Source organism: Cellulosimicrobium funkei (assembly GCF_900155925.1).
Taxonomy (GTDB): domain Bacteria; phylum Actinomycetota; class Actinomycetes; order Actinomycetales; family Cellulomonadaceae; genus Cellulosimicrobium; species Cellulosimicrobium funkei.
This window is the reverse complement of the sequence record NZ_FTMI01000001.1, coordinates 1-57,172: the sequence shown is the minus strand read 5'-3', so window position 1 is coordinate 57,172 and position 57,172 is coordinate 1. Positions and strand designations below refer to the sequence as shown.

At 75.2% G+C, this 57,172-nt stretch carries 51 protein-coding genes (1 of these 51 cut by a window edge); 40 read left to right on the top strand and 11 right to left on the bottom strand.

All coding sequences use genetic code 11. The features are described from left to right. Positions 1-901, top strand: partial view of an immunoglobulin-like domain-containing protein gene (locus BXA05_RS00255; protein ID WP_076403243.1) — the end only. The gene continues 1,676 nt to the left of window position 1, outside the view; only the last 901 of its 2,577 coding nucleotides appear in the window; the start codon falls outside the window, past its left edge; its stop codon occupies positions 899-901. 282 nt (positions 902-1,183) lie between these two features. Further along, positions 1,184-1,891, top strand: a complete 708-nt coding sequence (locus BXA05_RS00250) for a hypothetical protein (protein ID WP_076403241.1) — start codon at positions 1,184-1,186, stop codon at positions 1,889-1,891. Between the two features lie 58 nt (positions 1,892-1,949). Here the strand turns inward: BXA05_RS00250 and BXA05_RS00245 are convergent, their stop codons facing one another. Next, positions 1,950-3,275 carry an MFS transporter gene (locus BXA05_RS00245; RefSeq protein ID WP_083711385.1) on the bottom strand — a complete coding sequence of 442 codons (1,326 nt, stop codon included), beginning with the start codon at positions 3,273-3,275 and terminating at the stop codon, positions 1,950-1,952. Between the two features lie 77 nt (positions 3,276-3,352). Here BXA05_RS00245 and BXA05_RS00240 point away from each other — a divergent pair, with 77 nt between their 5' ends. Then, on the top strand, positions 3,353-3,955 hold the full coding sequence (locus BXA05_RS00240) for an ArsR/SmtB family transcription factor (protein WP_170963108.1): 603 nt from the start codon (positions 3,353-3,355) through the stop codon (positions 3,953-3,955). A 497-nt stretch (positions 3,956-4,452) separates the two neighbouring features. On the opposite strand, the gene BXA05_RS00235 is transcribed toward BXA05_RS00240, so the two are convergent. Both BXA05_RS00235 and BXA05_RS00230 read right to left on the bottom strand, forming a co-directional pair. Next, the gene (locus tag BXA05_RS00235; protein ID WP_061269154.1) at positions 4,453-5,157 is read right to left on the bottom strand and encodes a potassium channel family protein; all 705 of its coding nucleotides are present in this window, start codon (positions 5,155-5,157) and stop codon (positions 4,453-4,455) included. A 172-nt stretch (positions 5,158-5,329) separates the two neighbouring features. Continuing rightward, positions 5,330-6,706 (bottom strand): TrkH family potassium uptake protein, encoded by a 1,377-nt coding sequence (locus BXA05_RS00230; protein ID WP_021483424.1) that lies wholly within the window; start codon positions 6,704-6,706, stop codon positions 5,330-5,332. Positions 6,707-6,915: 209 nt separating this feature from the next. Between BXA05_RS00230 and BXA05_RS00225 the strand changes: the two genes are divergently transcribed. Both BXA05_RS00225 and BXA05_RS00220 read left to right on the top strand, forming a co-directional pair. Beyond that, positions 6,916-8,142 (top strand): acetoin utilization protein AcuC, encoded by a 1,227-nt coding sequence (locus BXA05_RS00225; protein WP_076403238.1) that lies wholly within the window; start codon positions 6,916-6,918, stop codon positions 8,140-8,142. Positions 8,143-8,327: 185 nt separating this feature from the next. Continuing rightward, positions 8,328-8,426 carry a 30S ribosomal protein bS22 gene (locus BXA05_RS00220; RefSeq protein ID WP_003792170.1) on the top strand — a complete coding sequence of 33 codons (99 nt, stop codon included), beginning with the start codon at positions 8,328-8,330 and terminating at the stop codon, positions 8,424-8,426. Positions 8,427-8,520: 94 nt separating this feature from the next. Here the strand turns inward: BXA05_RS00220 and BXA05_RS00215 are convergent, their stop codons facing one another. Further along, on the bottom strand, positions 8,521-9,393 hold the full coding sequence (locus BXA05_RS00215; protein WP_076403236.1) for an HAD family hydrolase: 873 nt from the start codon (positions 9,391-9,393) through the stop codon (positions 8,521-8,523). A 49-nt stretch (positions 9,394-9,442) separates the two neighbouring features. Between BXA05_RS00215 and BXA05_RS00210 the strand changes: the two genes are divergently transcribed. Together BXA05_RS00210 and BXA05_RS00205 are read left to right on the top strand one after the other, a co-directional pair. Beyond that, positions 9,443-9,733 carry a glutaredoxin family protein gene (locus BXA05_RS00210; protein ID WP_043655753.1) on the top strand — a complete coding sequence of 97 codons (291 nt, stop codon included), beginning with the start codon at positions 9,443-9,445 and terminating at the stop codon, positions 9,731-9,733. A gap of 56 nt (positions 9,734-9,789) precedes the next feature. After that, positions 9,790-10,464 (top strand): redox-sensing transcriptional repressor Rex, encoded by a 675-nt coding sequence (locus BXA05_RS00205; RefSeq protein ID WP_021482510.1) that lies wholly within the window; start codon positions 9,790-9,792, stop codon positions 10,462-10,464. A 121-nt stretch (positions 10,465-10,585) separates the two neighbouring features. Here the strand turns inward: BXA05_RS00205 and BXA05_RS00200 are convergent, their stop codons facing one another. Next, the gene (locus BXA05_RS00200; RefSeq protein WP_076403233.1) at positions 10,586-11,137 is read right to left on the bottom strand and encodes a YceI family protein; all 552 of its coding nucleotides are present in this window, start codon (positions 11,135-11,137) and stop codon (positions 10,586-10,588) included. Between the two features lie 162 nt (positions 11,138-11,299). Here BXA05_RS00200 and BXA05_RS00195 point away from each other — a divergent pair, with 162 nt between their 5' ends. From BXA05_RS00195 to ccsB, 6 genes are all read left to right on the top strand, one after another. Continuing rightward, positions 11,300-11,827 (top strand): MarR family winged helix-turn-helix transcriptional regulator, encoded by a 528-nt coding sequence (locus BXA05_RS00195; RefSeq protein ID WP_082774794.1) that lies wholly within the window; start codon positions 11,300-11,302, stop codon positions 11,825-11,827. A 71-nt stretch (positions 11,828-11,898) separates the two neighbouring features. Beyond that, positions 11,899-12,570, top strand: coding sequence for a histidine phosphatase family protein (locus BXA05_RS00190; protein WP_076403230.1), 672 nt, complete (start codon positions 11,899-11,901; stop codon positions 12,568-12,570). Between the two features lie 211 nt (positions 12,571-12,781). Continuing rightward, positions 12,782-13,357 (top strand): TlpA family protein disulfide reductase, encoded by a 576-nt coding sequence (locus BXA05_RS00185; RefSeq protein WP_076404020.1) that lies wholly within the window; start codon positions 12,782-12,784, stop codon positions 13,355-13,357. A gap of 56 nt (positions 13,358-13,413) precedes the next feature. After that, positions 13,414-14,208 (top strand): cytochrome c biogenesis CcdA family protein, encoded by a 795-nt coding sequence (locus BXA05_RS00180; RefSeq protein ID WP_031316924.1) that lies wholly within the window; start codon positions 13,414-13,416, stop codon positions 14,206-14,208. 1 nt (position 14,209) lies between these two features. Beyond that, positions 14,210-16,141, top strand: coding sequence for a cytochrome c biogenesis protein ResB (gene resB / locus BXA05_RS00175; protein ID WP_083711182.1), 1,932 nt, complete (start codon positions 14,210-14,212; stop codon positions 16,139-16,141). Further along, positions 16,138-17,172 (top strand): c-type cytochrome biogenesis protein CcsB, encoded by a 1,035-nt coding sequence (ccsB, locus tag BXA05_RS00170; protein ID WP_061269144.1) that lies wholly within the window; start codon positions 16,138-16,140, stop codon positions 17,170-17,172. The genes resB and ccsB overlap by 4 nt, the downstream gene beginning before the upstream one ends. Positions 17,173-17,377: 205 nt before the next feature. Here ccsB and BXA05_RS00165 read toward each other — a convergent pair whose 3' ends face one another. Continuing rightward, positions 17,378-17,842: a PLD nuclease N-terminal domain-containing protein gene (locus tag BXA05_RS00165; RefSeq protein WP_076403227.1), complete on the bottom strand. Its 465-nt coding sequence runs from the start codon at positions 17,840-17,842 to the stop codon at positions 17,378-17,380. A 31-nt stretch (positions 17,843-17,873) separates the two neighbouring features. On the opposite strand from BXA05_RS00165, the gene BXA05_RS00160 reads away from it, so the two are divergent. Continuing rightward, positions 17,874-18,242, top strand: coding sequence for a DUF4229 domain-containing protein (locus tag BXA05_RS00160; RefSeq protein ID WP_083711181.1), 369 nt, complete (start codon positions 17,874-17,876; stop codon positions 18,240-18,242). Between the two features lie 90 nt (positions 18,243-18,332). Here BXA05_RS00160 and BXA05_RS00155 read toward each other — a convergent pair whose 3' ends face one another. Further along, entirely contained in the window at positions 18,333-19,202 is an 870-nt protein-coding gene (locus BXA05_RS00155) for a 1,4-dihydroxy-2-naphthoate polyprenyltransferase (RefSeq protein ID WP_043660717.1), read from the bottom strand. 93 nt (positions 19,203-19,295) lie between these two features. Next, positions 19,296-20,591: an AMP-binding protein gene (locus BXA05_RS00150; RefSeq protein WP_076403222.1), complete on the bottom strand. Its 1,296-nt coding sequence runs from the start codon at positions 20,589-20,591 to the stop codon at positions 19,296-19,298. Positions 20,592-20,686: 95 nt separating this feature from the next. Here BXA05_RS00150 and BXA05_RS00145 point away from each other — a divergent pair, with 95 nt between their 5' ends. Together BXA05_RS00145 and BXA05_RS00140 are read left to right on the top strand one after the other, a co-directional pair. Further along, entirely contained in the window at positions 20,687-21,757 is a 1,071-nt protein-coding gene (locus BXA05_RS00145; protein WP_076403219.1) for a DUF3048 domain-containing protein, read from the top strand. Between the two features lie 131 nt (positions 21,758-21,888). After that, positions 21,889-22,146 (top strand): hypothetical protein, encoded by a 258-nt coding sequence (locus tag BXA05_RS00140; protein WP_076403217.1) that lies wholly within the window; start codon positions 21,889-21,891, stop codon positions 22,144-22,146. A gap of 10 nt (positions 22,147-22,156) precedes the next feature. Here BXA05_RS00140 and BXA05_RS00135 read toward each other — a convergent pair whose 3' ends face one another. Both BXA05_RS00135 and BXA05_RS00130 read right to left on the bottom strand, forming a co-directional pair. Then, positions 22,157-23,164: a 1,4-dihydroxy-2-naphthoyl-CoA synthase gene (locus tag BXA05_RS00135; protein ID WP_061269147.1), complete on the bottom strand. Its 1,008-nt coding sequence runs from the start codon at positions 23,162-23,164 to the stop codon at positions 22,157-22,159. 23 nt (positions 23,165-23,187) lie between these two features. Then, positions 23,188-24,117 (bottom strand): DMT family transporter, encoded by a 930-nt coding sequence (locus BXA05_RS00130; RefSeq protein WP_076403214.1) that lies wholly within the window; start codon positions 24,115-24,117, stop codon positions 23,188-23,190. Between the two features lie 66 nt (positions 24,118-24,183). Between BXA05_RS00130 and pdxR the strand changes: the two genes are divergently transcribed. From pdxR to BXA05_RS00100, 6 genes are all read left to right on the top strand, one after another. Then, entirely contained in the window at positions 24,184-25,665 is a 1,482-nt protein-coding gene (gene pdxR, locus BXA05_RS00125) for a MocR-like pyridoxine biosynthesis transcription factor PdxR (protein WP_076403211.1), read from the top strand. A 32-nt stretch (positions 25,666-25,697) separates the two neighbouring features. Beyond that, on the top strand, positions 25,698-26,309 hold the full coding sequence (locus tag BXA05_RS00120; RefSeq protein ID WP_076403208.1) for a TetR/AcrR family transcriptional regulator: 612 nt from the start codon (positions 25,698-25,700) through the stop codon (positions 26,307-26,309). 34 nt (positions 26,310-26,343) lie between these two features. Then, positions 26,344-27,063 carry a DUF1345 domain-containing protein gene (locus BXA05_RS00115; RefSeq protein ID WP_051028631.1) on the top strand — a complete coding sequence of 240 codons (720 nt, stop codon included), beginning with the start codon at positions 26,344-26,346 and terminating at the stop codon, positions 27,061-27,063. 71 nt (positions 27,064-27,134) lie between these two features. Then, positions 27,135-28,133, top strand: a complete 999-nt coding sequence (locus tag BXA05_RS00110; RefSeq protein ID WP_076403205.1) for an o-succinylbenzoate synthase — start codon at positions 27,135-27,137, stop codon at positions 28,131-28,133. Next, positions 28,130-30,016 (top strand): 2-succinyl-5-enolpyruvyl-6-hydroxy-3-cyclohexene-1-carboxylic-acid synthase, encoded by a 1,887-nt coding sequence (gene menD / locus BXA05_RS00105; RefSeq protein ID WP_076403202.1) that lies wholly within the window; start codon positions 28,130-28,132, stop codon positions 30,014-30,016. Before BXA05_RS00110 ends, menD begins: the two co-directional genes overlap by 4 nt. Before the next feature lie 94 nt (positions 30,017-30,110). Next, positions 30,111-31,754 carry a trypsin-like peptidase domain-containing protein gene (locus BXA05_RS00100; RefSeq protein ID WP_076403200.1) on the top strand — a complete coding sequence of 548 codons (1,644 nt, stop codon included), beginning with the start codon at positions 30,111-30,113 and terminating at the stop codon, positions 31,752-31,754. A gap of 190 nt (positions 31,755-31,944) precedes the next feature. Here the strand turns inward: BXA05_RS00100 and BXA05_RS00095 are convergent, their stop codons facing one another. After that, positions 31,945-33,312, bottom strand: a complete 1,368-nt coding sequence (locus tag BXA05_RS00095) for an isochorismate synthase (RefSeq protein WP_076403197.1) — start codon at positions 33,310-33,312, stop codon at positions 31,945-31,947. 62 nt (positions 33,313-33,374) lie between these two features. On the opposite strand from BXA05_RS00095, the gene BXA05_RS00090 reads away from it, so the two are divergent. From BXA05_RS00090 to BXA05_RS00005, 18 genes are all read left to right on the top strand, one after another. Then, complete coding sequence (locus tag BXA05_RS00090) at positions 33,375-34,070, top strand: demethylmenaquinone methyltransferase (protein WP_043653744.1); 696 nt, start codon at positions 33,375-33,377, stop codon at positions 34,068-34,070. 394 nt (positions 34,071-34,464) lie between these two features. Next, on the top strand, positions 34,465-35,766 hold the full coding sequence (locus tag BXA05_RS00085; RefSeq protein ID WP_244550350.1) for a geranylgeranyl reductase family protein: 1,302 nt from the start codon (positions 34,465-34,467) through the stop codon (positions 35,764-35,766). A 121-nt stretch (positions 35,767-35,887) separates the two neighbouring features. Then, a complete protein-coding gene (locus BXA05_RS00080; protein ID WP_021481795.1) occupies positions 35,888-36,250 on the top strand; it encodes an NADH-quinone oxidoreductase subunit A in 363 nt (120 codons plus the stop codon). Positions 36,251-36,307: 57 nt separating this feature from the next. Then, positions 36,308-36,859, top strand: coding sequence for a NuoB/complex I 20 kDa subunit family protein (locus BXA05_RS00075; RefSeq protein ID WP_021481794.1), 552 nt, complete (start codon positions 36,308-36,310; stop codon positions 36,857-36,859). 47 nt (positions 36,860-36,906) lie between these two features. Further along, entirely contained in the window at positions 36,907-37,632 is a 726-nt protein-coding gene (locus BXA05_RS00070) for an NADH-quinone oxidoreductase subunit C (protein ID WP_076404018.1), read from the top strand. Next, positions 37,629-39,008: an NADH-quinone oxidoreductase subunit D gene (locus BXA05_RS00065; RefSeq protein WP_021481792.1), complete on the top strand. Its 1,380-nt coding sequence runs from the start codon at positions 37,629-37,631 to the stop codon at positions 39,006-39,008. Before BXA05_RS00070 ends, BXA05_RS00065 begins: the two co-directional genes overlap by 4 nt. Next, a complete protein-coding gene (gene nuoE, locus BXA05_RS00060) occupies positions 39,005-39,889 on the top strand; it encodes an NADH-quinone oxidoreductase subunit NuoE (protein ID WP_076403192.1) in 885 nt (294 codons plus the stop codon). The genes BXA05_RS00065 and nuoE overlap by 4 nt, the downstream gene beginning before the upstream one ends. Beyond that, positions 39,886-41,253 (top strand): NADH-quinone oxidoreductase subunit NuoF, encoded by a 1,368-nt coding sequence (gene nuoF / locus BXA05_RS00055; RefSeq protein WP_076403190.1) that lies wholly within the window; start codon positions 39,886-39,888, stop codon positions 41,251-41,253. Before nuoE ends, nuoF begins: the two co-directional genes overlap by 4 nt. Continuing rightward, a complete protein-coding gene (locus BXA05_RS00050; RefSeq protein WP_076403187.1) occupies positions 41,253-43,937 on the top strand; it encodes an NADH-quinone oxidoreductase subunit G in 2,685 nt (894 codons plus the stop codon). Before nuoF ends, BXA05_RS00050 begins: the two co-directional genes overlap by 1 nt. After that, complete coding sequence (nuoH, locus tag BXA05_RS00045; protein WP_076403185.1) at positions 43,934-45,346, top strand: NADH-quinone oxidoreductase subunit NuoH; 1,413 nt, start codon at positions 43,934-43,936, stop codon at positions 45,344-45,346. Before BXA05_RS00050 ends, nuoH begins: the two co-directional genes overlap by 4 nt. After that, positions 45,339-46,070 (top strand): NADH-quinone oxidoreductase subunit NuoI, encoded by a 732-nt coding sequence (nuoI, locus tag BXA05_RS00040; RefSeq protein WP_076403183.1) that lies wholly within the window; start codon positions 45,339-45,341, stop codon positions 46,068-46,070. The genes nuoH and nuoI overlap by 8 nt, the downstream gene beginning before the upstream one ends. Before the next feature lie 47 nt (positions 46,071-46,117). Continuing rightward, on the top strand, positions 46,118-46,996 hold the full coding sequence (locus BXA05_RS00035; protein ID WP_081895801.1) for an NADH-quinone oxidoreductase subunit J: 879 nt from the start codon (positions 46,118-46,120) through the stop codon (positions 46,994-46,996). Further along, complete coding sequence (nuoK, locus tag BXA05_RS00030) at positions 46,996-47,295, top strand: NADH-quinone oxidoreductase subunit NuoK (protein WP_021482715.1); 300 nt, start codon at positions 46,996-46,998, stop codon at positions 47,293-47,295. The genes BXA05_RS00035 and nuoK overlap by 1 nt, the downstream gene beginning before the upstream one ends. 13 nt (positions 47,296-47,308) lie before the next feature. Continuing rightward, positions 47,309-49,339, top strand: coding sequence for an NADH-quinone oxidoreductase subunit L (nuoL, locus tag BXA05_RS00025; RefSeq protein WP_083711178.1), 2,031 nt, complete (start codon positions 47,309-47,311; stop codon positions 49,337-49,339). Between the two features lie 13 nt (positions 49,340-49,352). Next, complete coding sequence (locus BXA05_RS00020; RefSeq protein ID WP_076403181.1) at positions 49,353-51,023, top strand: NADH-quinone oxidoreductase subunit M; 1,671 nt, start codon at positions 49,353-49,355, stop codon at positions 51,021-51,023. Then, positions 51,020-52,789 (top strand): NADH-quinone oxidoreductase subunit NuoN, encoded by a 1,770-nt coding sequence (gene nuoN, locus BXA05_RS00015; protein ID WP_076403178.1) that lies wholly within the window; start codon positions 51,020-51,022, stop codon positions 52,787-52,789. Before BXA05_RS00020 ends, nuoN begins: the two co-directional genes overlap by 4 nt. A gap of 65 nt (positions 52,790-52,854) precedes the next feature. Continuing rightward, positions 52,855-53,859, top strand: a complete 1,005-nt coding sequence (locus BXA05_RS00010) for a polyprenyl synthetase family protein (protein WP_034652106.1) — start codon at positions 52,855-52,857, stop codon at positions 53,857-53,859. A gap of 354 nt (positions 53,860-54,213) precedes the next feature. Next, positions 54,214-57,172, top strand: a 2,959-nt coding sequence (locus BXA05_RS00005; protein WP_244550349.1) for an Ig-like domain-containing protein, incomplete at its 3' end; no start/stop codon positions are given.

Sequence of the window (57,172 nt, the reverse complement as noted above, 5' to 3'; positions counted from 1 at the left end):
GGCGTTCTGGGACGCGCAGCGCGGCGAGTACATCGTCTACTGGGCCTCGGCGCTCTACCCGACGACGTCGACCGACGGCCGCCGCATCGCCGACTCCTACCAGCGCATGATGTACGCCACGACGCGCGACTTCGTGACGTTCTCCGAGCCGCAGGTGTGGATCGACGAGAAGCGCGGCAACGGGCTGGGGATGATCGACTCGTCGATCGTCGAGCACGACGGCACGTACTACCGGTTCACCAAGGACGAGGCGTACATGATCCCGCGCCTCGAGAAGTCGACGGACCTGCGCTCGACCGACTGGGACCTCGTCGCCGAGAAGATCGGCTACGGCCAGCCCAACCCGTGGGGCGGCACGCTCACCGCGGGTGAGGGCCCGACCGTCTTCAGGTCGAACACCGAGGAGAAGTGGTACCTCTTCGTCGACCAGCCGAGCTATCACGGCGGCCAGGGCTACCTGCCGCTCGAGTCCACCGACCTCGACTCGGGCGTGTGGACGTCGGTCGACGCGCACCTGCCGAGCAGCCCGCGCCACGGCACCGTCCTGCCGATCACGGCCGCCGAGCACGCCGCGCTCCTCGCGGCGTACGGCGAGCAGCCGCCGGCGCCCGAGCTCGACCTCGCGGTCGAGGTCGCGCCGCGCTGCCTCGCGGGGAAGGCGTACGTCGCGGTCCGCGCGACGAACGGGGAGGACGTCCCCGTCACGCTGACGCTCACGACGCCGTACGGGGAGAAGACGGTCGCCGACGTCGCGCCGGGGAAGAACGCGTACCAGTCGTTCGCCGCCCGCACGACGGCGGTCCCGGCGGGCACGGTCACGGTGACCGGCGTGGCGACCCTCGACGGCCGGGAGGTGACGGCCACGCGCGAGGCGGCGGTCGACGCGCTCGACTGCGCCTGACCGTCCCCCGGTCCGGCCTCGGCCGGGCCGGGGGTGCCGGACCCCCGGGTGGTGTGCCGGCACGGCCCGGGTCCGGGCTCGGCCCCCGTCGCTCCGCGGAGCGGCGGGGGCCGAGCCGTGCCCGCCTGTCGACGGCGGTGCTACGCGTGGGTGAACTAACTGGACGGGTGTTCAGTTCGGGCGTCCAGGATGGCAGGATGTCCGTGAACTGGACGCCCGTCCAGTCGGGTTCGGGGGCGACCCAGCAGTGCCCGCCCCGGGCCGGACGAAGAGGTTCCTCGCGTGACGACGACCACCCGCAGGCTGCTCGCCGCCCTCGTGCTCGCCGGCTCGCTCGTCGTGCCCGCGAGCACGGCTGGCGCGACGACGCCGACCACCATCCCTGCAGCGGCCGCCACCCCGGCCGCCACACCGGCCGCCACCCCGCTCGCGATCTCGGTCCCCGACCCCGCCGACGGCGTGCGCGTCAGCGTCGAGATCACCGAGCGCGCGGTGCCGACGGCGCCGCGCGTGGCCGTCGTCGGCTCCGGGCCGTTCGTCGTCGGCGGCAGGCTCGAGCTGCGCGGGACCGGCCTCGCGCCGCACGCCGTCCACGAGGTCTGGTTCGAGAGCGATCCCGTGCTCCTGGGCACCGTCACGACGGACGCCGACGGGGCGTTCCTCCTCGTCGCGACGATCCCCGCGGGGACGACGCCGGGCGAGCACCACGTGCGGCTCGTCCCGACGGCGGGTGGCGCCGACGTGGTGTCCGAGCCGTTCCTCGTGCTCGCCGCCCCCGGCGAGCCGCACGAGCCCGGGACGACGCCGTCCGCGGGGTCCGGGGGAGCGGGCGGGTCGGGTGGGGCGGCGGCGGGCGGCGGGCCGGGCTCCTCGCGGCCGGGCCTGGCGACGACGGGCGCGGGCCTGGGCCTCGTCGCGGCGCTGGCCGGGGCGGCGGTCCTGGCCGGGGCGGCGCTGCGCCGTCGGGCAGGCAGGAGCGGCGCGGCCTGAGCCCGCGCACCACTCCGGGCGCACCCCGTCGGCGCGCCCCTCCGGCGCGCCCGCAGGGTCAGCTCTCCGGCTGCGGCTCCGCCTCGGCGCCAGCCCGCGCGGCCTCGGCCGCACGCGCGTCGGCGTCGCGTGCGTCCGCGGCAGCCTCCGCGGCGTCCATCGCCCGGTCGTCGACGACGAGCATCCCCAGGAGCGTCGCGCCGGACACCACCGCCATGACCACGAACACCGTGCGCAGGCCGAAGAGCTCGCCGAGCAGGCCGCCCACGGCGGCGCCGAGGGGCAGCGTCCCCCAGGCGAGGAGCCGGTAGCACGCGTTGAGCCGGCCCAGCAGGGCGTCGGGCGTGATGCGCTGGCGCAGCGACAGCGTCACGACGTTCCACACGGCGATCCCGGCACCGCCGACCGCGAAGACGGCGCCGATCACCCATGCGCTCGTCGTCACCGCGGGGACGCCGACGAGGGCGACCGTGCCGAGGATCGTCAGCGCGAGGGAGCGCGCACGCCCGATCGTCCCGACGACGCGCTCGGCGACGAACGACCCCGCGAACGCCCCGACCGCCGTCGCGGTGAGGAGCACGCCGTACGCCGGCTCGGACAGGCCGAGGGGCGAGTCGGGGCCGACGGCGTAGAGCACGAAGACCGCGAACGCGGCGTTGCTCGCGAAGTTGATGCCGCCGACCATCATCGCGAGCGTGCGCAGGATGCGGTCGTGCCACAGGAACCGCAGGCCCTCGGCGACGTCCGCGCGCAGCGTCGTGCGGGTCGCGCGCACCGTCCGGTACGTGCCCGGGAGCCCGAGCAGCAGCACCACGGCGAGCGCCCAGAGCGCTCCGGGGACGCCGAACGCGACGGCGGCGCCCGCGGCCACGAGCAGCCCGCCCAGGGGCGGCCCCACGAACTGGTTCGCGGTGAGCTCCGCCGCGTAGAGGCGCCCGTTGGCGCGGGGGAGCGCGGTGCGCGGCACGACCTGCGGGAGGATCGACTGCGCCGAGGTGTCGTACAACGTCTCCGTGACGCCGACGGCGAAGGCGACGACGTAGAGCACGGCGACGCTCCCGGCGTCGGGCACGAGCGCGACGGCCGCGAGCGCGACCACGAGGACCGCGCGGGCCACGTTGGCGCCGACCATCGCGAGCCGCCGGTCCAGGCGGTCGGCGAGCGCGCCCGCGGGCAGCGCGAAGAGCAGCCACGGGAGCGTGAGGGCGAACGTCAGCCCCGCGACCAGCGCCGGCGACTCGGTGTACCGGACCGCGACGAGCGGGAGCGCGACCTTGAGCACCCCGTCGGCGAGGTTCGAGACCGTGGACGCGGCCCACAGGCGCCGGAACGCCGCACCGAGCGGTGCGGCGGCGGGGCGATGGCGCCCGGGTCGAGAGGCCATGTCGCCCAGCATGGCACAGTGATCGAGAAACCCCAATCGATCGAGCACTCTCGATCGGAGGTCCGTACGATGAGCCCATGACCCCCGAGCCCACCCCGGAGCCGACTCCGCAGTCGATCCCGGACCCCGGCGCCGGGCCCGCCCCCGGGCCGCGCGCCCCCGACGTCCCGGGCCGTCGTCCGCCCACCGCCCTCGAGGCGAAGGCGCTCGCGCACCCGCTGCGCCAGCGCATCGTGCGGCAGTGCGGCACGCGCGAGATGACGAACAAGGAGCTCGCCGACCACCTCGGCGTCCCGCCGGGCACGGCGCTGCACCACGTCCGGCTCCTCGTGCGCGCCGGGCTGCTCGAGCCCGCGGAGGTCCGCACGGGGGCGGGCGGGGCGCTCGAGCGGCCCTACCGCGCCACGGGTGCCACGTGGTGGCTCGACGACCCGCTGCGCGACGCCGCGCCTGGCGCGCGGTTCGGCCCCGTCGCCGCGGCGCTCGACGACGCCCTCGCCGCCGGTCCGGACGCCGTCACCACGTCCGCGGCGTTCTACCTGCACCTCTCCGACGACGACGTCGCCGAGCTCGACCGCCGCATCCTCGCCGTCCTCGACGAGTACGTCGCGACCGACGCCGACCGCCACGACCGCCCCCTGCACCGAGGCCTCTTCGTCCTGCACCGCCCGCCCTCCTGACGACCGGCCGGACGAGCCGGGCAGGCCGACCGGCGAGGATCCCGGCGATGCGTGCCCCCACGCGGCGCGACAGCCTTGTGCCCCCCCGTGGCACGACAGCGCCAGACCGACCCCGAGGGACCACCGGACCGAGGCCCGAACCGCGGGACGAAGGGCGACGGCCAGGACGAGCGGTGGGGTCGGACCGTGCGCGAAGGACGTCGAGGCGCACTCCTTCGACCTCCGCCCGGAAGACCAGGGCGACGGCCAGGACGAGCGGTGGGGTCGGACCGTGCGCGAAGGACGTCGAGGCGCACTCCTTCGACCTCCGCCCGGAAGACCAGGGCGACGGCCAGGACGAGCGGTGGGGTCGGACCGTGCGCGAAGGACGTCAAGGCGCACTCCTCAGACCTTCGCCCGGAAGACCAGGGCGACGGTGCGCCAGTCCGAGCGCACGGTCCGACCCCACCGCGGACCCGACCCGCGGGCTGTGAACCCGATCGAACCGGACCCGACCCTCACGGCCGAGCGGCGAACCGCTCCAGGAGGTCGGCGTGACCCGACACGATGAGCAGGTCGTTCGCGCTGATCCGGGTCTCGGGGGTCGCGTAGAGGAACTCCTCGCCGGGCGACTTCACGCCGATCACGGTGACGCCGTACCGCTCGCGCACCTTCGACTGCGCGAGCGTGAACCCCTGCACCTCGCGGGGCGGCCGCATCTTGACGATCGTGAACCCGTCCTCGACCTCGATGTAGTCGAGCAGCTTCCCGGAGACGAGGTGCGCGACGCGCGAGCCGGCGTCGGCCTCGGGGAACACGACGTGGTGCGCGCCGATGCGCTGGAGGATGCGCCCGTGCTCCGCCGAGATCGCCTTGGCCCAGATCTGGGGCGTGCCCATGTCGACGAGGTTGCCGGTGATGAGCACGCTCGCCTCGAGCGACGTGCCCACCCCCACGACCGCGACGGGGAAGTCGCGCGCGCCGAGCTGTTCGAGCGCCACCGGGTTGGAGGCGTCGGCCTCGACGAGCGGGAGCTGCCCGCTCCACTGGGCGACGAGGTCCGGGTCGCGCTCGACGGCGAGGACGTCCTGCCCGAGTCGGTCGAGGGTCGCGGCGATCGCCGTCCCGAAGCGGCCGAGGCCGATGACGAGGACGCCCGCGTCCTTGCGCGGGGCCTTCGCCTCGTCCCGGCGCGCGCGCTCCGCGCGGCCGCGCTCGACGATGCGCTGGGCGACGGGGTCCGCGGACGCGCCGTCCTTCCCGTCGGCGGCGCGGGTGAACGGGTCGGTCACGGTGGGGCCTTTCGTCGGTCCGCTGGTGCGGTGGGGTGTCGGTCAGGTCTCGTGCGGCGGTCGCGTCCGGCCCGACGGCGGTCGCGCCGCCGGGCGGGGCTGCTCACCCGATGATGGGGCGCTCCTCGGGGTAGCGCACGATGCGGCGGCGGTCGCGCAGCGCGAGCGCGGCGGCGAACGTCATGGTGCCCGTGCGCCCGACGAACATGAGCGCGATGAGGACGTACTTCCCGGCGTCGGGCAGGTCGGGCGTGATGCCGGTCGACAGGCCCACGGTCGCGAACGCGGAGATGGTCTCGAAGAGGATGACGTCGAGCGTCTCGCCGGTGATCTCCAGCAGGAGCAGGCTCGACAGGAGCACCGCCGTCGCGCCGACGAACGACACCGCGACCGCGAGCCGGAGGGTGTCGCGCGGGATGCGCCGCCCGAACGCCTCCATGTCCCGGTCGCCGCGCGCCTCGGACACGATGGCGATGAGCATGACGGCGAGCGTCGTGACCTTGATGCCGCCCGCGGTCGACGCGGAGCCGCCGCCGACGAACATCAGCGCGTCGGTGATGAGCCAGCTCGCCTCGTGCATGCCGCCGGTGTCCACGGTCGAGAAGCCGCCGGAGCGCGGCATGACGCCCGCGAAGAGCGACGCGAGGAGCTTCTCGCCGAGGTCGAGGGGGCCGAGGGTCCGCTGGTTCCCCCACTCGACGGCCGCGAAGAGCACCGTGCCCACGACGACGAGGGCCGCGCTCGTCGTGAGGGTGAGCTTGGTGTGCAGGCTCCACTTGGAGGCGCGGCGGCGGTTGCGCATGACGTTGAGGATGACGGGGAAGCCGAGCGACCCGATGAACACGCCGAGGATGATCGGCAGGCACAGCATCCAGTCGCCGACGTACGGGGCGAGGCCGTGCTCCGTCGGGATGAACCCCGCGTTGTTGAAGGCGGAGATGCCGTAGAAGATGCCGTGCCACGCGGCCTCGCCGAACGTCTCCTCCAGCACGACGAACCGCGGCAGCAGGAGCAGCGCGATGAGGAGCTCGAGCGACGTCGAGGTGATGATGACGACCCGCACGAGCGAGCCGACCTCGCCGAGCCGCGTCGTCTTCGTCTCCGACGCGGTGAGGAGCTTCTGCGTGAGGCCGATGCGCCGGGACACGGCCATGCCGAGGATCGACGCGAGCGTCATGACGCCGAGGCCGCCGATCTTGATGCCCAGCAGGATGACGACCTGCCCGTACCCCGACCAGTAGGTCCCCGTGGGGACCACGACGAGACCGGTGACGCACACGGCGGACGTGGCGGTGAAGAACGCGTCGACGAACGGCGCGGACCGGCCGCTCGCCGTCGCCCAGGGCGCCATGAGCAGCGCGGTGAAGACGGCGATGACGGCGGCGAACACGGTGACGGCGAGGCGGGCGGGGGACTGTCGGGCGAGGCGGTCGACGATCTCCCGCCCCCTGAACAGGCGCCCGGTCATGCTCGTCGGCATGGAGCCTCCCTCACCACTCGCGCCACTCTGCCACGGGCCCGGTGGCCCGTCATGTCGCCGCTCCGGCGCCGGGACATCATGCCCGCTCGCGGGCCCGGACGCCGCACCGGGGCTCGTGGAGACCCGGCGGAGGCCCGGACCGGCGGTCCCGCGCGGTCCGGCGCGCGGTCGGTGGGGCGGGGGCGCGCCGTCGGGCGTTACCGTGAGCCATGCCCACGACCGACCCGACGTCGTCGCCCGCCCCGACCGGGGCGGCTGCGGCGCCCGGAGCCTGCGTCGTGTGGAGCCCCGAGCTCCTCGGCTACGACTTCGGTCCCGGCCACCCGATGGCGCCGGCCCGGCTCGACCTGACGATGGGGCTCGTGCGCGCCCTCGGCCTGCTCGACGACGACGCGGACCTGCGGGTCGTGCGGCCCGAGCCCGCGCCCGACGACGTGCTCGAGCTCGTGCACGAGCCCGCGTACGTCGCGGCGGTGCGCGCGGCGTCGGAGCACGGCACGCCCGACCCGGCCCGCGGCCTCGGCACCGAGGACGACCCGGTCTTCCGCGGGATGCACGAGGCGGCCGCGCGGATCGTCGCGGGCTCGTACGAGGCGGCGGGCGAGATCGCGGCGGGCCGTACCCGGCACGCGGTGAACGTCGCGGGCGGCATGCACCACGCGAAGGCGGGCGCGGCGTCGGGCTTCTGCGTCTACAACGACGCGGCCGTCGCGATCCGGCGCCTGCTCGACGACGGGGTCGAGCGCGTCGCGTACGTCGACCTCGACGCCCACCACGGCGACGGCGTCGAGGAGGCGTTCTGGGACGACCCGCGTGTCCTCACCGTCTCCGTCCACCAGAGCGGCGCGACGCTCTTCCCCGGGACGGGCCACCCGACCGACCTCGGGGGCCCCGGCGCCGAGGGGACGGCGGTCAACGTCGCGCTCCCGCGCCGCACCGACGGCGCCCGCTGGCTGCGCGCGGTCGACGCCGTCGTGCCGCCCGTGCTGCGCGCGTTCCGCCCCGAGGTGCTCGTCACCCAGCACGGGTGCGACGCGCACGGCGAGGACCCGTTGTCCGACCTCGACGTGTCCGTCGACGCGCAGCGCACGGCCACGACCTGGATGCACGGGCTCGCGCACGAGCTGACCGACGGGCGGTGGCTCGCGCTCGGCGGGGGCGGGTACGCGATCGCGCGCGTCGTGCCGCTCGTGTGGTCGGCCGTCGTGGGGGAGGTCGTGCACCGGCCCGTCACCGCGGGCGTGCCCCTGCCCGCGGAGTGGCGCGAGCGCGTCGCGGAGGTCGCCGGGTTCGACGCACCGCTCGCGTTCGGGCCCGAGGTCGAGGTCCGGCGGTGGAGCAGCGGGTACGACCCGGACGACGACGTCGACCGCGCCGTCGCGGCCACGCGCCGGGCCGTCTTCCCGCTGCTGGGCCTCGACGCGCACTTCGACTGAGACGTCCCGCGACCGGTCGCGTACCGGGGCACGGGCGCGAGCGGGTAGGCTAGGGGGCGGATTTCTCTCGTGTTGGTCGGCTTGCGGCGCCCTCGTGGTCGCCGGGGCCCCGATCAACCGTGGACCACCCGCGGCCGGTCGACCGGTCGCCGACCGACACGCCGCTCGAGCATTGCGAGGACCGTATGGGCTCCGTCATCAAGAAGCGCCGCAAGCGCATGGCCAAGAAGAAGCACCGCAAGCTGCTTCGCAAGACGCGTCACCAGCGTCGCAACAAGAAGTGACGTCGCGCGCGTCCTGACGCGCCGACCCGTCGTCGAGCCCGGCCCCTCCCGAGGGACCGGGCTCGACGCGTCTCCGGGCGCGGCCCGGGCGGGGTCAGAGGCGGGCGATGCGCCGGTCGACGGCGCGGCGCACCGAGCGCAGGACGAGCGCGGCGGCCCAGGCGGCGCCGGCCCAGCTCGCGGTGCGGACGCTGCTGCGCGCGACGCGGCGCCTGCGCCCGCGGAACTCGCGGATGGGCCAGCCGACGTCCTGCGCGTGGCGGCGCAGCCGGGCGTCGGGGTTGATGGGGCACGGGTGCCCCACGGCCTCCATCATCGTGACGTCGTTGAGCGAGTCGCCGTACGCGTACGACGCCTCGAGGTCGATGTCCTCGCGCTCGGCGAGCGCCCGCACCCCGGCGGCCTTCGCGCGGCCGTGCATCATGTCGCCGACGAGCCGCCCCGTGTAGAAGCCGTCCTCGTGCTCGGCGACGGTGCCGAGCGCGCCCGTCGTCCCGAGCCGGCGCGCGATGAGCTCGCCGATCTCGACGGGGGTCGCGGAGACGAGCCACACCTGGTGCCCGGCCGCCAGGTGCTCGTCGAGTAGGCGACGCGTGCCGGGGTAGATGCGCAGCGACAGGACGGTGTCGTAGACCTCCTCGCCGATCGCGGTGACCTCGGCGACGGAGCGCCCGGCGATGAGCGCGAGCGCGCGCGACCGGATGCGGTCGATCTGCTGCTTGTTCTCGCCGAACACGAGGTAACGGGCCTGGTGCACGGCGAAGCGCACGATGTCGAGCGTCGAGAAGAACTCGCGCTGGTACAGGGCGCGCGCGAGGTGGAACGACGAGGCGCCGCGGATGATCGTGTTGTCGACGTCGAAGAACGCGGCGGTGCGGTGCGGCGGCCCGGGGGCGCGCGCGGGCGCCTCCTCGGGGAGCGTCGGCCGGGAGGTCGGGTCGGGGCCCGGGCCGGGAGACGTCGCCATGCCTCCACTCTAGGCGGTCGGGCCGCCGGGGCCTCGTACCCTGGGAGGCGTGAGCACCTCCGACGCCCCCGCCCCCGTCCTGCTGTTCGGTCGCGCGGGCTGTCACCTGTGCGACGACGCGCGGACGGTCGTCGAGGACGTGTGCGCCGAGGCGGGCGTCGCGTGGGCGGAGGTCGACCTGGACGCGCCGGGCACCGACCCGGCGCTGCGCGAGCAGTACGGCGAGTACGTGCCGGTCGTCACGGTCGGCGGGGTGCAGCAGGGGTTCTGGCGCGTGGACGCGCGCCGGCTGGCGCGTGCGGTGGCCCGGATTTCGGCGCCGCGCGCGGACCTGGGATGATTCCTCCCGTGGAGCGTGACCGTCGACGAGGACGGTCCCTGGACGACGGAGTGACGGTGGCTGAGCAGGTAGTCGGTGAGGTGACGGCGCCGGGGATCCCGAGCGCGACGGTGGCGCGGCTCCCGTCCTACCTGCGCGCGCTGCGGGACCTCGTGGCGCGGGGCGTCGGGACGACGTCGTCGGTCGAGCTCGCGGAGCTGTCCGGCGTGGGCCCGGCGCAGCTGCGCAAGGACCTGTCGTTCCTCGGGTCGTTCGGCACGCGCGGCGTGGGCTACGACGTCGACTCGCTGGCGCAGTACATCACCGAGGCCCTGGGCCTCGTCGACGAGCACCGCATCGCGATCGTCGGGATCGGCAACCTGGGGCACGCGCTCGCGAACTACTCGGGCTACGAGCAGCGCGGCTTCCACGTGGCGGCGCTCCTCGACGCGTCGCCGGACGTCGTCGGGACGCGGGCCGCGGGCCTCGTCGTCGAGCACGTCGACGCGCTCGAGGAGGTCGTGGAGCGCGAGAAGGTGTCGATCGTCGTCCTCGCGACGCCTGCGGCGCACGCCCAGGCGGTCGCGGACCGCGTGGTCGCGGCGGGGGTGCGCGAGATCCTCAACTTCGCGCCGCGCGCGCTCCAGGTCCCGGCGGACGTCGACGTGCGCGGCGTCGACGTGGGCAGCGAGCTGCAGATCCTCGCGTTCCACTCGCAGGCCCGCGCCCTCGCGGCGTCGCAGGAGCGCTGAGCGGCCCCGGCGCCTGGGCCCGGGGGACGACGAAGGGCCGCGTGCCGGTGCACGCGGCCCCTCGGGGCGGCACCCCTGCCGGAGGGCGCCGGTCTCGCCCGGGACGTGCCCGGGACGACGGTCAGGCCTGCTTGATGGCCGAGACGTCGAGCGCGATCTTGATCTTGTCGCCGACGAGCACGCCGCCGGTCTCGAGCGCGGCGTTCCAGGTGAGGCCGAACTCCTTGCGCGAGATCTCGGTGGTCGCCTCGAAGCCGGCGCGCGGGTTGCCGAACGGGTCGGTCGCGGTGCCCGCGAACTCCGTCTCGAGCTCGACCGGCTTGGTGACGCCGTTGATCGTCAGGTCGCCGGCCACGACGTAGTCGTCGCCGTCGCTCGTGATGCGCGTCGACGTGAACGTCCACGTCGGCTTGTTCTCCGCGTCCCAGAAGTCGGCGCTGCGCAGGTGGTTGTCGCGGTTCTCGTCGCCCGTGCTCACGGACGCGGCGTCGAGCTGGGCGGTCACGGACGTCGACTCGAGGTCGTCGCCGACGGTGATCGTGCCGTCGGTGATCGCGAGGGTGCCGCGGACCTTCGAGATCCCGGCGTGGCGGACGGTGAACGACGCCTGCGAGTGCGACGCGTCGAGGGCGTAGGTACCGGCGGTGAGGCCGGCGGGCAGCGACGAGGCCATGGGTGCTCCTGCGGGTGGTCGGGGTCCTGGCGGACCAAGTGGTTGAACGTTCAACTTCGGAACGAGCGTATCAACAGCACCCCTCGGTCCGTCTATTCCCGTGGGGTGGAACAATGTTCCGACCCCCCACGCCCCCAGCCCCTCCCGCACCGCCGAGGACCCATGACCCGCAACGACGTCGACACCCCGACGGCGAGCACCGTCCGCACCCCCGCCGCCCCCGCCGCCGAGCCGCGCTGGCTCGACGCGGAGCAGCAGCGCCTGTGGCGCGCGTACCTCGACGGGACCGTGCGCTTCATCGAGGCGCTCGGCCGTGACCACGAGGAACGGTCCGAGGTGTCGCTCAACGAGTACGAGCTGCTCGTGCGCCTCTCCGAGAGCCCCGACCACACGCTGCGCATGTCGGCGCTCGCGGACGGGCTCGCCCGCTCGCGCAGCCGCGTGACGCACACCGTCGCGCGCATGGAGGCGCGCGGCCTGGTCCGGCGCTCCGCGAGCTCGGGCGACCGCCGCGGCGTGAACTGCGCGATGACGAGCGAGGGCTACCGCGTGCTCGTCGCGTCGGCGCCCGCACACGTCGCGGCCGTGCGCCGGTACCTCGTCGACGTGCTCACGCCGGAGCAGTTCCGGGCGCTGGGCGAGGCGATGGCGGCCGTCGCGGAGGCGTGCAAGGCCGACCGCGACGCCTGACCGCCCGTCCCGGCCCGTCGCGCCGGCCCGCGGTGGCGTGCGCTCGCCCCGAGTGCGGGACACTGGTGGGCATGGTCTCCACCATCGTCCACCTCCTGCGCCACGGCGAGGTCCACAACCCCGACGGCGTCCTCTACGGCCGGATCCCCGGCTACCACCTCTCCGAGCGCGGCCACGAGATGGCCCGCCGGGTCGCCGCGCACCTCGCGGGCGAGCCCGGGCCCGACGGCACGTCGCGCCCCCGCGCCGACCTCACGGTCGTCGTGGCCTCGCCGCTGCAGCGCGCGCAGGAGACCGCGACGCCCGCCGCCGAGGAGTTCGGGCTCGAGCTGGGCACGGACGAGCGGCTCATCGAGGCCGCGAACCACTTCGAGGGCAAGACCTTCGGCGTCGGCGACGGCTCGCTGCGGCACCCGCAGCACTGGCCCTACCTGTGGAACCCGTTCCGCCCGTCCTGGGGCGAGCCGTACGTGGAGCAGGTCGCGCGCATGCGGGCCGCCGTCGCCGACGCGCGGGACGAGGCGGCCGGGCACGAGGCGCTGCTCGTCAGCCACCAGCTCCCCGTGTGGCTCACGCGCCTGAGCTTCGAGAACCGCCGGCTCTGGCACGACCCGCGCAAGCGCGAGTGCTCGCTCGCGTCGCTCACGTCGCTGCACTTCGAGGACGACCGCCTGGTCGGCCTGCACTACACCGAGCCGGTCGCGGACCTCCTCCCGGGCGCGGCGACCGTCTCCGGGGCGTGACGTCGGTCATGTCCAGCGCTGTCGCCACGGCCGTCGCGCCCGAACTGCACGGTTCGGGCGTGGCGGAGGTCACGTCTCTCAGGTCCCGTTCAGGAAGCGCGGGCAGGGTGCGTCCCGTGATGCCGTCGTGACCGCCGACTCGCGCGCGCGTGCCGCGCGCCCCCTCTCCGTCGAGGCGCGGGCCGCTGCCCTGCCGTCGCGTCGGCGACCCGTGCGCCGTGCGCTGACGGGCGCCGTCGTGCTCGCCGCGACCCTCGGTCTCGCGGCGTGCGCCCAGGACTCCGGCGCCTCGACCGACGTCGTGGGGCAGGGCTTCGTCTCGGGCGACGGGTCGGTCCGCACGTGGGACGCCGACGAGCGCGGCGACGTCGTCGCGCTCACGGGCACGGACTACGAGGGCGAGCAGGTCGACACGAGCGCGTGGCTCGGGGACGTCGTCGTGCTCAACACCTGGTACGCGGCGTGCGCGCCGTGCCGGGCCGAGGCGCCCGACCTCGTGGCGCTCGCCAACGAGCGCGCCGACGACGGCGTGCAGGTGCTCGGGATCAACACGACCGACGAGGCGGGCGCCGCCCAGGCGTTCCAGCGCCGGTTCGACGTCCCCTACCCGTCGATCGACGACCGGTCCGGCGAGGTCGTCGCGGCGCTCTCGGGCACCGTCCCGCTCCAGGCCGTGCCGTCCACCGTCGTGCTCGACCGCGAGGGCCGCGTCGCGGCGCGCGTCATCGGGCTCGTCGAGGGCTCGACGCTCACCGCCCTGGTCGACGACGTCCTCGCCGAGAGCTGACCGTGCCCGTCCTCACGCCCCTCGCCGCCGCGGTCCCCGCGGGCGCCGCGTCGAGCATCGGCGACACCTTCGCGACGACCGTGTGGAGCGGCTCGATGCTGCTCGCGGTGCCCGTCGCGGTCATCGCGGGCCTCGTCTCGTTCGCGTCCCCGTGCGTGCTGCCGCTGGTGCCGGGGTACGTCGGCTACGTCTCGGGCATGGCCGCCGCCACCACCGGCGACGGGGGCACGGCGTCCGGGGGCACGACGACGGCCACCCGGGTCGCGGCACCGAGCCGGGGCCGCGTGCTCGCGGGCGTCGGGCTGTTCGTCGCCGGGTTCACGCTCGTGTTCGTGGCGCTCATGTTCGCCGCGGGCGCGATCGGCGTGCACCTGGTCCGCTGGGAGGACGTCATCACGCGCGTGCTCGGCGTGGTCGTCATCCTCATGGGCTTCGCGTTCCTCGGCGCGCTGCCCTTCCTCCAGCGCGAGCGGCGCCTGCACGTGAGCCCGCAGGCCGGGCTGTGGGGGGCGCCGCTGCTCGGCATCGTGTTCGGGCTCGGGTGGACCCCGTGCCTCGGCCCGACGCTCGTCGCCGTCCAGGCGCTGTCGCTCAGCGAGGCGTCGGCGGGGCGCGGCGCGATCCTCGGCGTCGCGTACTGCCTCGGGCTGGGCGTGCCCTTCCTCCTCATCGCGCTGGGGCTGCAGAGCTCGCAGCGCATGCTCGGGTTCCTGCGCCGGCACCGTCTCGCGATCATGCGGATCGGCGGCGGGCTGCTGGTGCTCATCGGTCTGGCGCTGGTCACGGGCCTGTGGACGACGTGGACGACGTCGCTGCAGGGCTGGATCGGCGGATACGTGACGGTGGTGTGAGATGAGCCGGCGGACCGGGGAGCCCGGGAACAGCGAGCAGGCCGAGCAGGTCGAGCAGGCCGAGGAGGCCCGCACGACCGTGCGGACGGGCTACCGCCCCGAGGGCATCGACGACGCGTTCTCCGCGGGCGACGGCCCGGGGGAGCGGACGCCGTCGGGCGGGAAGGGCGGCGCGGGAGGTGACGGCGGCCCGGCGCTCCCGTCGCTCGGGTGGCGCGGTGCGCTGCGCTGGACGTGGCGCCAGCTCACGAGCATGCGGGTCGCGCTCATGCTCCTCATGCTGCTCGCGGTCGCCGCGGTGCCCGGCTCGGTCCTGCCGCAGCGCCCGCAGGACCCGGCGGCGGTGCTGCGCTACCTCCAGGAGAACCCCACGACGGGGGAGTGGCTCGACCGGCTCGGCTTCTTCGACGTCTACGCGTCGGTGTGGTTCTCGGCGATCTACATCCTGCTGTTCGTCTCGCTCGTCGGGTGCATCCTGCCGCGCACCAAGGCGCACCTGCAGGCGCTCCGCTCCCGACCGCCCCGCACGCCCCGCCGCTTCGACCGGTTCCCCGCGCAGGGCCGGGCCGTCACGGACGCGACGCCCGACGAGGTCGTCGAGGCGGCGAGCACGCACCTGCGCGGACGCCTGGCCTGGCTCCCGACCTTCCGCGTCGACACCGGCGCCGAGGACGCGACGCCCGCCCGCGGACGCGCCGCCGCGCGGCCCGCCGCGCGGACGGTCTCCGCGGAGCGCGGGTACCTGCGCGAGAGCGGGAACCTGCTGTTCCACCTGTCGCTCGTCGGGCTGCTCGTCGCGGTCGCGACCGGCCAGCTCCTGCACTACCGCGGCCAGGCGATCGTCACCGAGGGCCGCGGGTTCGCGAACGCGGTCGTCGACTACGACACGTTCGAGAACGGGGCCTGGTTCCGCCCGTCGTCGCTCGTCCCGTTCTCCATGACGCTCGACGCGTTCGAGTCGGAGTTCGCGGCCGACGCCGCCGCGTTCGCCCAGTCGCGCGACTTCACGGCGTTCGTCACGGTGCGCGACCCCGACGGCGCCCGCCACGAGGAGACCATCAAGGTCAACCACCCGCTCACCGCGGGCGGCGCGAAGATCTACCTCCAGGGCAACGGGTTCGCGCCCGAGGTCACGGTGCGCGACGCCGACGGCGAGACCGCGTTCTCGGGCCGCGTGCCGTTCCTCCCGGAGGACACGATGTACACGTCGCGCGGCGTCATCAAGGTGCCCGACGTGTCGGACGGCCTCGACCAGATCGGGCTCGTCGGGTACTTCCTGCCGACGGCCGAGATCAGCGAGGACGGCGAGACGGCAGCCTCGATCTACCCGCAGCCCATCAACCCGCTCCTCGTGCTCGAGGTGTACCGGGGTGACCTGGGCCTCGACGAGGGCCTGCCCCAGAACGTCTACCGCCTCGACACCGACGACCTCACGCCGTCGGTCGACGAGGACGGCGAGCGCGTGAAGATCCTCGTCGCGCCCGGCGAGACCGTCGACCTCCCCGACGGGCTCGGCACCATCACGTTCGACTCCCTGCCGCGCTACGTGGCCCTCGACCTGCGGCACGACCCGTCGCTGACGTGGGTGCTCGTCTTCTCGCTCGGCGCCCTGCTGGGCCTCGCCGTCTCGCTCTTCACGCCCCGCCGCCGCGTCTGGGTGCGGGCGTGGCGCGAGGAGGTGCCCGGCACGGGCGACGACGACGCCCCGCGCGAGCGGACCGTCGTCGCCGTCGCGGGGCTCGCCCGGGGCGACGACGCCGGGCTGCAGGGCGAGGTCGACTCGCTTCTCGCCGCGCTCCCGGGCGTGGCACCATCGGACGAGGGCGACCTCACCTCGTCGCCGGGGCGTGCCCCGGCGGACGGCACCCGCCCCACCGGGCGTCCCGCACAGGACCCGACCTCGCGCGACCGCGCACGAAAGGCTGACCGATGACCCTCGCCGAGCTGAGCCAGGACCTCGTCTGGGCCGCAGCGACCGCGCTGACCGTCGCGCTCGTCGCGTTCGCGATCGACCTCGCGCGCCTCGCGGGCCGCGCGGACCTCGAACGCGCCGACGCCCGGGCCGACGACGCGCGCGAGCGCACCGCGGACCGCGCCGAGGTGCTCGCCGCCGCGGGCGCCTCGTCGGCCTCCCCGTACGGGCCCGGCACGACGGGCGCCGTCGAGGCGGACCCGGCGGACGCCGCGTCGCCGTCGCGCAAGGCCGCGAACATCGGCGTCTCGCTGACGTGGCTCGGTACCGCGCTGCTGCTCGTCGCGATCGTCACGCGCGGCATCGCGGCCGGGCGCACCCCCTGGGCCAACATGTACGAGTTCACGCTCGTGGGCACGTTCGTCGCGCTCGCGGCGTTCCTCGCCGTCTCCCTCAAGCGCGACGTGCGCTTCCTGGGCTCGTTCGTCACGGGGCTGTCGGTCCTGTTCCTCGTGCTCGCCCAGAACGCGTTCTTCGTCGTCGCGACGGGCGTGCAGCCGGCGCTCCAGTCCTACTGGCTCGTCATCCACGTCGGGGTCGCGATCATCGCGACGGGCATCTTCACCGTCGCGTTCGTCACCTCGGTGCTCCAGCTGCTGCGCGACTCGCGCGACTCGGGCAACGCGTTCCTCGGGGCCCGCGGGTGGCGCTGGCTCGACTCCACGCCGGGCGCGCTCCAGCTCGAGGCGCTGAGCTTCCGGCTCAACGCGGTCGCGTTCGTGCTGTGGACGTTCACGATCATCGGCGGGGCGATCTGGGCCGAGCACGCGTGGGGACGCTACTGGGGCTGGGACCCCAAGGAGGTCTGGAGCTTCGTCGTCTGGATCGTCTACGCGGCCTACCTGCACGCGCGCACGACCCGCGGGTGGTCCGGACGTCGTGCGGCGTACTTCGTGATCGTCGGCTACGCGTGCGTGCTCTTCAACTTCACCGGCGTCAACCTGCTGTTCAACGGCAAGCACTCGTACTCCGGCCTCAACCCGGGCGACTGACCGACCGCCGCGCAGCACACCACGGCGCCGCACGACGAAGGGGGCCGCCGTCCGATCCGGACGGCGGCCCCCTTGTGTCATGCCGAGGGCGGGGTGGCGCGAGCCTTCGTGGTGCTGCGGGCGGGGTGGTGCGAGGCGCGTGGTGTCGCGGACCCGGTGGTGCGAGCCTCGTCGTGGCGGGAGCCCTCAGGTCGCGCCAGACGCCTCAGCGCGTCGCGTCGTCGCCGTCCTCCGAGGGGTTGCTCGCGCCGGGGCGGCGCGCGTCGCCGTCGTCGGTGCGCTCGTCCCCGGGCGTCGCGTCCGTGGCCGGAGCGTCGTCGGCGGGCGCCGGGGAGTCGTCGCGTGCCTGGCGGCGCTGCTGCTGCTCGAGCCGCCAGAGGAACTCCGGGTCGTCGTCGGGCGCGACGGGCGCGTTGCGACGACGCCGCGCGCCCCCGGCGGCCGAGCCGGGGCCGGGGCGGCCGCCGGGGCGGGAGCGCGCGCCGGACCGCGACGCCGAGCGCTTGACGAGGATCCACGCGATGGGGCCGAGGAACGGCAGGAGGATGATGAGCACGACCCACAGCCCCTTGGGGATGCCGCCGCGCTCGTCCTCGTCGCTCGAGGCGAGGTCGACGAGCGCGTAGACGGCGAGACCGACGGCGAGCAGCGGGAGCAGGACGCGGAGCATGGCTCCAGCCTACGGGCCGTACCCTGGAGTCGTGCCTGTCGTCGTCTACTCCGTCCTGCGTCTGCTCCTCTTCGCGGTGGCGCTCGGCGCCCTCTGGTTCGCCGGCCTGCGCGGCTGGCTGCTCGTGCTCGTCGCGGCCGCCGTCGCGCTCATGCTGTCGTACCTGACGCTGAGCAAGCCCCGCGAGGCGGCCTCGCGCTACCTCGCCGCCCGTGCCGAGCACCGCGCCCGCACGGGCGAGCGGTTCTCCCGGGAGATCGAGGACGACGCGGCGGCCGAGGACGCGGCCGTCGACGGCACCGCTGCTGCCGCCGGGTCCGCGGGCCCCGCCGCGGTGGACAGGACGTCCAGCCCCGAGGCCGACGCGACCGGCCGCCCGGGCGCCTCCCCGGCGCGCTGACCGACCGGGGGCGCCGGAGCCGGCCCGGCCGGGCCCGCCCCCGCGCAGACCCCGCCGGGGCAGAGCCCGCCGACCCCGAGCGGGCCGCGCTCAGAGCGCCAGCCCGACCCCCAGCAGGACGCCGTAGCCGAGCTCGAACAGGCCGGTGCCCGCGAGCACCGGGACGAGCAGCGGACCGCGCGCACCCGCGACCACCGGGACGGTGAGGAGCGCGGCGGGCAGCAGGAGCACGAGCGTGCCGAGCGCCCACGGCGACGCGAACGCGCACACCACCGCCAGCAGGAGCGGCACCCAGATCATCGCGACGTAGGCGCGGCGCGCCCGGAAGTCGCCGAGCCGCACCGCGAGCGTGCGCTTGCCCGCGACGACGTCGGTCGGGATGTCGCGGATGTTGTTGACCATGAGGATCGCGCACGCGAGCAGCCCGACGGCGACCGCGCCGACCGCGGACGGCCACGTGACGACCCCGGCCTGCGTGTACGTGGTGCCGAGCGTCGCGACGAGGCCGAAGAACACGAACACCCCGACCTCGCCGAGGCCGCGGTAGCCGTAGGGGTTGCGCCCGCCCGTGTAGTACCAGGCGGCGAGGATCGCGACGGCGCCGACCGCCAGGAGCCACCAGTGGCCCGTGACCGCGCAGAGGACGAGCCCCAGGACGCCCGCGACACCGAACGCGGCGAACGCCGCGGCGCGCACCTGCGCGGGCCGCGCGAGCCCGGACGCGGTGAGCCGCAGCGGGCCGACACGGTCGAGGTCGGTGCCGCGCACGCCGTCCGAGTAGTCGTTGGCGTAGTTCACGCCGACCTGGAGCGCGAGCGCGACCCCGAGGGCGAGCAGCGCGGGCCAGAACGCGAACCCGTCCACCTGGGCCGCGGCGCCGGAACCCACGATGACGGGCGTCGCGGCGGCAGGGAGGGTGCGCGGGCGTGCGCCCGCGACCCACTGGGTGGTGCTGGCCATGGTGCTCCGTCTCGGTCGTGCGTCTCGGTCGTGCGTCTCGGTCGTGCGTCTCGGGTCGTGCTGCTCGGTCGTGCCCGGGGTTGTCCGGCCGGCTCAGCCGGGCGGGGTGCGCCCGTGCCCGACGGCGATCCGAGCCACCGCGGCGCGGTCCACCTTGCCGGGCCCGCGCCGGGGGAGGTCCGGGACGACGAGCACGCGGCGGGGTGCGGCCGCCCGCTCCAGCCTATCCGCGACGCGGCCCCGCACGGCGGCGACGAGCTCGGGCGGGGCGCTCGTCACGCCCCCGGCGCCCGCCGTGCCCGCCGTGCCCGCCGTGCCCGACGCGGCACCGTCGTCGCGCTGCGCGCCCGCCAGCGTGACGACCGCGACGACCTCCTGGCCCCACTCGGGGTGCGGCACCCCGACGACGCACGCCTCCCCGACGCCCGCGACCTCGCCGACCACCGCCTCGACCGCCGCCGGGGCGACGTTCACGCCGCCCGAGACGATCACGTCGTCCGCGCGGCCGAGGACGGTGAGCACCGGCGCGTCCGCGGGGCCGTCGAGCCGCCCGAGGTCGCTCGTGCGGAACCAGCGCGTGCCGTCGTCGTCGGTGCGGAACGCGGCCGCGGTCCCGTCCGGCTCCCCGAGGTAGCCGTGCGCGAGGAACGGGCCGGAGAGCTCGACGACGCCCGCCCCCTCGCCCTCGGCGTCGCCCGCCGGGACCAGCCGGACGCGCGCGCCCGGGAGGGGGACGCCGTCGTACACGCAGCCGCCGCACGTCTCCGTCATGCCGTACGTGGTGACGACGCGCGCTCCCGCGGACCGCGCGCGGCGCAGCAGCGCGGGCGGCGTCGCGGCACCGCCGAGGAGCACGGCGTCGAGCGAGCGGAGCGCGTCGAGGCCCGCGGTGCCGTCGGCGGACCCGGCGTCGGCCGCCTCGACGAGGCGATGGAGCTGGGTCGGGACGAGCGAGACGTACCGCCGCTCGCCGCGCGGGGCGCGCGCGACGAGCGCCGCGAACCCGCCGGGGGTGAAGGGCTCGCCCGCGGGCGCGACCGTGAGGCCCCGTCCCGCGGCGTGGGCCCGCGCGACGACCTGCACCCCCGCGACGTGCGTCGGGGGCAGCGTGAGGAGCCAGTGTCCCGGGCCGCCCAGCCGCTCGTGCGTCGCGGCGCCCGACGCGCGCAGGGCGTCGGCGCCGAGCAGCACCTCCCGGGGCGCGCCCGTCGAGCCCGACGTGCGCAGCACGAGCGCGGTGCCCGCGGGCACGTCGCCCGAGGTCGGCCCGGAGCCCTGGGGGCAGGGGAGCAGCGGGACGGGCGCGACGGGCGGGCCGTCGCCGTCGAGCGCGGCCCCGACCGCCGCGACGAGGGCGTCCAGATCGGCGGGGACGACGGCGCGGTTCACCGGATCAGCCTAGGTCGGGTCGTACCGTGGCCGAGGACACAGGTCCGTCGTGGTGCCGGCACGGGCAGGGGCCCCGGGCCGTCGGGAGGTCGAGGGTGACGAGGACGGGACGAGGAGTCCGGGGGAGCGCGCTCGCCGCGGTCGTGGTGGCGGCGGTGGTCGCGCTCGCCGGGTGCGCGGGCGAGCCGACGGCGCCGAGCACCACGACGGTCGAGCCCGACGTGTCGGGCACCAAGGAGGTGCCCCCGACGCCGGACGTCCCCCTCGTGTGGCCGCTCACGGGCGTCGCGGCCGACGAGGTCGCGGACCGGCCGGCGCTCGCGGTGAAGATCGAGAACGCGCCCCAGGCGCGCCCGCAGACGGGGCTCGAGCAGGCCGACGTCGTGTGGGAGGAGGTCGTCGAGGGCGGCATCACGCGCTTCGTCGCCGTCTACCACTCGCAGGTGCCCGAGAGCGTGGGCCCCGTCCGCTCGGTGCGGCCCATGGACCCGGCGATCGTCGCGCCGCTGCACGGCGTCCTCGCGTACACCGGCGGGCAGCAGCCGTTCATCGACGCCTTGGGTGCCGCGGGCGTCCAGTCGGTCGTCATGGACGAGGGCGACGACGGCTTCACGACCACGCGCGCGCGGCGCGCCCCGCACAACGTGTACGGCAGCCCGGAGGCGTTCTGGGCCCAGGCCGACGGCGACCGCACGTCCCCGCCGCCCGCGCAGCTCGTGTTCGCCCGCGAGCCCGGGACGGCGACCGCGACGGTCGCGGGCGACGCGGCGACCCGGCTCGACGTGCGTCTCACGCACGCGAGCCGCGCGGTGTGGGAGTGGGACGGCGGCGAGGGCCGCTACGTGCGCAGCGAGGGCGACCGCCCGGCCGTCTCCGCGGACGAGGTGCGGCTGTCGGCGACGAACGTCGTGCTGCTCGCCGCGACGATGGTGGACACGCGGTTCAAGGACCCGGCGGGGGTGGCCGTCCCCGAGACCCAGCTCGTCGGGACGGGCAAGGGTGTCGTCGCGAGCGGCGGCAAGCAGGTCGCGGTGACGTGGTCCAAGGAGGGCGTCGAGGCCCCGCTCGTGCTCAGCGGCGCCGACGGGGCACCCGTCGAGCTCGAGCCGGGCACGTCGTGGATCGAGCTCGTGCCCACGGGGTCCGGGAGCTGGACGGTGGGCTGACCCTCCGCCGTCGGGCGGACGGCGTCCTCCCCACGGCGTACGTCCGCTCCGCCCCGAGGGGGACCGTCCGCCGCGCAGGTCGAGCCGCGGGGCCGACGCGCGGCAGGGGTCCCGGGCGGCACCGTGGAGTCATGGCAACCGTCGTCCCGCACCCCGTCCACCCGTCCCAGCCCCGCACCCCGTCGGAGGGCAACCCGCAGCGCCCGGCCCCCACCTCGCTGCCGCCGTCGTACGCGCCGCGCACGTCGCGCGACGACGAGCCGGGCGCCGCCCGATCGGCCGTCCCGGTCGTCGTCTCGGTCGGGCTCCTGTTCGGCCTCGCCGTCGCGGCGGCGTTCGTCGGCCGCGGCCTCCTCGAGATGCTGACGAGCCTCGTCGGCGGCTCCTGAGCCGCGGCCGTCAGAACGCGTAGCCGAAGCGTCCCCAGTCCGGGTCGCGCCGCTCGAGGAACGCGTCGCGCCCCTCGACGGCCTCGTCCGTCATGTACGCCAGCCGCGTCGCCTCGCCCGCGAAGACCTGCTGCCCCATGAGCCCGTCGTCCGCGAGGTTGAACGCGAACTTCAGCATCCGGATCGCCTGCGGCGACTTCGTCGCGATCACGCGCGCGTACTCGATCGCGAGCGCCTCCAGGTCCGCGTGGTCCGCGACCTCGTTGACCGCGCCCCACTCGAACGCGTCCTGCGCGGAGTACTCCCGCGCGAGGAAGAAGATCTCCCGCGCGCGCTTCTGGCCCACCTGCCGCGCGAGGTACGCCGAGCCGTAGCCCCCGTCGAACGACCCGACGTTCGCGTCGGTCTGCTTGAACCGCGCGTGCTCGCGGCTCGCGATCGACAGGTCCGCGACGACGTGCAGCGAGTGCCCGCCGCCCGCGGCCCAGCCGTTGACGACCGCGACCACGACCTTCGGCATGGTCCGGATGAGGCGCTGCACCTCGAGGATGTGCAGGCGCCCCGCGCGGCCCGGGTCGACGGCGTCGCGCGTGTGCACGTCCCCGCCGCCGTCGGGCGCGGTCGTGTACTGGTAGCCGGAGCGCCCGCGGATGCGCTGGTCGCCGCCCGAGCAGAACGCCCACCCGCCGTCCTTGGGCGAGGGCCCGTTGCCCGTGAGGAGCACGGTCCCGACGTCGGACGTCATGCGCGCGTGGTCGAGGACGCGGTACAGCTCGTCCACGGTGTGGGGCCGGAACGCGTTGCGCACCTCGGGCCGGTCGAACGCGACGCGGACCACGGGCAGGTCCCGCACGACGGCGCCGTCGGCGTCGCGCTCGACGCCGCGGTGGTAGGTGAGGTCGGTGAGCGCCTCGAAGCCGTCGACCTCGCGCCAGGCGCGGGGGTCGAACGTCTCGGAGACCTGGCGGGGGAGCGCGTGCTCCCGGCCGGCGGGGGCGCGGCTCGCGTCGTCGGGCACGGCGGGGGTGGGGTCGGTGCTGCTCACGCCCGCCACGGTAGCCGGTGGGCGAGCGGGCGGCGTGCGCGCGCCGGGGCGAGGCCGAGCACGAGCCCCGCTCCCACGACGAGCGTCCCGACGACCGACCGCGCGGTCGGCTCCTCGAACCCGAGCACGACCGACGCGACGAGCGCTGCCACGGGCAGCAGGCCCGCGAACAGCCCGGCGCGCGCGGGCCCGATCGTCGCGAGCCCGGAGTACCAGAGGAGGAACGCGACGGCCGTGACGACGACGGCGAGGTACCCGAGCGCGGCGAGCTCGGCGCCGTCGGGCACCGCGAGGAACGGGCTCCCCGACACCTGCTGCCGCACGAGCCCGAGCACGGCGAGCTGCGGCACGGCGAGGACGCACGCGTAGGCGGAGACGCGCAGCGCGCCGAGCGTCGGCAGGAGGGGGACGGCGAGGAGCGAGAAGCACACCTCGCACGCGAGCGCGCCGAGCGCGAGCGCGACGCCGACGGGGTCGCCCGCGCCGCCGCCCTCGACGACCACGACCCCGGCGGTCACGACGACGGCGGCCGCGAGGGTGCGGACCGCGAGCCGTCGGGCCCGCAGCGCGCCCGCGGCCGCGAGGACGACGGGCGAGGCGCCCACGACGGCCCCGACGAGCGACGGGTCGGCGCGGCCCGCGCTCTCGACGACGAGGACGCTGAAGCCGACGAGCCCCGTGGCCGCGAGCGCGGTCAGGCGCCCGAGCGCGCGGGGCGAGGGGAGCACCCAGGGGACCCGGCGCACGGCGAGGACGGCGAGCAGGACGAGCGCGGCGACGGCGTAGCGCGCGGCCTGGCCGCCCACCACCGGGAACCCGGCGAGGGCCGCGGACGCGACGAACGACGAGCCGACGATCGCCATGCCCGCGGCGCAGCGCAGGTCGCCGGTCCGCAGGCTGCCGGGACGCTCGGGTGCGGGTGTCATGCCTCGACGGTAGGAGCGTCGTGGACCAGGGTGCAGGGCCAGGTCGTGCCTGGTTCACTGGGCCAGATGACGACCCGGCTCGCGCCCGAGGCCCTGCTGCTCGTGCTCGGCCCGCGCCCCGCGCGCGACGTCGGCCGCTGGCTCCAGGACGGCCTGCGCGCGGCCGTCGTCGAGGGACGGGTCGCGGCGGGCACGGTCCTGCCGTCTGGCCGGGACGCGGCCGTCGCGCTCGGGCTCTCGCGCGGCACGGTGACGACGGCGGTCGACGTGCTCGTCGGCGAGGGGCTGCTCGTTTCCCGGCCGCGGTCGGGCGTCGTCGTCGCGGCGCTCCCCGCGGCGCCGTCCCCCCGGGGGGCGCCGCCCGCACGGAGCCCGGGGACCGGGAGCACCCGGCACGGCACGGCGGGCCCCCGGCCCGTGAGCGTCGGGACCCCGGACCCGGCGCTGTTCCCCCGGGCGGCGTGGGCGCGCGCGGTCCGCGACGGCGTCCGCGGGCTCGCGGACGCCGACCTCGGCTACCCGGACCCCCAGGGGCTGCCCGCGCTGCGCGAGGCGCTCGCGGAGCACCTGCGCCGCAGCCGTGGCGCGCACGTGACCGCGCACGACGTCGTCGTGGTGAGCGGCGTCGCCCAGGCGCTCGCGCTGCTCGCGCGGCTGCTCGCCGCGGGCCGGGTGGCGCCCGCGCCGGGGTCAGGGCCAGGGGCAGGGGCAGGGACAGAGCCCGTCACGGTCGCCGTCGAGGACCCGTCGTCGCGGGGCGCGCTCGAGCTCCTGCGCGACGCGGGGACCCGGCCCGCGGGCGTGCCCGTCGACGCCGACGGGCTCCGGACCGACCTGCTCCCCGAGGACGCGCGCGCCGCGCTCGTGACGCCCGCGCACCAGTTCCCGCTCGGCGTCGTGCTCGCGCCGGCCCGCCGTCGTGCGCTGCTCGCGTGGGCCGCCGCGGGGGACCGCCTCGTGCTCGAGGACGACTACGACGCCGAGCTGCGCTACGACCGTCGGCCCGTCGCGTCGGTGCAGCCCCTGGACCCCGAGCGGGTCGTGCTGCTCGGCTCCGTCTCCAAGCTCCTGTCGCCCGCGCTGCGGCTCGGCTGGGTCGTCGCGCCGCCGCGCGTCGTCGGGCCGCTCGTCGAGGCCAAGCGCCACGCCGACCTCGGCACGTCCGTCCCCGAGCAGGCGGCGCTCGCGGCGCTCCTCGGCTCCGGCGCGTACCAGCGGCACCTGCGCCGGGCCCGGGTCGTCTACCAGCGGCGGCGCCGCGCGCTGCTCGCCGCGCTCGGCGAGGCCCTGCCCGGCGTCACGGTCGGGGGCGTCGCGGCGGGTCTCCACCTCGTCGTCCCGCTCCCCGGCCCGGCGGCCGAGGACGTGGCGGTCGACGGGCTGCGCGCGGCCGGCGTCCCCGTCGAGCCCCTGAGCGGGACGGGCGTCGAGCGCGTCGAGCCGACCGAGCACGGCGTGGTCGTCGGCACGGCGCGCGTGCGCGAGCCCGACGTCGCGCGCGTCGTCGACGCGCTGCGGGCGGCGGGCGCGGGACGCCTGCCCGCCTGACGAGCGCGCGGCCGGTGCCCTACGGTGTGCGGGTGGGGACGACGCCGACCGAGACCGCCGACCGACGACCCGGACCGCGGCGCCAGGCGCGCGGTGTCGCGCGCCGGGACGCGATCGTCCGCGCCGCCGCGGACCTCATCCTCCAGGACGGCCCCGCGGCGGTGACCCACCGGGCCGTCGCGACGCGCGCCGACGTCCCGCTCGCCGCCACCACCTACTACTTCACCGGCCTCGACGACCTCATGGGCGCGGCCGGCGAGCTCATCGTCACCGGGTGGGCGGAGCACGCGCACGGTGCCGCGGAGCGCGCGGCACAGGGCGGGGACCGGGCCCGGGAGGACGCGCGCGTCCTCGTCGACGCCGTCCTGCCGCCCGGCGGGGAGAGCGAGCTGCGCGGCTTCTACGAGCACCTCGTCGGCGCGGGCCGCTACCCGGCGCTCGCCCGGGCCTACGGGAAGGGCCGGCAGGGGCTGGACGACGCCGTCGCGCAGCTCCTCGCCGTGCGAGGCCTCGGCCACGTCGCGGCGTCGCTCCTCGTCGCGGTCGTCGACGGCGCCGCCGTGAGCGCGCTGAGCGAGGGCCGCGACGCGCGCGCGCTCGCGGTCCGCCTCGTCGGCGAGCTCGTGGCACCCGGACCGCGCTGAGTCCGCGCGCCGCCGCCGGGTAGCCTCGCGGCCCATGACCCGACGCCCGTCCACCGCCCGACCGGCCCTGCGCGACCGCCTCGTCCCCGAGACCACCCGGACCCTCGTCTCGACCGTCGTCGCGCTCGTGACCGGTCCGGTCGTCGTGCTCCTCGCAGAGGGCCCGCTCGGCCTCGACGACCGGACGGTCCCCGTGGCGGCGGGCCTCCTCGTGTGGGTCGTGCTCGCCGGGCTCTCCTGCACGCTGACGTGCGTCGCGTTCGCCGGGCGCCGCGGCCCCGAGCTCGAGCGGGCGCTGCTGCGCGCGCACCCCGACGGGCGCGGCCGCGTCCGCACGCTGCTCCTCGGCGGCGGGTCGACGGCGTGGTCCGTCCAGTTCGCGGTCATGGCGCTGCTCGTCGGGTTCGCCCTCGCCCAGGGCGTCGCCTGGGCAGCGGCCCCCGCGCTGACCGTGCTCGGCGTCGCGGTCATCGTCGTGTCGTGGGTCGCGGTGCTCGTGTCCCACACCGTGCACTACGCGCGCCGCGACGTCGCGGCCGGCGACGGCCTCGGGTTCGCGTTCCCCGGCGAGGGACCGCGCGCCTACGCCGACTACGTGTACCTCGCGGCGGGCGTGAGCACGACCTTCTCGACCGCCGACGTCACGGTGCTCGACTCCGTCACGCGCCGGATGGTCACGACCCACGCCGTCGTCGCGTTCGCGTTCAACGCCGTGATCGTCGCGCTCGTCGTCGTGGTGCTCGTCAACGCGTGAGGGCCGCGCGCTGCGGCCGTGCGCGCGTCGGTGCCGCGGGCCGACGACGACGCGTGGCATAGCCTGGGCGCGTGCCCGACTCCCGCGCCGTCGTCTACCGCACCCGACTCACCACCCGGTTCCGCGGGCTCGACGCGCGCGACGGCGTCCTCCTGCGCGGAGACGCCGGCTGGGGCGAGTTCTCGCCCTTCTGGGACTACGACGACGCCGAGTCCGCCTCCTGGCTGCGCGCCGCGCACGAGGCGGCCGACGACGGCTGGCCCGCCCCCGTCCGCGACCGGGTCCCCGTGAACGTGACCGTCCCGGCGGTCGAGCCCGACCGCGCCCGGGAGCTCGTCGCCGCGTCCGGCGGGTGCCGCACCGCCAAGGTCAAGGTCGCGCAGCGTGGGCCCGACGGCACGCTCGAACCCCTCGACGCCGAGGTCGCGCGCCTCGAGGCCGTGCGCGACGCGCTCGGACCGGGCGGTCGGGTGCGCGTCGACGCGAACGGCGCCTGGGACCCCGAGGAGGCGCTGCGCCGCCTCCCGCACCTCGACCGCGCGGCGGGCGGGCTCGAGTACGTCGAGCAGCCGTGCCCCGACGTGGCCGGTCTCGCGGCCGTGCGGCGCGGCCAGCGCGGCGACACCGCCGTGCCCGTCGCCGCCGACGAGTCGATCCGGCGCGCCGAGGACCCGCTCGCCGTCGTGCGCGCGGACGCGGCCGACGTCGTGGTGCTCAAGGTGCAGCCGCTCGGCGGCGTGCGCGCGTGCCTCGACCTCGCCGAGCAGGTGCGGCTGCCCGTCGTCGTGTCGTCGGCGCTCGAGTCGTCGGTCGGCATCGCCGCGGGCGTCGCGCTCGCCGCCGCGCTCCCCGCGCTGCCGTACGCGTGCGGCCTCGCGACCGTGAACCTGTTCGCCGCCGACGTCGTGCCCGCGCCGCTCGTGCCCGCCGACGGGGCCCTGCTCGTGACGCGTCCCGCACCGAGCGCGGAGGCGCTCGCCGCGACCGCGCCGGACCCGGAGACCGACCGACGGTGGCGCGCGCGCCTCGAGCGCGTCGCCGGCCTCGTGGCCACCGGGGGTGCGCGATGAGCGCCGCCCTCGACCCGCTGCTCGACGGCCTGGACGCGCAGCCGCCCGCGGTGCGCAGCGCGTTCGCGCTCGTGCACCGCCTCGCGCTCGAGGGCGTCGCGGACGTCGTGCTCGCCCCCGGCTCGCGCAGCGCGCCGCTCGCGTACGCGCTCGCGGCGGCGGCCGACCTCGGCCACCTCACGCTGCACGTGCGCGTCGACGAGCGCGCGGCCGGGTTCCTCGCCGTCGGGCTCTCGCGCGGCGCGGGCCCGCTCGTGCGCGGCGGCGTCGCGCTGCCCCGGGCCGTCGCGGTCGTCACGACGTCGGGGACGGCCGTCGCGAACCTGCACCCCGCGGTCCTCGAGGCGCACCACACGGGCGTCCCGCTCGTGCTCCTCACCGCCGACCGGCCGCACGAGCTGCGCGGCACGGGCGCGAACCAGACGACCCACCAGGCCGGGATCTTCGGCCCCGCGACGCGGTTCGCGGCGGACGTCCCGGCACCCGACGGACGCCCGGGCGAGGTCCGTGACCTCCTCGCCGTCACGGCGCGCGCGCTCGCCGAGGCCGTGGGCGCGCGCTCGGGGCACCCCGGCCCGGTGCACCTCGACCTCGCGTACCGCGAGCCGCTCGTGCCCGTCGGCCTGCCCGACACTCCTCCCGACGTCGCGCTCGGTGGGCCCACCGCGCCCACCGCGCCCGACCCGGACCTTCCCGGTGTCCGCCCGGTCGTCGTCGTGCCGGCCGCCCCCGCGGCCGTGCCGACAGGCGTCGCGCCGGGCGACGTCACGGAGCCGCTCGGAACCCCCGTCGGCCCCATCGAGATGCCGGTCCCCGGCGAGCGGACGGTCGTCGTCGCGGGCGACGGCGCGGGCCCCGTCGCGCGCGATCTCGCCGAGGCGCGCGGCTGGCCGCTGCTCGCCGAGCCGTCGTCCGGGGCGGCGGGCGGCCGGCGCCTCGTCGTCGGGCACCCGCTCGTGCTCGGGGTCGACGCGCTCGTGGACGACGTGGAGCACGTCGTCGTGCTGGGGCGGCCGACGCTCTCGCGGCCGGTGCAGCGGCTGCTCGGGCGCGGGGACGTCGCGGTGACCGTCGTGGCACCGGGCTCGCGCCCCTGGCCCGACGCCGCGCGCAACGCCTCGACGGTGCTCCCCGTGGTGCCCGCGGGGTGGCTCGAGCCCGCGCCCGCCACGGGCTGGGCCGAGCGCTGGGGAACGGCGTCGGCCGCGGCGGCGGCCGTCATCAAGGCGGCGACCGACGGGGCCCGGACGGACGGCCCGAGCGTCGCGCGCGCGGTCGCCGCGGCGGGCGGCCCGGACGACCTGCTCGTGGTCGGCTCGTCGAGCCCGGTCCGCGACCTGGGCCTCGTGCTCGGCCTCGACGGGCACGGCCCGCGCGTGCTCGCCAACCGCGGCCTCGCGGGCATCGACGGCACCGTGTCGACGGCGCTCGGCGCGGCCCTCGCGACGGGTCGTGGCCACCGGCGCACCCGCGCGCTGCTCGGCGACCTCACCTTCCTCCACGACGTCGGCGGGCTGCTGCGCGGACCCGACGAGCCGCACGCGGACCTCCAGCTCGTCGTCGTGAACGACGACGGCGGCGCGATCTTCGCGGGGCTCGAGCCCGGGGCGCTGGGGGAGTCGTCCGAGGGCGCGCACCGCACGTTCGAGCGCGTCTTCGCGACGCCGCACGGCGCGCACCTCGCGCCGCTGTGCGCCGGTTACGGGGTGGACCACCAGCTCGTCCAGGACGTCCCCTCGTTGCGGCACGCGCTCGCGGCGCCGAGCCACGGCGTACAGGTCCTCGAGGTGCGTATCGGGCGCGCGGACCGCCGTCGCGAGGGCCTGCTCCTGGCGGACGACGTCCGGGCGGCGGTGCGCGCGGGGCTGTCCTCGGGCGGCTAGGGGCGCGGAAAAACTCGCAGCGGACTCCCAGGTTCGTTCAAGCGTCGTTCAAGCGCGGCGGTGTGAAGTAGTGGGCAGAAGAAGGAGGCCCACCATGACGAACACCCCGGGCACCGAGCCCACCCCCGTCCCGACGCCCGACGCCACGCAGCCGCTGCCGGCCGCGACCGCGGGCGAGCAGGCACCGGCCCAGCCGTCGGCGCACCCGACCGGCCACCCGACGCAGCCGCTCCCGCCGCACCCCGTGCAGCACCTCACGACGCCGCAGCCCGCCCCGACGGGCCACGCCACCGCACCCGCGGGGCACACGCCCGCCACGTCGCCGGCGAACCCGTACGCGCGACCCGCGCAGGGCGCGCCCGGCGCGCACACGCCGTCCGGCAGCTTCGGCCCGCCGCCCGCACCGCCGGCCCCGGCCACCGCCGGGGAGAGCGGCGCCCCGCAGCGCCGCCGCACCTGGGTGCCGGTCGTCAGCGCCGCGGCCGCCGCGGCGCTCCTCGCGAGCGTCGGCACCGCCGGCCTCACCGGCGCGTTCGGCGCCGACCAGGACTCCGCGTCGCTCGCCGACGTCGGCCAGCAGCACGAGACATCGGCCGCGCCCGTCGCCGACTCGTCGTCGCAGAACCCCGACTGGGAGGCCGTGACCAAGGCCGTCGCGCCGTCGGTCGTGGCGATCCAGGTCCAGACCCCGCAGGGCGGGGCCGAGGGCTCCGGCGTCATCATCGACGACAAGGGCCACGTGGTGACGAACAACCACGTGGTGTCCGGCGCCGAGAACGACACGGTCCAGGTCACGCTCAGCGACGGCCGCCTGTTCGACGCGAAGATCGTCGGGCTCGACCCGGCGACGGACCTCGCCGTCGTGCAGCTCGTCGACGCCCCCGACGACCTCCAGCCCGCGACGCTCGGCGACTCCGACGACGTGACCGTCGGCGAGTCGGTCCTCGCGGTCGGCAACCCGCTCGGCCTCGCGAACACGGCCACGACCGGCATCGTGTCGGCCGTCGACCGCCCGGTGTCCGCGTCCGGCGAGGGCGGCGGCACGTCCGTCGTCACGAACGCGATCCAGATCGACGCCGCGATCAACCCGGGCAACTCCGGCGGCCCGCTGTTCGACGCGCAGGGCCGTGTCATCGGCATCACGTCGTCGATCGCGACGCTGTCGAGCGGCGGTGGCCAGTCCGGCTCGATCGGCCTCGGGTTCGCCATCCCGGTGAACCTCGCCAAGACGATCGGTCAGCAGCTCGTCGACAACGGGACCGCGGAGCACGCGTTCCTCGGCGTGACGCTCGCCGACGCGACCGCGACGGCCGACGGCGTGACGCGCCGCGGCGCCGAGGTCCAGGAGGTCACCGACGGCTCGCCGGCCGCCGACGCGGGCATCCGCTCGGGCGACGTCATCGTCGCCATCGACGGCCACCCGGTCGGCGGGGCGGAGTCGCTCACGGCGTTCGTGCGCGAGCGGGCCGCGGGCGCCGAGTCGAAGCTCACCGTCGTCCGCGACGGCAAGACGCTCGAGCTCGACGTCACCCTCGCGACGCGCCCGGCGGACGACGAGACCACCGGTCAGGGGTCGCAGGGCGGCCAGGGGCAGACGCCGGGCCAGGACGGCCAGGGGCAGCTGCCCGGCCAGGGTGACCAGGGCGGCCAGCAGGGCGACCAGGGTCAGCAGGGCGACCCGACCGACCCGGGCAACGTCCCGAACCCGTTCGACTGGTTCTTCGGCGGCCAGGGCTGACCCGGCCCCGCACCCCGTCCCGCCACCTCCTCTGACCGTGGCGGGACGGTGGGCCGTCGGGGACGTCCCCGCCTCGGCGGCCCACCGCACCGAGCGGCCGGCACGGAACTCCGTGCCGGCCGCTCGTCGTCGTCCGGGGGTCTCTCGTCGGGGGCCTTCCGACGGGGTGCGGGCGCGGGGCGGTGGAGCGTCAGGCGTCGCCGAGCGCGTAGCGCATCGGCTCGAGCTTCGCCTCGGACTCGGCGACCTCGGCCGCCGGGTCGGACGCCGCGACGATCCCGCACCCGGCGAAGAGCCGCACGGAGCGCGGGTCGGTGCCCGACAGCTCGGCCGAGCGCAGCGCGATGCCCCACTCGCCGTCGCCGTCGGCGCCCAGCCACCCGACCGGGCCGGCGTACCGTCCGCGGTCCATGCCCTCGATCTCGCGGATGAGGTCGCGCGCGACGACCGTCGGCGTGCCGCACACCGCCGCGGAGGGGTGCAGCGCCGCCGCGAGCGCCAGGCTCGTCGGCCCGGCCGCGGCGCCGCCCGACGTCCCGGGCGCGCTCGCGCCGCGTGCGAGGACGGCCGTCACGTCGGACGCGAGGTGCATGACGTTCGGCAGGTGCAGCACGAACGGGGAGTCGGGGACGTTCATGGACGAGCAGAAGGGGGCGAGCGCCTGCGCGACGGACCGGACGGCGTACTCGTGCTCCTCCAGGTCCTTCGACGACCGGGCGAGCTGTGCGGCCCGCAGGAGCGCCTCGTCGTCGGACAGGCCGCCGCGCCGGATCGTGCCGGCGAGCACGCGGGAGGTCACGAGGCCCTTCTCGCTGCGGACGAGCAGCTCGGGGGTCGCGCCGACGAGTCCGTCGACCGAGAACGTCCAGCACGCCTCGTAGGCGGAGGCGAGGCGCGCGAGCAGCCAGCGCGGGTCCACGGGCTCGCTCGTGTGGGCGACGACGTCGCGCGCGAGCACCACCTTCTCCAGCGCGCCCGAGCGGATGCGCTCGACGCCCTCCGCGACGACGGCGGCCCAGTCGTCGGCGCCGAGCGCGCCGTCGTGCCAGGCCACCTCGCCCGGCGCGCGCACGGGCTCGCGCGGCGTGCGGCGCAGGGCGTCCGTGGGGGAGGAGGACAGGGAGCCGGCGGTGTCGACCGTCGTGAGCCACGCGTGGCCGTCACGTCGCCCGACGACGACGCGCGGCACGACGAGGACCCCGCCGGCCCGCACCGGGTCGTGCGCGTCGTCGCCCGGCGCGGAGTCGTCGAACGCGAACGAGCCGAACGCGACGGGGCCCGTGCCGGGCAGGCCCACCTCGTCGCGCACGACCGCGCGCGCGAGCGTCTCGTGCCACGCGGCCTCGGCGTCGGCGAACCGGCCGGGGCCCCACGTCTCGAGCCGCAGAGCCTCGCCCCAGCCGACGATCCCGTCGCCGCGGCGCACCCACGCGAGGGGCCGCGTGTCCGGCAGGAGGTCGACGAGGGCGTCGAGACCGCCGGGCAGGTCGGGGATCCGGGTGGTCCTCACGACCAGCGGGTGGGGCTGTGCGGCCGTGGCCGACGGTTCTGCGCTCATCGCCTCCCAGCGTAAGCCGCGGCGGTGCGACCCGGGCGCGGGGACGTGGAAGCATGGGCGCCATGCCCCGTGCCAACCTGGACAAGAAGCCCTCCGAGGTCGCGTCGATGTTCGACGGGATCGCCTCCCGGTACGACCTGACCAACGACATCCTGTCGCTCGGGCAGGACCGCGCGTGGCGCCGGGCGACGGTCCGCGCGGTCGGTGCGCTGCCGGGCGAGAAGGTCCTGGACCTGGCGGCCGGAACGGGCACGTCCTCGGAGCCGTTCGCCGACGACGGCGTGCGCGTCGTCCCGTGCGACTTCTCCATCGGCATGCTCCAGGTCGGCAAGGAGCGCCGCCCGGACCTCCCGTTCGTCGCCGGGGACGCGACGCGGCTCCCGTTCGCGGACGGCACGTTCGACGCGGTGACCATCTCGTTCGGGCTGCGCAACGTCGTCGACACCGAGGGGGCGCTGCGCGAGATGCTGCGCGTCGTGCGGCCGGGCGGGCGCGTGGTGATCTGCGAGTTCTCGACCCCCACGTGGGCGCCGTTCCGCGTCCTGTATCAGGAGTACCTGGTCCAGGCGCTGCCGCGCATCGCCTCGGCGGTGACGCGCGAGGGCGGGTCGTACGAGTACCTCGCCGAGTCGATCGCCGCGTGGCCGGACCAGCAGGGCCTGGGTCGTCTCCTGCTGCGCGCGGGCTGGGAGAAGGTCGCCTACCGCAACCTCTCCGGCGGGATCGTCGCGCTGCACCGGGGCGTGCGCCCGGCCTGACGCCACACCAGGACGAGGCCCCGCGCGTGCTGCGCGGGGCCTCGTCGTCGACCCCGGCGGCGTGCTGCTGCGTCGGCGCGCGTGCGCGTCCCTGACCTGGGGCGACGGTGCTCCGGGCGGGCGCGGACGCGCGGGAGGCTAGGCCATCGCGGCGCCGGCCCCCTTGCCCGCGAGTCCTCGTCCCCAGGGCCGGTCGTCGCCGGGTGCCAGGACCTTCGTCACAGGATCTCCCAGGGAAGGGTCGCCTTGCTACACATCTCCCGTCCGGAGTGACTAGAGTGGCGGTGTCCATTGTGACCGACTTCACAAGGACTGTGGGTGCATCGTGTCCCGAGCCGGGTCACGGTGGAGCACCGCACGAGGACCGAGACGACGGGACGGCGAGGTGAGCACGGTGGGCGCGAGGCTCGACGACGCCGACGTGATCGTCGTGGGCGCCGGCCCGGCCGGCTCCGCGGCCGCCCACTACTGCGCCGCCGCGGGCCTGAGCGTCCTCCTCCTCGAGAAGTCGGCGTTCCCGCGCGACAAGATCTGCGGCGACGGCCTGACGCCGCGCGCGGTCGCCGAGCTCGTGCGCATGGGCGTCCCCACGCGCGCCGAGGACGGCTGGATCCGCAACCGCGGGCTGCGCGTCGTCGCGAGCGGCCGCTCGTGGGAGCTCGCGTGGCCGGACCTCGCGTCCTACCCCAGCTACGGCATGGCCCGCGCGCGCCACTCGTTCGACCGCACGCTCGCCGAGCACGCGCAGCGCACCGGCGCCAAGCTGCTCGAGCGCACCGCCGTCACCGGCCCCGTCCTCGACGAGCGCACGGGCCGCGTCGTCGGCGTCACGGCACGCCCCGTCGACGAGAAGGGCCGGCGCGCCGGGGACGAGGTCACCTACCGGGCGCCCGTCGTCATCGCGGCCGACGGCGTCTCGTCCCGCTTCGCGCTCGCCCTCGGCCTCGCGCGGCGCGAGGACCGCCCGATCGGCGTCGCCGTCCGGACCTACTTCCGCACGCCCCGCCACGACGACCCGTGGATGGAGTCCCACCTCGAGCTGTGGGAGGGCACGCCGCGCGAGTCGAACCTCCTGCCGGGGTACGGCTGGATCTTCTCGCTCGGCGACGGCACGGCGAACGTCGGCCTCGGCTCGGTGAGCTCGACGCCCGCGCGGCAGTCCGCGGCGAACGTCGACTACAAGGACCTGTTCGCCACCTGGATGCGCAACGCGCCCGCCGAGTGGGAGTTCACGGAGGAGAACCGGCTCGCCCCGGTGCGCGGCGCGGCGCTGCCCATGGGCTTCAACCGCACGCCGCTGTACACGCGCGGCGTGCTGCTCGTCGGGGACTCGGGCGGCATGGTCAGCCCCTTCAACGGCGAGGGCATCGCCTACGCGATGCAGGCCGGGCGGGCGGCGGCCGACGTCGTCGCCCAGTCGCGCGCGCGGCTCACCGACGGCGGTCGCGAGCGCGCGCTGCAGACGTACCCGCGCCTCATGCGGCGCGATCTCGGCGGCTACTACACGCTCGGCCGGTACTTCGTGAAGCTCATCGAGCACCCCGAGATCATGCGGATCTGCACGCGCTACGGGCTCCCGCGCCCGGTCGTCATGCGGTTCGTGCTCAAGCTCCTGTCGGACTGCTACGAGCCCCGCGGCGGCGACTGGGTCGATCGCGTCATCGCCGGGCTGACCAGGGTGGTGCCATCGTCATGAGCCCACGAGGTGGGCCGGCACCCGCGCACCGCGCAGCGCCGGCACTCGCACCACCTGACCGCGGACCCGGACGACGTCGTCCGGGGAGACCCGTCCCGAGCCCCCACTCGAGGAGTCGACGATGACCAACCCGTACGTCCCGCTGCTCGTCCTCATGGGCGTGGCCGCCGTGCTGGCGCTCGGCGGCGTCGCCGCGAGCGCGGTCATCGGCCCCAAGCGGTACAACCGCGCCAAGCTCGACGCCTACGAGTGCGGCATCGAGCCCACGCCCCACGCCGTCGGCGGCGGGCGCTTCCCGATCAAGTACTACCTCGTCGCGATGACGTTCATCGTCTTCGACATCGAGGTCGTCTTCCTCTACCCGTGGGCCGTCGACTTCGCGACGCTCGCGACGTTCGGGCTGGTGGCGATGCTCGCGTTCCTCGCGCTCATCACCGTCCCGTTCGTCTACGAGTGGCGCCGCGGCGGCCTCGAGTGGGACTGACGGTGGCACCCAGCGGGGGCCCCGGCGGGCACCGGCGAGAGAACTAGGAGAGACACCATGGGGATCGAGGAAGCTCCCTCGGGCTTCTTGCTCACCACGATCGAGGACCTCGCGGGGTACCTGCGCAAGGCGTCGCTGTGGCCCGTGACCTTCGGCCTCGCGTGCTGCGCCATCGAGATGATGGCGGCGGGCGCGTCGCGGTTCGACCTGTCGCGCTTCGGCATGGAGGTCTTCCGCGCGTCGCCGCGCCAGGCGGACCTCATGATCGTGGCCGGGCGCGTGAGCCAGAAGATGGCGCCGGTCGTGCGGCAGGTCTACGACCAGATGAGCGAGCCCAAGTGGGTCCTGTCAATGGGCGTGTGCGCGTCGAGCGGCGGCATGTTCAACAACTACGCGATCGTCCAGGGCGTCGACCACGTCGTCCCGGTGGACATCTACCTGCCCGGCTGCCCGCCGCGGCCGGAGATGCTCATCAACGCGATCCTCGCGCTGCACGACCAGATCCAGCACGAGCCGCTCGGCGTGAACCGCAAGGAGGCGGCGCGCGCCGCCGAGGCGGCGGCGCTCGAGGCGACGCCCACGTTCCAGATGAAGGGGCTGCTGCGGTGACGGACGAGAAGAGCGGCGCCGGCACGCCGGTGCCGCAGCCGGAGGAGGTGAACGGCCCCCGGTCGGCCGACCTCGTGACCGGTGCCGGGTCGCCCCGCACGCTCGAGGTCGTCGAGGTCCGCGAGGGCATGTTCGGCGTCCACGGCTCGGGCGACACGTCCGGCTACGGCGGCCTGGTGCAGCCCGTCGCGATGCCGGGCGCGAGCGCCCGTCCGTACGGCGGCTGGTTCGACGAGGTCGTGGACGTCCTCGCGGAGGTGCTCGAGACGTCCGGCGTCCGGTTCGACGCCGCGGTCGAGCGCGTCGTCGTCGACCCGCCCGGCGCGCACGCCGAGCTCACGCTGCACGTGCACCGCGACCACCTCGTCGAGGTGTGCCGGGCGCTGCGCGACGACCAGGACCTGCGCTTCGAGCTGAGCCTGGGCGTGAGCGGCGTGCACTTCCCGCACGACGTCGGCCGCGAGCTGCACGCCGTCTACCACCTCACCTCGATCACCCACGGCCGGCGGCTGCGGCTCGAGGTGTCGGTGCCCGACGCGGACCCGCACGTGCCGACCACGACGTCCGTCTACCCGACGAACGACTGGCACGAGCGCGAGACGTGGGACTTCTTCGGCATCGTCTTCGACGGCCACCCGTCGCTCGCGCGCATCGAGATGCCCGACGACTGGCCGGGCCACCCGCAGCGCAAGGACTACCCGCTCGGCGGGATCCCCGTCGAGTACAAGGGCGCGACCGTGCCCCCGCCCGACACGAGGAGGTCGTACTCGTGAGCACGCACACCACCGGTGCCCCCGGCGGCGCCCCGCACGCCACCCGTCCGCCCGTCGGCGACTTCGACCCCGGCGTCCCGAGCTTCGAGGCGTCCGGCGGCGACTGGGCCGAGATCGCGGAGAGCGCCGTCGCGGCCGCCGCGCTCGGCGAGGAGCGCATCGTCGTCAACATGGGTCCGCAGCACCCGTCGACGCACGGCGTGCTGCGCCTCATGCTCGAGATCGACGGCGAGACGGTCACCGAGGCGCGTTGCGGCATCGGCTACCTGCACACGGGCATCGAGAAGAACATGGAGTTCCGGACGTGGACGCAGGGCGTCACGTTCTGCACCCGCATGGACTACCTCGCGCCGCTGTTCCAGGAGACGGCGTACTGCCTCGCGGTCGAGAAGCTCCTCGGCATCACGGACGACGTGCCCGAACGGGCGAGCGTCATCCGCGTGCTGATGATGGAGCTCAACCGCATCGCGTCCCACCTCGTGTGCCTCGGCACGGGCGGCAACGAGATGGGCGCGACGACCGTCATGACCATCGCGTTCACCGCGCGCGAGGAGATCCTGCGGATCTTCGAGGCGGTCACGGGGCTGCGCATGAACCACGCGTACGTCCGCCCGGGCGGCGTCGCGCAGGACGTGCCGCCGGACCTCGTCGAGCAGGTGCGCCGGGCGGACCCGCTCGTGCGCCGCTACCTCGGCCAGCTCGGCGACCTCATGCTCGCCAACCCCATCTTCAAGGGGCGCCTCGTCGGGGTCGGGCACCTCAACCTCGCGGGCTGCATGGCGCTCGGCGTCACCGGCCCGGTGCTGCGCTCGACGGGCCACCCGTACGACGTGCGCAAGGCCGACCCGTACTGCGGCTACGAGACGTACGACTTCGACGTCCCGACCGCGACGGGCGCCGACTGCTACGACCGCGTCGTGCTGCGGCTCGAGGAGTGCTACCAGTCGCTGCACATCGTCGCGCAGTGCCTGGACCGCCTCGAGGCGACGGCGGGCCAGCCCGTCATGGTCGGCGACCGCAAGATCGCGTGGCCCGCGCAGCTCGCGATCGGGAGCGACGGCCAGGGCAACTCGCTCGAGCACATCAAGGAGATCATGGGCTCCTCGATGGAGGCCCTGATCCACCACTTCAAGCTCGTCACCGAGGGCTTCCGGGTCCCCGTGGGGCAGGCGTGGCAGACCGTGGAGCACCCGCGCGGCGAGCTCGGGGTGCACCTCGTGTCCGACGGCGGCACGCGCCCCTACCGGGCGCACTTCCGCGACCCGTCGTTCAACAACCTCCAGGCCGTGGCGGCGATGTGCGAGGGCGGCCAGGTGGCCGACGTCGTGGTCGCGGTCGCGTCCCTGGACCCGGTGCTGGGAGGGGTGGACCGATGACCATCGACGCCGGACCTGCGACGGACGGGACGCCCGCCGGGCGTGCCCGCCCCGGGTACGACGCGGAGACGACGGCGCGCCTCGCCGCCGACGCCGCGCAGATCGTCGCGCGCTACCCGGAGTCCCGCTCCGCGCTCCTGCCGATGCTGCACCTCGTGCAGTCCGAGGACGGGTACGTCTCGCGCGACGGCATCCTGTTCTGCGCGGAGCAGCTCGGGCTCACCGCGGCGGAGGTCTCCGCCGTCGCGACGTTCTACACGCAGTACAAGCGCCACCCCAACGGCACCTACACCGTGGGCGTCTGCACGAACACGCTCTGCGCGATCATGGGCGGCGACGCGATCTTCGACGAGCTGTCGGACCACCTCGGCGTCGGGCACGACGAGACCACCGAGGACGGCGCGATCACGCTCGAGCGCGTGGAGTGCAACGCGGCCTGCGACTACGCGCCCGTGATGATGGTCAACTGGGAGTTCTTCGACAACCAGACCCCGGGCAGCGCGACGGACGTCGTGGACCGGCTCCGCGCCGGCGAGCCCGTCGCCCCGACGCGCGGCGCGGCGAGCGTGTGCACGTTCAAGCAGATGAGCCGCGTGCTCGCCGGCTTCCCCGACGGCCGCGCCGACGAGGGCGTCGGCGCGGGCGAGCCCACCCTCGCCGGCCTGCGGCTCGCGCGCGAGCACGGCTGGACCGCCCCGGCCGGCGAGACGGACGCCGAGGCGGCCCCCGACGGCGGCGCCCCCGCCGGCGGTGCGCCCGACGCCGGCGAGGCGCAGTCGAGCGCCGAGCGGAAGCCGACGACCGACGCCGACGTCGACCCCGGCGGCAAGGCCGAGTCGCCCGGCACGAAGCCCGACCCGTCGAAGGGAGCGGACGCATGAGCGAGCAGCAGAGCACCGAGACGCGCCCGGCGCCGGACCCGCTGACCCCGGTCCTGTCGGACACGTGGGACGCGGACCGGTCCTGGGCGCTCGCGTCCTACCTGGACCGCGGCGGCTACGCGGGCCTGCGCGCCGCGCTCGGGCAGGACCCGGGCGACGTCGTCGCGACCGTCAAGGCGTCCGGCCTGCGCGGCCGTGGCGGCGCCGGGTTCCCCACAGGCATGAAGTGGGGCTTCCTGCCCGCGCCCGACGGCGGCCCGCGCTACCTCGTCGTCAACGCGGACGAGTCCGAGCCGGGCACGTGCAAGGACATCCCGCTCATGCTCGCGAGCCCGCAGACGCTCGTCGAGGGCGTCGCGATCACGTCGTACGCGATCGGGTGCCGGCACGCCTTCATCTACGTGCGCGGCGAGGTGCTGCACGTGTACCGCCGCCTGCTGCGCGCGGTCGAGGAGGCGTACGAGGCGGGCTACCTCGGCAAGGACGTGCTCGGGTCGGGCTTCGACCTCGACGTCACGGTCCACGCCGGGGCCGGCGCGTACATCTGCGGCGAGGAGACGGCGCTGCTCGACTCGCTCGAGGGCCGCCGCGGGCAGCCGCGGCTCAAGCCGCCGTTCCCCGCGGTCGCGGGCCTGTACGCGCGCCCGACGGTCGTCAACAACGTCGAGTCGATCGCGAGCGTGCCGTCGATCGTCGCGCGCGGCGCGGACTGGTTCACCTCGATGGGCACGGAGCGCTCGGCCGGCGTCGGCCTGTTCTCGCTCTCCGGGCACGTGACGCGGCCGGGGCAGTACGAGGCCCCGCTCGGCACGACGCTGCGCGAGCTGCTCGACCTCGCGGGCGGGATGCGCGGGGGCAAGGCGCTGAAGTTCTGGACGCCGGGCGGCTCGTCGACGCCGCTGTTCACCGACGCGCACCTCGACACCCCGCTCGACTACGAGTCGGTCGCGGCGGCGGGCTCGATGCTCGGCACGCGCGCGCTCCAGCTCTTCGACGAGACGACGTGCGTCGTGCGGGCCGTGAGCCGGTGGACCGACTTCTACGCGCACGAGTCGTGCGGCAAGTGCACGCCGTGCCGCGAGGGCACGTACTGGATGAAGCAGGTCCTGGCGCGCATCGAGGCGGGCCAGGGCACGGAGGCCGACCTCGACCTGCTCCTCGACACGTGCGACAACATCCTGGGCCGCGCGTTCTGCGCGCTCGGTGACGGCGCCACGTCGCCCGTCACGAGCAGCATCGCGCTGTTCCGCGACGAGTACGAGGCGCACATCACGGAGCACCGCTGCCCGTTCGACCCGGCGGCCTCGGCGCTCTTCGACTACACGCCCCGCCCGGCCCGCGTCCTGACGGCAGGAGTGCACTGATGACGACCACGACCCCCGCCCCGGGCACCGGCTCCTCGGCCGTCGCGCCCTCGGGCGGCGCGGCCAAGCCCCCGGCCCCCGCGGACCAGGTGACGTTCACGATCGACGACATCGAGATGTCGGTGCCCAAGGGCACGCTCGTGATCCGCGCGGCCGAGCAGATCGGGATCCAGATCCCGCGGTTCTGCGACCATCCGCTGCTCGAGCCCGCCGGGGCGTGCCGCCAGTGCCTCGTCGAGGTCGCGGCGCCCGACCGCGAGGGCAACGTGCGGCCCATGCCGAAGCCGCAGGCGTCGTGCACGCTCGAGGCGACGCCGGGCATGGTGGTGAAGACCCAGCGCACGAGCCCGGTCGCCGACAAGGCGCAGCACGGGATCATGGAGCTGCTGCTCATCAACCACCCGCTCGACTGCCCGGTGTGCGACAAGGGCGGCGAGTGCCCCCTGCAGAACCAGGCCATGAGCAACGGGCGCGCGACCAGCCGGTTCGTCGACGTCAAGCGCACGTTCCCCAAGCCGATCGCCGTCTCGACGACGATCCTGCTCGACCGCGAGCGCTGCGTCCTGTGCCAGCGGTGCACGCGCTTCTCCCAGGAGATCGCGGGAGACGCGTTCATCGACCTGCAGAAGCGCGGCGCAGCGCAGCAGATCGGCCGGTTCGACGAGGCCGTGCTCGACTTCGCGCCGCCCGCGGGCGAGGCGCCGGGCGACCGCCCGGTGGGTCTGGCCCTGGAGGACGAGGCGGGCCTCCCGTTCGCGTCGTACTTCTCCGGCAACACGGTGCAGATCTGCCCGGTCGGCGCGCTCACGGGGGCGGCCTACCGCTTCCGGTCGCGCCCGTTCGACCTGGTCTCGACGCCGTCGGTCGCCGAGCACGACTCGTCCGGGTCGGCGATCCGCGTCGACCACCGCCGGGGTGTCGTGCTGCGCCGCCTCGCGGGCCAGGACCCGCTGGTCAACGAGGAGTGGATCACCGACCGGGACCGCTTCGCCTTCACGTGGCAGTCCGCGCCGGACCGCCTCACGCACCCGCTCGTGCGCGACCGCGAGGTCGCGCCCGACGGCACGGTCACGCGCGGCGAGCTGCGCCCGGCCTCGTGGGCCGAGGCGCTCGAGGTCGCGGCCGACGCCCTGACCCGGGCCCGCGACGCGGGCGGGGTCGGCGTCCTGCCGGGCGGGCGGCTCACGGTCGAGGACGCCTACGCGTACGCCAAGCTCGCGCGCACGTGGCTGCGCACGAACGACGTCGACCACCGGGCCCGCGCGCACAGCGCGGAGGAGGCGGACTTCCTCGCGCACGCCGTGGCCGGCACGGGTCTCGGCGTGACCTTCCCCGACCTCGAGAAGGCCCCCGCGGTCCTGCTCGTCGGCCTCGAGGCCGAGGAGGAGGCGGGCGTCGCGTTCCTGCGCCTGCGCAAGGGCGCGCTGCGGCACCGGGTCCGCGTGTTCTCCGTGGCGCCGTTCGCGTCGCGCGGCGTGCAGCGCATGCACGGCACGCTGCTCCCCGCCGCCCCGGGCACCGAGGCCGAGTGGCTCGACGGCATCGCCGCGGGCGACCGGGTCCGCACGCTCGACGAGGCGAGCGGCACCGACGACGTCCTCGCCGACGCGAGCGACGCGCTCCGCCAGCCGGGGGCGGTCGTCCTCGTGGGCGAGCGGCTCGCCACGACGCCCGGCGGGTACAGCGCGCTGCTGCGCGCGGTCACCGCGACGGGCGCACGCCTCGCCTGGGTCCCGCGCCGAGCGGGCGAGCGCGGCGGCGTCGAGGCGGGCACGCTGCCCAACCTCCTGCCGGGCGGACGCCCGGTCGCCGACGCCGCGGCCCGCGTGGACGTCGCGACCGTGTGGGGCGCGGCGACGACCGAGGACCACCCCGCGGGGCTGCCCACGGCCCCGGGCCGCGACCTGGGGGAGATGCTCGACGCGCTCTCGGTCGGCCAGCTCGCGGGCGTCCTCGTGGGCGGGCTCGAGCTCGACGACCTGCCCGACCCGGCGCACGCGCGCCGCGCGCTCGAGGCGGCGGACGTCGTCGTCTCGCTCGAGGTGCGGCGCTCGGCGGTGACGGAGCTCGCCGACGTCGTCCTCCCGGTCGCGCCGCCCGTGGAGCGGGCCGGGGCGTTCGTCAGCTGGGAGGGGCGCGTGCGCCCGTTCCCGGCCGCGCTCGCCTCGACCGCGATGCCCGACCACCGCGTGCTCGACGCGCTCGCGGACGTCGCCGGCGCCCCGCTCGGCCTGTCGACGCTCGAGGCCGTGCGCGCCGAGCTCGAGCAGCTCGTGGGCGACGGCGCCTGGGACGGCGTGCGCGCCGCGGCGCCCACGGTCGACGCGACCGAGCCGCCCGCCGTCGCGCCGGGGACCGCGGTCCTCGCGAGCTGGCGCCTCCTGCTCGACGACGCGCGCGGCCAGGACGGCGAGCGGTACCTCGCCGGCACGGCCAAGCGCCCCGTGGCCCGCCTGTCGGCGGCCACGGCCGCCGCGGTCGACGTGTTCGACGGCGAGCTCGTGCGCGTCGTCACCGACCGGGGCGCGGTCACGCTCCCCGTGGTGGTGACCGACATGGTCGACCACGTGGTGTGGCTGCCGCTGCGCTCGCCGGGGTCGTCCGTGCACGCCACGCTCGGCGCGGTGCCGGGCGACCTCGTCCGGCTCGAGCCGGGGACCACCGACGGAGGGGAGGGCGCATGAGCGGCCTGCACGCGCTCCACGCGCTGGCCACCGAGACGCCGGCGGTGCCCGGCATCACGGCGAACTTCTCGCAGGACAACGGCTGGACGTACCTCGTCAAGGCCGTCCTCATCCTCGTCTTCCTGCTGACGAGCGTGCTCTTCGCGATCTGGTTCGAGCGCAAGGTCGTCGCCCGCATGCAGGTGCGGCCCGGCCCGAACTGGCACGGCCCGTTCGGCCTGCTGCAGTCGCTCGCGGACGCGATGAAGCTCCTGCTCAAGGAGGACATCACCGTCAAGGCGGCCGACAAGTTCGTCTACCTGCTCGCGCCGATGATCTCCGTGTTCTGCGCGCTCCTCGTGTTCGCGGTGATCCCGTTCGGGCCCGAGGTGCAGATCCCGTTCACGGACTACGTGACGCCCGCCCAGCTCACGGACTTCCCGGTCGCGACGCTCTACATCCTCGCGTGCGCGTCGCTCGGCGTGTACGGGATCGTGCTCGGCGGCTGGTCGTCCGGCTCGACGTACCCGCTGCTCGGGTCGGTCCGCTCGACGGCCCAGGTCATCAGCTACGAGCTCGCGATGGGCCTCTCGCTCGTCTCCGTCTTCCTCATGGCGGGGTCGATGTCGACCTCGCGCATCGTCGACTCGCAGACGCAGCTGTGGTGGTTCCTCCCGCTCCTGCCGGCGTTCGTCATCTACGTGATCTCCATGGTCGGCGAGACGAACCGCCTCCCGTTCGACCTCCCCGAGGCCGAGGGCGAGCTGGTGTCGGGGTACATGACCGAGTACTCGTCGATGAAGTTCGCGTGGTTCTTCCTCGCGGAGTACATCAACATGCTCAACGTCTCCGCGGTCGCGACGACGCTGTTCCTCGGCGGGTGGCGGGCCCCGTGGCCGCTCTCGGCGATCAACGACGGGATGTTCAACGAGGGCTGGTGGCCCATCCTCTGGTTCCTCGTCAAGGTCTGGGCCGTCATGTTCTTCTTCGTGTGGGTGCGCGGCACGCTGCTGCGCCTGCGCTACGACCAGTTCATGTCGTTCGGGTGGAAGCGGCTCATCCCGGCCGCACTGGCGTGGCTGGTCCTGCTGGCCCTGGTCCAGGCCGTGCGCCAATTCCTCGACGTCGAGCTAGGCGTGGTCGTCGGCGTCGCCGTGGGCCTCGGGGTCGTGATCGTCGCGGCGGCGTGGTTCTGGCCCGAGAAGAAGGCGCCACCCGGCGCCGCTCCGCGCGCCGCGGGCACCGCGCCCGAGCCGTTCGACGCGTTCGCCGGCGGCTTCCCCGTCCCGCCGCTGCCCGGCCAGTCGCTCCCGCCCTCGCCGCGCCGTCGGGCCCTCGTGCCCGACGACGCGGGCGCGGCCAGGACGTCCGCACCGGGTGCCGGTGCTCCCCGCGACACACCGCACGACAAGGAGGTCGACCGTGGCTGACGACCAGAAGCCGGACCGGCCGGGCGAGTACGAGGTCCGCCGCCCGCAGGCGAAGGGCTTTCGCGAGCTCGTCGCGCCCGTCGCCGGGTTCGGCGTGACCTTCTCCTCGATGTTCCGGCCGACCGTGACGGAGCAGTACCCGCGCCAGAAGGTGCCGCCCAAGCCGCGCTACCACGGCCGGCACCAGCTCAACCGGTACCCCGACGGGCTCGAGAAGTGCATCGGGTGCGAGCTGTGCGCGTGGGCGTGCCCCGCGGACGCGATCTACGTCGAGGGCGCGGACAACGCCGACCTGCCCGACGGCGGCCACATGTCGCCCGGCGAGCGGTACGGCCGCGTCTACCAGATCAACTACCTGCGCTGCATCTTCTGCGGGCTGTGCATCGAGGCGTGCCCGACGCGCGCGCTGACGATGACCAACGAGTACGAGCTCGCCGGGCCGACGCGCGAGGGCATGATCTGGGAGAAGCAGGACCTGCTCGCGCCGCTGCGCGAGGGCATGCTCGCCGCGCCGCACCCGATGGTGCCCGGGACGTCGGACACCGAGTACTACCGCGGAGAGGTGAGCGGCCCGGTGGCCGAGCAGGTGGAGTGGGTGCGCGAGCACAGGCCGGACGACCCGACGCTCCCGCCGGAGCCTGCGGGCCGCGAGCCGGAGGTCCGGCGGGTCACGCAGCCGTCCGGGCGGTCCGCCCGTCCGTCGGCCCGGAAGGGCGCGCGGTGATCGGGGGCGGCGGCGAGGCGGTCCTCTTCTGGGTCCTCGCCCCCCTCATGGTGCTCGCGGCGCTCTCGCTGCTCTTCGCGCGCAAGGCGGTGCACGCCGCCATCGCGGTCATGTTCGTCATGGTCGACCTCGCGATCCTCTACATCGCGCAGGAGGCGCCGTTCCTCGGCGTCGTCCAGGTGGTCGTCTACACGGGCGCCGTGATGATGCTGTTCCTCTTCGTGCTCATGCTCGTCGGCGTCGACGCGTCGGACTCGCTCGTCGAGACGATCCGCGGCCAGCGCTGGATCGGCGTGCTGCTCGGGCTCGGGCTCGGGGCCGTGCTCGTCGGCGTCGTCTCGCAGGCGGCGTTCCCGCCCGCGGTCGGTCTCGAGGCCGCGAACGCGGTGACGAACCCGACGGCGCTCGCGCGCGTGCTCTTCGCGGACTACGTGTTCGCGATGGAGGTCGTGGGCGTCCTGCTCATCACCGCCGCGGTCTCGGCGCTCGTGCTCACGCACCGGCGCCGCCTCACCCCGAAGGTCGGCCAGCGCGAGCAGGCGGACGCGAAGGTCGCGGCCCTGCCCTCGGGCGGCCGGCTCACGCCGCTCGCCGCGCCCGGCGTCTACGCGCAGAACAACGCGATGGACACGCCGGCCCTCGACCCGCAGGGGCGGCCCATCGAGGAGTCGGTGTCCCGCATCCTGCGGATCCGTGGCCAGGAGCGCTCGGCCGGCACGATCCTCGAGGCGGAGCGCGACGTGCTCGTCGAGCACGAGCCGCACCGCGCCCTGCCCGCGCTGCGGGCCCAGGACGCGAACGAGCGCGTGGTGCAGGCCGCGACGGCCGAGCAGCCCGAGGGCGAGCCGCCCGCCGGCGACGTCGGGGGTCCCGACGACCCGGGCCGGTCCCGCGTGCCCGGCGCGACCCCGGGAGGAGAGGACTGATGGAGCTCACCCACTACCTCGTGCTGGCCGCGATCCTCTTCGCGATCGGCGCGGCGACGGTCCTGCTGCGCCGCAACGCGATCATCGTGTTCATGGGCATCGAGCTCATGCTCAACGCGACCAACCTCGCGTTCGTCACGTTCGCCCGCATCCACGGCGACGTGACCGGCCAGGTCCTCGCGTTCTTCGTCATGGTGGTCGCGGCGGCGGAGGTCGTCGTCGGCCTCGCGATCATCGTGTCCATCTTCCGCACCCGTCGGTCCGCCTCGGTCGACGACGTCAACCTGCTCAAGAGCTGAGGGGCCGGCACCGATGACGATGCTCCTTCCCGCCCTGCCGTCGGCGGGCGGACTGCTGACCGCGACCGACGTCGTGCCCGCGACCGAGACGGTCCCGGGCGCGTTCCTCGCCGCACCGCTGCTCGTGCTGCTCCCGCTCGTCGGAGCGGCGGTCCTGCTGCTCGCGGGCCGCCGCAGCGACCGCTGGGGCGCCTGGTTCGGCGTGCTCATGTCCGCCGCGGCGTTCGTCGTGGGCCTGGTCCTCTTCGTGTCGATGCTCGGCCTCCCGGTCGACGAGCGCGTCGTGGACTACCGGCTGTTCGACTGGATCGCGTCCGGCGGGCTCGACCTCGCCGTCGGGCTGCGGATCGACCCGCTGTCCCTGACCTTCGTGCTCCTCGTGACGTTCGTCGGGACGCTCATCCACGTCTACGCGGTCGCCTACATGGCGCACGACCGCGACCGGCGCCGGTTCTTCGCGTACCTCAACCTGTTCATCGCGGCGATGCTCGTCCTCGTCCTCGCCGACTCGTTCCTCCTGCTGTTCGTCGGCTGGGAGGGCGTGGGCCTCGCGTCGTACCTGCTCATCGGGTTCTGGAACCACAACCGGGCGTACGCGGTCGCGGCGAAGAAGGCGTTCGTCATGAACCGCGTGGGCGACATCGGCCTCATCGTCGCGATGATGCTCATGTTCGCGACGTTCGGCGCGCTCGACTTCAGCACGGTGTTCGCCCGCGTGCCGGAGGCCTCGACCGCGCTGCTCACGGCGACGGGCCTCGCGCTCCTGCTCGCGGCCTGCGGCAAGTCGGCGCAGTTCCCGCTCCAGGCGTGGCTCGGGGACGCGATGGCCGGCCCGACGCCGGTCTCCGCGCTCATCCACGCCGCGACCATGGTCACGGCGGGCGTCTACCTCGTCGTGCGGTCCGCGCCGATCTTCGAGGGCGCGCCGACGGCGCAGCTCGTCGTGGTGGTCGTGGGTGCGGTGACGCTGCTCTTCGGGGCGATCGTCGGCTGCGCGAAGGACGACATCAAGAAGGCGCTCGCCGCGTCGACCATGTCGCAGATCGGCTACATGATCCTCGCCGCCGGGCTCGGCCCGATCGGCTACGCGTTCGCGATCTTCCACCTCGTGACGCACGGCTTCTTCAAGGCCGGGATGTTCCTCGGCGCGGGGTCCGTCATGCACGGCATGGACGACCAGGTCGACATGCGCCGGTTCGGCGGCCTCGCGCGGTACATGAAGGTCACGTGGATCACCTTCATGATGGGCTGGCTCGCGATCCTCGGGATCCCGCCGTTCTCGGGCTTCTGGAGCAAGGACAAGATCATCGAGGCCGCGTTCGTCCCCGTCGACGGCGAGCCGTGGCGGGCGTGGGTCTTCGGCGGCGTGGCGCTGCTCGGCGCGGGCATCACCGCGTTCTACATGTCGCGCCTGTTCTTCATGACGTTCTCCGGTCGCCGCCGCTGGAACGACGGCAGCGGCTCCGTGGACGGCCTCGGCCCGCAGGACGGTCCCGTCCAGCACCCGCACGAGTCCCCGCGCCTCATGACGTGGCCGATGATCGTCCTCGCCGTCGGGTCGGTGGCCCTGGGCGGCATCCTCGCCGCGGGCTCGCGCTTCGTCACGTGGCTCGAGCCCGTCACGGGGCACGCCGAGCACCACGAGCCCGTGCTGCCCGTCTGGTCGCTCATCGCCCTGACGCTCCTGCTCGTCCTCGCGGGCGCGGCCCTCGCGTGGCGCCAGTACGCGATGTCGAGCGTCCCGGTCCGCGCCCCGCGCGGCTCCGTGCTCACGCGCGCGGCCCGCCGCGACCTGTACCAGGACGACGTCAACGAGACGGTGTTCATGCGTCCCGGCCAGTACCTCACGCGCTCGCTCGTCTATGCCGACAAGGAGATGGTCGACGGCGGCTGGATGGGCCTGGCGGGCCTCGTCGGCAAGGTGGGGGAGTGGCTCCGCGGGTGGCAGAACGGCTACGTGCGCTCGTACGGCGCGACGATGCTCGGCGGCCTCGTGGTCGTCGTCGCCGTCGTCCTCGCCCTGACCACCGGCTCCGCGAGCTGAGAGGGAGACACCCATGACCACCTCCGTCCCCTGGTTGTCCCTGCTCATCGCCTGGCCCCTGGTGGGTGCCGCGGCGGTGTGGTTCACGGCCGCGGCCCGCACGCGCGGCGTCGGCGCGGGCGCGCTGCGTGCCGTGCGCGGCATCGCGCTCTGCGCGGCGCTCGTCGAGCTCGGCCTGCTCGTCGGCGCGTTCACGGCGTTCGACACGTCCGGGGCCGGCACCCACCAGCTCGCCGAGACGTACCGCTGGATCCCGCAGATCGGGGCGAGCTACGCGGTCGGCGCCGACGGCGTCGCGCTCGCGCTCGTCGCGCTGTCGGTGCTGCTGGTCCCGCTCGTCGTGCTCGCCGCGTGGAAGGAGCAGGACGGCGACGTCCGCCGCCTGCGCCACTACCTCGCGCTCGTGCTGCTCCTCGAGGCGTTCATGGTCGCGGTGTTCGTCGCGCGCGACGTGTTCCTCTTCTACGTGCTGTTCGAGGCCATGCTCATCCCGGTCTACTTCATGATCGGCGGGTTCGGCGTCGGGGCGCGGCGGCGCTACGCCGCGGTGAAGTTCCTGCTGTTCTCGCTCGCGGGCGGCCTGATCATGCTCGCGGCCGTCATCGCGCTCTACGTCCAGGTGCCGATCGACCCGGCCACGGGCGCGCGGCCCGAGGACGCTTTCCTCACGACGAACCTCGTCGGGTACTTCGCGGAGAACCCGATGCCGGTCACGATCGAGCGGCTGCTGTTCCTCGGCTTCTTCCTCGCGTTCGCCATCAAGGCGCCGCTCTTCCCCGTGCACACCTGGCTGCCCGACGCCGCGCAGCACGCGCCCGCAGGCACGTCCACGCTGCTCGTCGGCGTCCTGGACAAGGTGGGCACGTTCGGGATGCTCACGCTGTGCCTGCCGCTGTTCCCGAACGCGAGCAGGTGGGCGGCGCCCGTCGTCGTCGTGCTCGCCGTGGTCTCGATCCTGTACGGCGCGCTCATGGCGATCGGGCAGAGCGACCTCATGCGGCTCATCGCCTACACGTCGGTGTCGCACTTCGGGTTCATCGTGCTCGGCATCTTCGCGTTCACGTCGCTCAGCGTGTCCGGCTCGTCGCTCTACATGGTCAACCACGGGATCTCGACCGGGGCGCTGTTCCTCCTGGCGGGCTTCCTCGTCGCGCGGCACCCCGAGCGCTCGCAGCGCATCGCGGACTACGGCGGCCTGCAGAAGGTCGTCCCGGTGCTCGCGGGCACGTTCCTCGTGGCGGGCCTGTCCGCGCTGTCGCTGCCCGGCCTGTCGACGTTCGTCAGCGAGATCATGGTCCTCGTCGGGACGTTCGCGCGCAGCCCGTGGGCCGCGCTCGTCGCGGTGCTCGGCGTCGTGCTCGCCGCCCTCTACGTGCTGCTGACCTACCAGCGGATCTTCACGGGCGCCACGCGCGAGGGGCTCGACCGGCTCCCCGACCTGGGCGCGCGCGAGAAGTGGGTCGTCGCGCCGCTGCTCGTCGCCCTCCTCGTCCTCGGGTTCTACCCGGCGCCCGCGCTCGACCTCGTGCGCGAGCCCGCCGAGGTGACGCTCTCCGACCTCGCGGTCGCGGGCGTCGAGGACCCGCCGCGCTCCGACCCGTTCGCCGCGGGGACCGAGCAGGTCGCCTCCTCGAGCCACGGCACGTCCGTCACTCGTAGCTCCGACGAAGGGAGCGAGTCGTGAACGACTCCTTCGTGGCCCCCACGGTCGACTGGCTGTACCTCGCCCCGGTCCTCGTCGTGCTCGGCGCCGGCGTCGTCGGCGTGCTCGTCGAGGCGTTCGTCCCGGCGCGCGTCCGGCGCACGGTGCAGGTCGTCCTGGCCCTGCTCGCGACCGCCGCGGCGCTCGCGCTCGTCGTCGTGCTGTGGCGCGACCCCGCCGTCCAGGGCACCGACGGCGCCGCCTACGGCGTGCGGGTGCTCGGCGGGTCGATGGTCATCGACCCCTTCGGGCTCGCGATCCAGGGGATCGTCGTGCTGCTCGCGTTCCTGGCGATCCTCGTGATCGCCGACCGGACGTCGACCGGCCAGGACGCGTTCGCGCCGTCCGCGGCCGCCGTCCCCGGCTCGCCGTACGAGGACCTCACGCGGCGCAAGGGGCTGGAGCAGACCGAGGTCTACCCGCTCGTGCTGTTCGCCGTCGGCGGCATGATGATCTTCCCCGCCACGGGGAACCTGCTCGTGATGTTCGTCGCGCTCGAGGTGCTCTCGCTCCCGCTGTACGTGCTGTCCGCGATGTCCCGGCGTCGCCGCCTGCTGTCGCAGGAGGCGTCGTTCAAGTACTTCCTGCTCGGCGCGTTCGCGTCCGCGCTGTTCGTGTTCGGCGTCGCCCTCGTCTACGGGTTCGCCGGCTCGGTGGACCTCGTCGAGGTGTACCGGTCGCTCGCGACGCCCGAAGGCCCGCTCGCGAGCATGCCCGGGCTGGTCGTCGTCGGTGCCCTGCTCGTCCTCGCGGGACTGCTGTTCAAGATCGGCGCCGCGCCGTTCCACTCGTGGACGCCCGACGTCTACCAGGGGGCCCCGACGCCGATCACCGGCTTCATGGCGGCGTGCACCAAGGCCGCGGCGTTCGGCGCGCTCCTGCGCGTGCTGTACGTCGTGAGCCTCGGTCTGGCGCAGTCGTCGCCGGCCACGCGCGAGGACCTGTTCGTCGCGCTGTGGATCGTCACGCTGCTCACCATGGTCGTCGGGACCGTCGTCGGTGCCGTCCAGACGGACGTCAAGCGGCTCCTCGCGTACTCGTCGATCGCCCACGCGGGGTTCATCCTCGTCGGCGTCCTGGGGTTCTCCCAGCTCTCGCTGCGGGCGACGGTGTTCTACCTCCTCGTCTACGGCCTCGCGACGGTCGGCGCCTTCGCGGTCGTCACGCTCGTCCGCGAGACGGCCCCCGTCCGGGAGCGGGTGCCCGTGACCGTCGGGGCGGGCGCCGGGGGAGCCGACGGCTCGGACGCGGCGGACAACGTCACGGACGACTCGTCCCGGGAGCCCGTCGCCGTGCTCGGCGAGGCCACCCACCTCGCCCAGTGGGCGGGTCTGGGGCGCCGCAGCCCGTGGCTCGCCGGCGTCTTCTCGCTCTTCCTGCTCTCCATGGCGGGCATCCCGCTGACCGCCGGGTTCGTGGCGAAGTTCACCGCGTTCGGCGCGGCGATCGCCGGCCCCGACGGCCAGGGCGGCGGGTCCACGTGGGTGCTCGCGGTGGTCGGTGTGCTCGCCTCGGCCGTGGCGGTGTTCTTCTACGTCCGCCTCATCGTGCTGATGTTCTTCACGGCACCGTCCGGCGGCGTGGGCGGCGGCGCGGAGGCCTCCGAGGGCACCGGCGTGACCGTCGTGCGGTCGACCGGACCGACGACCGTGGCGATCGCCGTGTGCGCGATCGGGGTGCTCCTCCTCGGTGTGTTCCCCTCCCCGGTTCTCGATCTGGCGGCCGAGGCGGTTAAGTTCGTCCCGTGACCTCCGTGCCTCCCGTCCCCTCCGCGCCCGCCGGGCCCCGCGGCCCGCGCGAGCGGACCGCTCCCGTGACGACCACCGCGATCCCGATCTCGGACCCCGAGCTCGCGGCCGCCCTCACCGAGCGCCTGGCGGAGGTCGAGACCCGGCTCCGGGCCGCCGTCGCGCACGCCGACCCGCTCGCGGACTCGGCGTCGCGGCACCTCGTCAACGCCGGGGGCAAGCGCCTGCGCCCCCTGCTCACGCTGCTCGCGGCCGAGCTCGGGGACGGGACGCGGCCCGAGGTCGCGGAGGCGGCCGTGGTCGTCGAGCTCACGCACCTCGCGTCGCTCTACCACGACGACGTCATGGACTCCGCGCCCGTGCGGCGCGGTGCGCCGTCCGCGCACGCGGTGTGGGGCAACTCCGTCGCGATCATGGTCGGCGACCTGCTCTTCGCGCGCGCCGCGTCGACCGTGGCGGCGCTCGGCCCGGAGGCCGTGCTCATCCAGGCGCGGACGTTCGAGCGGCTCTGCCTCGGCCAGCTCCACGAGACCACGGGGCCGGGCGAGGGCGACGACCCCGTCGAGCACTACCTGGAGGTTCTCGCGGACAAGACGGCATCGCTCCTGTCGACGTCCGCGCGGCTCGGCGCGATGTTCGCCGGCTGCCCGGCCGACGTCGTCGAGACGGTCGCGGCCTACGGCGAGCGGCTGGGGGTCGCCTTCCAGCTCGCCGACGACGTCCTGGACCTCGCGTCCTCCGGCGACGAGTCGGGCAAGACCCCGGGCACCGACCTGCGCGAGAAGGTCCCCACGATGCCGGTCCTCCTGCTGCGCGCGCGCATCGCGCAGGGGACCGCGACGGAGGACGACGCGGCGCTCGTCGAGCTGCTCGACTCCGACCTGACCGACGACGCCGCGCTCGCGGCGGCCGTCGCGGCGCTGCGCCGGCACGAGGTGCTCGCCGAGACGCGCGCCCTCGCCGTCCGGTGGGCTCGCTCCGCCGTCGACGAGCTCGACACGCTGCCCCCCGGGCCGGTGAGCGACGCGCTGCGGTCCTTCGCGGAGGCCCTGGCGGACCGCGCCGCCTGACGCGCCGAGAGGGTGAACTTTCCGGTCGCGGGTGTCGTGGGCGCGAGGGCGTCCCGGTGCCCGGGCCGGTTGCCCGGGACACCCGTCCAGCCCGGCCGGTAGCGGTACACCCGACGGCGGTCCGCGCCGGTGGGCCCGGGGCGCGCGGACCGAGAGGGGAGTTCTCCCCATGGGACGGGTGTCGGATCTCACTCGCCCTCCCGTTATCCTCGGTTGCGCGATCGGTGGGGCCGCCTGGCAAGTGCGAGATCGAGGGGGCCGGCGAAGGGGACCGGTCGCCTCCCGATCCGGCACCTCGGAGGACTTGTGGGTTTCCTGGCGCGCCTGCGTGAGCACCGCCGTACCGTCGCGTCCGTGAGCACCGTCTCGGTGTTCTCCACGGCGCTGGTGGGACTCGCGCTGTTCACCGAGGGCGAGGCCACGGCGGACGTGGACCTCAACGACTCGGGCGTGTGGGTGACGAAGACGTCGGCCGGCCTGGTGGGGCGGTTCAACTACGAGTCCCAGGCGATGGACGGCACGCTCAACGCGGGCAGCGCGTCGTTCGACGTGCAGCAGGACGCGGGCCGCGTCCTCCTCGACGACCAGGGGACGAGCACGTCGTCCCCCGTGGACGTCGCCCACCTCAAGCTCACCGGGCAGATCCGCCTGCCGGCCGGGGCGCAGGTCGCCTCCGGGGGCGCGACGACCGCGATCCTCGACGGCGAGGAGGGCCTGCTGTGGGTCCTGCCGTTCGACGGTGCCACCTCGTTCGACGCCGAGGAGCTCGACCCGACGGTCGAGGTCGAGGGCGACGGGGACGTCGTCGTCGCGCAGGACGGCACGGTGTTCGTCGCGGTCCCGTCGACCGGGACGCTCTGGACGGTCCGCACGACGGCGCGCGGCGCGGTCTCGGGGGAGCCCGCGTCCACCACGCTGCCCGTGGGGTCGGGTGCCGAGGTCGAGGTGACCGCGGTCGGCGACGAGCCGGTCGTGCTGGACCGCTCCGCGTCGCGGCTCGTGCTGCCCGGCGGCCGCACCGTGGCGCTCGAGGACGGCGCGGAGGCGCGGTTGCAGCAGCCCTCGGCGGCGTCCGACGACGTGGTGGTCGCGACGTCGCGCGGTCTCGTCACGCAGCCGCTCGCCGGCGGCGACGCGGTCCGCCGCACGGCTGAGGGCCGCCCGGCGGCGCCCGTGCAGCTCGGGTCGTGCACGTACGGGGCGTGGGCCTCGACCGGCCAGGTGGTCCGTGACTGCGAGGGCACCGACCGCGACCTGGACACCCGTCTGGAGGGGATCGACCCGCAGGCTCGCCTGGAGTACCGGGTGAACCGGCAGGTGATCGTGCTCAACGACCTGTCGGCGGGGACGTTGTGGATGGCGGCGGACGAGTACCAGAAGGTCGACGACTGGGACGTCCAGATGCCGGAGGAGGCCGAGGGTGAGGAGGCCGACGCGGAGCTGACGAACCCGGAGCAGGTGGACCAGTTCATCGCGGACCGGTCCCAGCCGAACCGGCCGCCGCAGCCGAAGGACGACGCGTTCGGGGTGCGTCCGGGGCGCACGACGATCCTGCCGGTGCTGGGCAACGACGTGGACCCGGACGGGGACGTGATGACGGCGTCGCTCGTCGGGGACTCGCCGTCGAACGCGACCGTGCAGGCCATCATGGGCGGCGCCGCGCTGCAGGCCGTGGTCCCCGAGGACGCCGAGGGCACCGGGTCCTTCCAGTACTCCGTGTCCGACGGCCGCGGGGGGACCGCGGAGGCCTCGGTGTCGCTGCGCGTCTCGCCGTGGGGGGAGAACGCCCCGCCGGAGCAGACGGGCGACCCCGTGGTCCGGGTGGAGCAGGGCGGGACGGCGTCGATCAAGGTGCTGCCGTACTTCAAGGACCCGGACGGCGACGACCTGTACCTCGCGTCGGCGGCCGCGACGGTCGCGGGCGACGACGTGCGCTCTCGCCCCGACGGCACGGTCGAGCTGCGCGACGGCGGCGGCTCGACGGGCCGCAAGATCGTCGGGGTCACCGTGGCGGACGGTCAGGGCGGCGTGTTCGAGGGCAAGCTGCTGGTCGACGTGGTGCCCGGTCCGCAGCCGCCGGTCGCGGTGAGCGACCACGTGGTGGTGCCGGCGGGGCAGCCGGTGACGGTGGAGCCGTTGCGCAACGACACCGACCCGAACGGGGACGAGCTGCGCCTGGCGTCGGTCTCGGAGTCGGCCCCGGCGCAGATCACGCCGAACTACGACGCGGGCACGTTCACGTTCCTCTCGATGGAGCCGCGCTCCTACGACCTGACGTACCAGGTGACCGACGGCCCGAACGCGACCACGGGCCTGGTGCGGGTCGATGTCCTGCCGCCGTCCGCGGCCGAGGGCGCCCCGATCGTCGTCACCGACACGGCCCTGCTGCCCACCGGCGGCTCGACCCTGGTCGACGTGCTCGCCAACGACACCGACCCGGCGGGCGGCGTCCTGGTGGTCCAGTCGGTCTCGGTCCCGGCGGACGCGGGCGTCTCCGTGGCCGTCCTGGGGCACCAGATGCTCCGCGTCACGGAGCTGCGGCGGCTCGACGGCCCCGTCAGCATCGCCTACACCGTGTCGAACGGCACGGAGTCGGCCGTGGGCGAGGTGCGGGTGGTGCCGGTGCCGGCGCCGACGCGGCTGCAGCCGCCGAACGCGGTCGCGGACGAGGTGACGGTGCATGCGGGGGACGTGGTGACGGTCCCGGTGCTGAGGAACGACACGCACCCGGACGGGTTGGAGCTGTTCCTGCAGCCCGAGCTGGAGCAGGACGTGGACCCGGCGCTGGGCGAGGCGTTCGTGTCGGAGGACGCGCTGCGGTTCAAGGCGGGCTCGGAGGCGGGCACGGCGTACGCGATCTACCGGGTGCGGGACGTCAACGGGCAGGAGGACTCGGCCCAGGTCACGATCCGGATCCGTGACGGCGAGGACAACGCCCCGCCGCAGCCGCGCGAGATCGAGGCCCGGGTGCTGTCCGGGTCCAGCGTGCGCATCGCGGTGCCGCTGGACGGCATCGACCCCGACGGCGACTCCGTCCAGGTGACGGGGGTGGCGGCGCCGCCCGCGAAGGGCTCGGCGAGCGTCGTCGAGGGCTTCCTCGAGTACGCGGCCTCCGAGAACGCGACGGGCCTCGACACCTTCACGTACACGGTCCTGGACGCCCGCGGGGCGACGGCGACCGGGACCGTGCGGGTGGGGATCGCGCGGCCGGGCGAGAGCAACCAGTCGCCGGTCGCGGTGGACGACGAGGTGACGGTGCGCCCGGGGCGCACGGTCTCGGTCGCGGCGCTGGCCAACGACACCGACCCCGACG

Excerpts from the sequence above, each read along its gene's own strand:
- nuoH (WP_076403185.1), top strand. The coding sequence starts at position 43,934 with ATGAGCGGCCTGCACGCGCTCCACGCGCTGGCCACCGAGACGCCGGCG.
- BXA05_RS00165 (WP_076403227.1), bottom strand. The coding sequence starts at position 17,842 with ATGCTCCGCGTCCTGCTCCCGCTGCTCGCCGTCGGTCTCGCCGTCTAC.
- nuoE (WP_076403192.1), top strand. The coding sequence starts at position 39,005 with ATGACCATCGACGCCGGACCTGCGACGGACGGGACGCCCGCCGGGCGT.
- BXA05_RS00100 (WP_076403200.1), top strand. The coding sequence starts at position 30,111 with ATGACGAACACCCCGGGCACCGAGCCCACCCCCGTCCCGACGCCCGAC.
- BXA05_RS00230 (WP_021483424.1), bottom strand. The coding sequence starts at position 6,706 with ATGCCGACGAGCATGACCGGGCGCCTGTTCAGGGGGCGGGAGATCGTC.
- BXA05_RS00080 (WP_021481795.1), top strand. The coding sequence starts at position 35,888 with ATGACCAACCCGTACGTCCCGCTGCTCGTCCTCATGGGCGTGGCCGCC.
- menD (WP_076403202.1), top strand. The coding sequence starts at position 28,130 with ATGAGCGCCGCCCTCGACCCGCTGCTCGACGGCCTGGACGCGCAGCCG.
- BXA05_RS00130 (WP_076403214.1), bottom strand. The coding sequence starts at position 24,117 with ATGACACCCGCACCCGAGCGTCCCGGCAGCCTGCGGACCGGCGACCTG.
- BXA05_RS00240 (WP_170963108.1), top strand. The coding sequence starts at position 3,353 with ATGACCCCCGAGCCCACCCCGGAGCCGACTCCGCAGTCGATCCCGGAC.
- BXA05_RS00215 (WP_076403236.1), bottom strand. The coding sequence starts at position 9,393 with ATGGCGACGTCTCCCGGCCCGGGCCCCGACCCGACCTCCCGGCCGACG.
- BXA05_RS00115 (WP_051028631.1), top strand. The coding sequence starts at position 26,344 with ATGACCCGACGCCCGTCCACCGCCCGACCGGCCCTGCGCGACCGCCTC.
- BXA05_RS00095 (WP_076403197.1), bottom strand. The coding sequence starts at position 33,312 with ATGAGCGCAGAACCGTCGGCCACGGCCGCACAGCCCCACCCGCTGGTC.
- BXA05_RS00225 (WP_076403238.1), top strand. The coding sequence starts at position 6,916 with ATGCCCACGACCGACCCGACGTCGTCGCCCGCCCCGACCGGGGCGGCT.
- BXA05_RS00050 (WP_076403187.1), top strand. The coding sequence starts at position 41,253 with ATGACGACCACGACCCCCGCCCCGGGCACCGGCTCCTCGGCCGTCGCG.
- BXA05_RS00020 (WP_076403181.1), top strand. The coding sequence starts at position 49,353 with ATGACCACCTCCGTCCCCTGGTTGTCCCTGCTCATCGCCTGGCCCCTG.
- nuoL (WP_083711178.1), top strand. The coding sequence starts at position 47,309 with ATGACGATGCTCCTTCCCGCCCTGCCGTCGGCGGGCGGACTGCTGACC.
- BXA05_RS00075 (WP_021481794.1), top strand. The coding sequence starts at position 36,308 with ATGGGGATCGAGGAAGCTCCCTCGGGCTTCTTGCTCACCACGATCGAG.
- BXA05_RS00220 (WP_003792170.1), top strand. The coding sequence starts at position 8,328 with ATGGGCTCCGTCATCAAGAAGCGCCGCAAGCGCATGGCCAAGAAGAAG.
- BXA05_RS00190 (WP_076403230.1), top strand. The coding sequence starts at position 11,899 with ATGGTCTCCACCATCGTCCACCTCCTGCGCCACGGCGAGGTCCACAAC.
- BXA05_RS00155 (WP_043660717.1), bottom strand. The coding sequence starts at position 19,202 with ATGGCCAGCACCACCCAGTGGGTCGCGGGCGCACGCCCGCGCACCCTC.
- pdxR (WP_076403211.1), top strand. The coding sequence starts at position 24,184 with ATGACGACCCGGCTCGCGCCCGAGGCCCTGCTGCTCGTGCTCGGCCCG.
- BXA05_RS00140 (WP_076403217.1), top strand. The coding sequence starts at position 21,889 with ATGGCAACCGTCGTCCCGCACCCCGTCCACCCGTCCCAGCCCCGCACC.
- BXA05_RS00035 (WP_081895801.1), top strand. The coding sequence starts at position 46,118 with ATGGTGCTCGCGGCGCTCTCGCTGCTCTTCGCGCGCAAGGCGGTGCAC.
- BXA05_RS00245 (WP_083711385.1), bottom strand. The coding sequence starts at position 3,275 with ATGGCCTCTCGACCCGGGCGCCATCGCCCCGCCGCCGCACCGCTCGGT.
- BXA05_RS00090 (WP_043653744.1), top strand. The coding sequence starts at position 33,375 with ATGCCCCGTGCCAACCTGGACAAGAAGCCCTCCGAGGTCGCGTCGATG.
- BXA05_RS00200 (WP_076403233.1), bottom strand. The coding sequence starts at position 11,137 with ATGGCCTCGTCGCTGCCCGCCGGCCTCACCGCCGGTACCTACGCCCTC.
- resB (WP_083711182.1), top strand. The coding sequence starts at position 14,210 with ATGAGCCGGCGGACCGGGGAGCCCGGGAACAGCGAGCAGGCCGAGCAG.
- nuoF (WP_076403190.1), top strand. The coding sequence starts at position 39,886 with ATGAGCGAGCAGCAGAGCACCGAGACGCGCCCGGCGCCGGACCCGCTG.
- ccsB (WP_061269144.1), top strand. The coding sequence starts at position 16,138 with ATGACCCTCGCCGAGCTGAGCCAGGACCTCGTCTGGGCCGCAGCGACC.
- nuoK (WP_021482715.1), top strand. The coding sequence starts at position 46,996 with ATGGAGCTCACCCACTACCTCGTGCTGGCCGCGATCCTCTTCGCGATC.
- BXA05_RS00195 (WP_082774794.1), top strand. The coding sequence starts at position 11,300 with ATGACCCGCAACGACGTCGACACCCCGACGGCGAGCACCGTCCGCACC.